Origin of the sequence: Veillonella sp. AF13-2 (genome assembly GCF_003603295.1) — a bacterium.
Taxonomy (GTDB): Bacteria; Bacillota; Negativicutes; order Veillonellales; family Veillonellaceae; genus Veillonella; species Veillonella parvula_E.
In genome coordinates this window covers 302,597-360,267 of record NZ_QTMT01000003.1, presented here as the reverse complement: position 1 = coordinate 360,267, position 57,671 = coordinate 302,597, and the positions used below count along the sequence as shown (strand labels likewise).

Annotated in this window: 51 protein-coding genes and 1 tRNA gene (1 of these 52 cut by a window edge); 11 read left to right on the top strand and 41 right to left on the bottom strand. The window is 38.6% G+C overall.

What is annotated here, in order from left to right; translation table 11 throughout:
* The 13 genes from menD to DWV85_RS07440 form a co-directional block, all read right to left on the bottom strand.
* Positions 1–1,752, bottom strand: the 5' portion of a protein-coding gene (gene menD / locus DWV85_RS07500) for a 2-succinyl-5-enolpyruvyl-6-hydroxy-3-cyclohexene-1-carboxylic-acid synthase (protein ID WP_123138451.1). 12 nt of this gene lie to the left of the window's left edge; only the first 1,752 of its 1,764 coding nucleotides appear in the window; the start codon lies at positions 1,750–1,752; the stop codon falls past the left edge of the window.
* A gap of 40 nt (positions 1,753–1,792) precedes the next feature.
* Positions 1,793–2,935: an isochorismate synthase gene (locus tag DWV85_RS07495; RefSeq protein WP_060919448.1), complete on the bottom strand. Its 1,143-nt coding sequence runs from the start codon at positions 2,933–2,935 to the stop codon at positions 1,793–1,795.
* A gap of 262 nt (positions 2,936–3,197) precedes the next feature.
* A complete protein-coding gene (gene purD, locus DWV85_RS07490) occupies positions 3,198–4,460 on the bottom strand; it encodes a phosphoribosylamine--glycine ligase (RefSeq protein ID WP_123138450.1) in 1,263 nt (420 codons plus the stop codon).
* Between the two features lie 146 nt (positions 4,461–4,606).
* The gene (purH, locus tag DWV85_RS07485; RefSeq protein WP_123138449.1) at positions 4,607–6,136 is read right to left on the bottom strand and encodes a bifunctional phosphoribosylaminoimidazolecarboxamide formyltransferase/IMP cyclohydrolase; all 1,530 of its coding nucleotides are present in this window, start codon (positions 6,134–6,136) and stop codon (positions 4,607–4,609) included.
* Positions 6,137–6,160: 24 nt separating this feature from the next.
* On the bottom strand, positions 6,161–6,784 hold the full coding sequence (gene purN / locus DWV85_RS07480) for a phosphoribosylglycinamide formyltransferase (protein ID WP_123138448.1): 624 nt from the start codon (positions 6,782–6,784) through the stop codon (positions 6,161–6,163).
* Complete coding sequence (gene purM / locus DWV85_RS07475) at positions 6,777–7,838, bottom strand: phosphoribosylformylglycinamidine cyclo-ligase (RefSeq protein ID WP_123138447.1); 1,062 nt, start codon at positions 7,836–7,838, stop codon at positions 6,777–6,779. The genes purN and purM overlap by 8 nt, the downstream gene beginning before the upstream one ends.
* Positions 7,825–9,243, bottom strand: a complete 1,419-nt coding sequence (gene purF, locus DWV85_RS07470; protein ID WP_004693726.1) for an amidophosphoribosyltransferase — start codon at positions 9,241–9,243, stop codon at positions 7,825–7,827. The genes purM and purF overlap by 14 nt, the downstream gene beginning before the upstream one ends.
* Before the next feature lie 11 nt (positions 9,244–9,254).
* Positions 9,255–9,983, bottom strand: coding sequence for a phosphoribosylaminoimidazolesuccinocarboxamide synthase (purC, locus tag DWV85_RS07465; protein ID WP_004693728.1), 729 nt, complete (start codon positions 9,981–9,983; stop codon positions 9,255–9,257).
* A gap of 101 nt (positions 9,984–10,084) precedes the next feature.
* Positions 10,085–10,576 (bottom strand): 5-(carboxyamino)imidazole ribonucleotide mutase, encoded by a 492-nt coding sequence (purE, locus tag DWV85_RS07460; protein WP_123138446.1) that lies wholly within the window; start codon positions 10,574–10,576, stop codon positions 10,085–10,087.
* Positions 10,577–11,010: 434 nt separating this feature from the next.
* Positions 11,011–11,451: a hypothetical protein gene (locus DWV85_RS07455; RefSeq protein WP_004693734.1), complete on the bottom strand. Its 441-nt coding sequence runs from the start codon at positions 11,449–11,451 to the stop codon at positions 11,011–11,013.
* Positions 11,452–11,462: 11 nt separating this feature from the next.
* Positions 11,463–11,909 (bottom strand): hypothetical protein, encoded by a 447-nt coding sequence (locus DWV85_RS07450; RefSeq protein WP_123138445.1) that lies wholly within the window; start codon positions 11,907–11,909, stop codon positions 11,463–11,465.
* A 27-nt stretch (positions 11,910–11,936) separates the two neighbouring features.
* Positions 11,937–12,512 (bottom strand): xanthine phosphoribosyltransferase, encoded by a 576-nt coding sequence (locus DWV85_RS07445; protein WP_004693737.1) that lies wholly within the window; start codon positions 12,510–12,512, stop codon positions 11,937–11,939.
* Between the two features lie 254 nt (positions 12,513–12,766).
* On the bottom strand, positions 12,767–13,672 hold the full coding sequence (locus tag DWV85_RS07440; protein ID WP_004693739.1) for a LysR family transcriptional regulator: 906 nt from the start codon (positions 13,670–13,672) through the stop codon (positions 12,767–12,769).
* Positions 13,673–13,939: 267 nt separating this feature from the next.
* Here DWV85_RS07440 and DWV85_RS07435 point away from each other — a divergent pair, with 267 nt between their 5' ends.
* The 3 genes from DWV85_RS07435 to DWV85_RS07420 all read left to right on the top strand — a co-directional run bounded on the left by DWV85_RS07435 (position 13,940) and on the right by DWV85_RS07420 (position 19,394).
* Complete coding sequence (locus tag DWV85_RS07435) at positions 13,940–17,680, top strand: phosphoribosylformylglycinamidine synthase (protein WP_123138444.1); 3,741 nt, start codon at positions 13,940–13,942, stop codon at positions 17,678–17,680.
* 165 nt (positions 17,681–17,845) lie between these two features.
* A complete protein-coding gene (locus DWV85_RS07430; protein WP_021147764.1) occupies positions 17,846–19,081 on the top strand; it encodes an FprA family A-type flavoprotein in 1,236 nt (411 codons plus the stop codon).
* A gap of 222 nt (positions 19,082–19,303) precedes the next feature.
* Positions 19,304–19,394 (top strand) — tRNA-Ser (locus DWV85_RS07420).
* 96 nt (positions 19,395–19,490) lie between these two features.
* Here the strand turns inward: DWV85_RS07420 and mmuM are convergent.
* The 3 genes from mmuM to DWV85_RS07405 all read right to left on the bottom strand — a co-directional run bounded on the left by mmuM (position 19,491) and on the right by DWV85_RS07405 (position 23,667).
* Positions 19,491–20,516 (bottom strand): homocysteine S-methyltransferase, encoded by a 1,026-nt coding sequence (gene mmuM / locus DWV85_RS07415; RefSeq protein WP_123138442.1) that lies wholly within the window; start codon positions 20,514–20,516, stop codon positions 19,491–19,493.
* Positions 20,517–20,592: 76 nt separating this feature from the next.
* The gene (locus DWV85_RS07410) at positions 20,593–21,378 is read right to left on the bottom strand and encodes a basic amino acid ABC transporter substrate-binding protein (protein ID WP_021147762.1); all 786 of its coding nucleotides are present in this window, start codon (positions 21,376–21,378) and stop codon (positions 20,593–20,595) included.
* A 351-nt stretch (positions 21,379–21,729) separates the two neighbouring features.
* Positions 21,730–23,667 (bottom strand): oligopeptide transporter, OPT family, encoded by a 1,938-nt coding sequence (locus DWV85_RS07405; protein ID WP_004697976.1) that lies wholly within the window; start codon positions 23,665–23,667, stop codon positions 21,730–21,732.
* A 249-nt stretch (positions 23,668–23,916) separates the two neighbouring features.
* On the opposite strand from DWV85_RS07405, the gene pepT reads away from it, so the two are divergent.
* Positions 23,917–25,140, top strand: coding sequence for a peptidase T (gene pepT / locus DWV85_RS07400; RefSeq protein WP_120055567.1), 1,224 nt, complete (start codon positions 23,917–23,919; stop codon positions 25,138–25,140).
* A 77-nt stretch (positions 25,141–25,217) separates the two neighbouring features.
* On the opposite strand, the gene DWV85_RS07395 is transcribed toward pepT, so the two are convergent.
* The 12 genes from DWV85_RS07395 to DWV85_RS07340 all read right to left on the bottom strand — a co-directional run bounded on the left by DWV85_RS07395 (position 25,218) and on the right by DWV85_RS07340 (position 38,140).
* Positions 25,218–26,504: an MFS transporter gene (locus DWV85_RS07395; RefSeq protein ID WP_347736160.1), complete on the bottom strand. Its 1,287-nt coding sequence runs from the start codon at positions 26,502–26,504 to the stop codon at positions 25,218–25,220.
* A 223-nt stretch (positions 26,505–26,727) separates the two neighbouring features.
* Positions 26,728–27,321 (bottom strand): DNA glycosylase, encoded by a 594-nt coding sequence (locus tag DWV85_RS07390; protein WP_008602839.1) that lies wholly within the window; start codon positions 27,319–27,321, stop codon positions 26,728–26,730.
* A gap of 148 nt (positions 27,322–27,469) precedes the next feature.
* Entirely contained in the window at positions 27,470–28,408 is a 939-nt protein-coding gene (locus DWV85_RS07385) for a hypothetical protein (protein WP_101928949.1), read from the bottom strand.
* A gap of 54 nt (positions 28,409–28,462) precedes the next feature.
* A complete protein-coding gene (locus DWV85_RS07380; protein WP_101928948.1) occupies positions 28,463–29,194 on the bottom strand; it encodes a sortase in 732 nt (243 codons plus the stop codon).
* A 252-nt stretch (positions 29,195–29,446) separates the two neighbouring features.
* Positions 29,447–30,103, bottom strand: a complete 657-nt coding sequence (locus DWV85_RS07375) for a hypothetical protein (protein ID WP_077708100.1) — start codon at positions 30,101–30,103, stop codon at positions 29,447–29,449.
* An 8-nt stretch (positions 30,104–30,111) separates the two neighbouring features.
* Positions 30,112–31,068, bottom strand: coding sequence for a flotillin-like protein FloA (gene floA / locus DWV85_RS07370; protein ID WP_004693762.1), 957 nt, complete (start codon positions 31,066–31,068; stop codon positions 30,112–30,114).
* Between the two features lie 36 nt (positions 31,069–31,104).
* Positions 31,105–31,569 (bottom strand): NfeD family protein, encoded by a 465-nt coding sequence (locus DWV85_RS07365; protein WP_004693763.1) that lies wholly within the window; start codon positions 31,567–31,569, stop codon positions 31,105–31,107.
* Positions 31,570–31,766: 197 nt separating this feature from the next.
* On the bottom strand, positions 31,767–33,050 hold the full coding sequence (gene uraA, locus DWV85_RS07360; RefSeq protein WP_008715436.1) for a uracil permease: 1,284 nt from the start codon (positions 33,048–33,050) through the stop codon (positions 31,767–31,769).
* A gap of 128 nt (positions 33,051–33,178) precedes the next feature.
* Entirely contained in the window at positions 33,179–34,504 is a 1,326-nt protein-coding gene (locus DWV85_RS07355; RefSeq protein WP_024061390.1) for a putative peptidoglycan glycosyltransferase FtsW, read from the bottom strand.
* 1 nt (position 34,505) lies between these two features.
* Positions 34,506–35,165, bottom strand: coding sequence for a tRNA (guanosine(46)-N7)-methyltransferase TrmB (gene trmB, locus DWV85_RS07350; RefSeq protein ID WP_123138440.1), 660 nt, complete (start codon positions 35,163–35,165; stop codon positions 34,506–34,508).
* A 201-nt stretch (positions 35,166–35,366) separates the two neighbouring features.
* Positions 35,367–36,053, bottom strand: coding sequence for a carboxymuconolactone decarboxylase family protein (locus DWV85_RS07345; RefSeq protein WP_038125785.1), 687 nt, complete (start codon positions 36,051–36,053; stop codon positions 35,367–35,369).
* Positions 36,054–36,382: 329 nt separating this feature from the next.
* Entirely contained in the window at positions 36,383–38,140 is a 1,758-nt protein-coding gene (locus tag DWV85_RS07340) for a 1-deoxy-D-xylulose-5-phosphate synthase (protein ID WP_123138439.1), read from the bottom strand.
* Between the two features lie 213 nt (positions 38,141–38,353).
* On the opposite strand from DWV85_RS07340, the gene DWV85_RS07335 reads away from it, so the two are divergent.
* Positions 38,354–38,851: a MerR family transcriptional regulator gene (locus DWV85_RS07335; RefSeq protein ID WP_123138438.1), complete on the top strand. Its 498-nt coding sequence runs from the start codon at positions 38,354–38,356 to the stop codon at positions 38,849–38,851.
* Positions 38,852–38,939: 88 nt separating this feature from the next.
* Here the strand turns inward: DWV85_RS07335 and rpsR are convergent, their stop codons facing one another.
* From rpsR to DWV85_RS07305, 6 genes are all read right to left on the bottom strand, one after another.
* Positions 38,940–39,170: a 30S ribosomal protein S18 gene (rpsR, locus tag DWV85_RS07330; protein ID WP_004693795.1), complete on the bottom strand. Its 231-nt coding sequence runs from the start codon at positions 39,168–39,170 to the stop codon at positions 38,940–38,942.
* Between the two features lie 39 nt (positions 39,171–39,209).
* Positions 39,210–39,608, bottom strand: coding sequence for a single-stranded DNA-binding protein (ssb, locus tag DWV85_RS07325; protein WP_004693797.1), 399 nt, complete (start codon positions 39,606–39,608; stop codon positions 39,210–39,212).
* 19 nt (positions 39,609–39,627) lie between these two features.
* Positions 39,628–39,912: a 30S ribosomal protein S6 gene (gene rpsF, locus DWV85_RS07320; RefSeq protein WP_004693799.1), complete on the bottom strand. Its 285-nt coding sequence runs from the start codon at positions 39,910–39,912 to the stop codon at positions 39,628–39,630.
* A 142-nt stretch (positions 39,913–40,054) separates the two neighbouring features.
* Positions 40,055–41,239 carry a multidrug effflux MFS transporter gene (locus DWV85_RS07315; protein ID WP_123138437.1) on the bottom strand — a complete coding sequence of 395 codons (1,185 nt, stop codon included), beginning with the start codon at positions 41,237–41,239 and terminating at the stop codon, positions 40,055–40,057.
* A 322-nt stretch (positions 41,240–41,561) separates the two neighbouring features.
* Positions 41,562–42,737 (bottom strand): MBL fold metallo-hydrolase, encoded by a 1,176-nt coding sequence (locus DWV85_RS07310; protein ID WP_123138436.1) that lies wholly within the window; start codon positions 42,735–42,737, stop codon positions 41,562–41,564.
* Positions 42,738–42,746: 9 nt separating this feature from the next.
* Positions 42,747–43,829, bottom strand: coding sequence for a hypothetical protein (locus DWV85_RS07305; protein ID WP_123138435.1), 1,083 nt, complete (start codon positions 43,827–43,829; stop codon positions 42,747–42,749).
* A 337-nt stretch (positions 43,830–44,166) separates the two neighbouring features.
* On the opposite strand from DWV85_RS07305, the gene DWV85_RS07300 reads away from it, so the two are divergent.
* Positions 44,167–45,396 carry an LL-diaminopimelate aminotransferase gene (locus DWV85_RS07300; protein ID WP_123138434.1) on the top strand — a complete coding sequence of 410 codons (1,230 nt, stop codon included), beginning with the start codon at positions 44,167–44,169 and terminating at the stop codon, positions 45,394–45,396.
* A gap of 253 nt (positions 45,397–45,649) precedes the next feature.
* On the opposite strand, the gene DWV85_RS07295 is transcribed toward DWV85_RS07300, so the two are convergent.
* Complete coding sequence (locus DWV85_RS07295) at positions 45,650–47,872, bottom strand: autotransporter outer membrane beta-barrel domain-containing protein (protein ID WP_123138433.1); 2,223 nt, start codon at positions 47,870–47,872, stop codon at positions 45,650–45,652.
* Between the two features lie 291 nt (positions 47,873–48,163).
* Between DWV85_RS07295 and DWV85_RS07290 the strand changes: the two genes are divergently transcribed.
* The 4 genes from DWV85_RS07290 (at position 48,164) to DWV85_RS07275 (ending at position 52,235) form a co-directional block, all read left to right on the top strand.
* The gene (locus DWV85_RS07290; RefSeq protein ID WP_008602878.1) at positions 48,164–49,135 is read left to right on the top strand and encodes a diaminopimelate dehydrogenase; all 972 of its coding nucleotides are present in this window, start codon (positions 48,164–48,166) and stop codon (positions 49,133–49,135) included.
* A 205-nt stretch (positions 49,136–49,340) separates the two neighbouring features.
* Positions 49,341–50,441, top strand: coding sequence for an ABC transporter substrate-binding protein (locus tag DWV85_RS07285; RefSeq protein WP_123138432.1), 1,101 nt, complete (start codon positions 49,341–49,343; stop codon positions 50,439–50,441).
* Positions 50,442–50,454: 13 nt separating this feature from the next.
* Entirely contained in the window at positions 50,455–51,462 is a 1,008-nt protein-coding gene (locus DWV85_RS07280; RefSeq protein WP_008602881.1) for an iron ABC transporter permease, read from the top strand.
* Complete coding sequence (locus tag DWV85_RS07275; RefSeq protein ID WP_008602883.1) at positions 51,459–52,235, top strand: ABC transporter ATP-binding protein; 777 nt, start codon at positions 51,459–51,461, stop codon at positions 52,233–52,235. The genes DWV85_RS07280 and DWV85_RS07275 overlap by 4 nt, the downstream gene beginning before the upstream one ends.
* Before the next feature lie 170 nt (positions 52,236–52,405).
* On the opposite strand, the gene DWV85_RS07270 is transcribed toward DWV85_RS07275, so the two are convergent.
* Entirely contained in the window at positions 52,406–53,578 is a 1,173-nt protein-coding gene (locus DWV85_RS07270) for a class I SAM-dependent methyltransferase (protein WP_123138431.1), read from the bottom strand.
* Positions 53,579–53,931: 353 nt separating this feature from the next.
* Between DWV85_RS07270 and ychF the strand changes: the two genes are divergently transcribed.
* The gene (gene ychF, locus DWV85_RS07265) at positions 53,932–55,038 is read left to right on the top strand and encodes a redox-regulated ATPase YchF (RefSeq protein WP_123138430.1); all 1,107 of its coding nucleotides are present in this window, start codon (positions 53,932–53,934) and stop codon (positions 55,036–55,038) included.
* 77 nt (positions 55,039–55,115) lie between these two features.
* On the opposite strand, the gene DWV85_RS07260 is transcribed toward ychF, so the two are convergent.
* The 5 genes from DWV85_RS07260 to yedF form a co-directional block, all read right to left on the bottom strand.
* On the bottom strand, positions 55,116–55,352 hold the full coding sequence (locus DWV85_RS07260; protein ID WP_004693815.1) for a CsbD family protein: 237 nt from the start codon (positions 55,350–55,352) through the stop codon (positions 55,116–55,118).
* A 78-nt stretch (positions 55,353–55,430) separates the two neighbouring features.
* Positions 55,431–55,670, bottom strand: a complete 240-nt coding sequence (locus DWV85_RS07255) for a GlsB/YeaQ/YmgE family stress response membrane protein (protein WP_004693817.1) — start codon at positions 55,668–55,670, stop codon at positions 55,431–55,433.
* A 157-nt stretch (positions 55,671–55,827) separates the two neighbouring features.
* Positions 55,828–56,535: an NAD(P)H-dependent oxidoreductase gene (locus DWV85_RS07250; RefSeq protein WP_123138429.1), complete on the bottom strand. Its 708-nt coding sequence runs from the start codon at positions 56,533–56,535 to the stop codon at positions 55,828–55,830.
* A 118-nt stretch (positions 56,536–56,653) separates the two neighbouring features.
* The gene (locus DWV85_RS07245) at positions 56,654–56,911 is read right to left on the bottom strand and encodes a DUF3343 domain-containing protein (protein ID WP_004697984.1); all 258 of its coding nucleotides are present in this window, start codon (positions 56,909–56,911) and stop codon (positions 56,654–56,656) included.
* Positions 56,912–57,035: 124 nt separating this feature from the next.
* Positions 57,036–57,638, bottom strand: a complete 603-nt coding sequence (gene yedF, locus DWV85_RS07240; RefSeq protein ID WP_008715410.1) for a sulfurtransferase-like selenium metabolism protein YedF — start codon at positions 57,636–57,638, stop codon at positions 57,036–57,038.
* Between the last annotated feature and the right edge of the window lie 33 nt (positions 57,639–57,671).

The window sequence follows — 57,671 nt, the reverse complement described above, 5'->3', positions numbered from 1 at the left end:
CTCCATATCAACTGAAACGTTTGTATATTTCCTATGTAACTGACGACTATATTCCCGGTCTGTAGGTATTTCAATGATATGAACACCAGATTCCGTGCTAACTTTAGCTAATACATGACTCAATTCATCAGGACTAGAGATTTTAGTGTGCCCACAGCCATAGAGTTTAGCGGCCCCACTATAATCTAAGCCTTGTGACGTAGAGAACAAATAATCAAAATGCTTTGTTCCCTTTTGCGGTAAATATTCAAAAATACCGCCTCCATCGTTATTATGCAAAATAATCGTCAAATTTAGATTGTGCGTTTTAGCGACCGCTAAGCCGTTTAGATCATGGAATAAAGACAAATCTCCCGTTACGAGATATGTAGGCTGACCATTTGTGGCAAGACCTAGTGCAGTTGAAACGATACCATCGATACCATTAACACCACGATTACCGTAAAGAACGGCATCGGATTCACCAGAGAACCAGAAGTAATCAAAGTCGCGAATGGTCATACTATTCGCCACAAGCAATTGGCTATTGTCAGGAATATGCTGTTGCAACTCGCGTATCGTGCGACCTTCAAAACAACTTGGTTCTTCTATGGCTGTACTTAGTTGAGCTTTGCCAGCTACTTCTAAACTTTGCCAACTATTAAGATATGCATTAGATTCGTTCTTTACAGCGTACAAATGCGTAAACATGTCGATGCTTGCTTGCATGTGTATGGTGGTTTTCCCCGTTGGATTCATGGAGTCCATTGTAGGATTTATCTCTATATACTCCACATTATCCCAACTTGCCACCATCTGTTGCACGCGTTTAGACACAACCATTTGGCCAAACTGAATCACGCAATCCGGCTTTAGTACAGGCCATAACTCTTTATCCGCTAAAAATGCATCATACGTTGAAATCACAACATCAGAGAATTGTTTTTTCTGAGTCATATCTGTATCGTTGCTACGATTGATATTAAATTCATGATTATCATCAATAGCATCAGTCTTATGCCAGCGTCTTACATTGGACAATGGATCCGCCAAGATAGGAGCTTGTAAATTCTCCGCAAAGGAATGAATAGACTCAACTTCATCTACATCAATTTGTGGACCAGCTAAAATAAGAACTCTCTTATACTGTGCAAGCAATAGACTTCTATTCTGATAGCTAAACACATCACCGTAATTAGGTTTAAATACTTTGTAAGGGCTACGTCCCGCTTCAAAGTGCTTACGGTCCAGTTCAGGCACTAATGGCTCAAAGAGAGGTATATTGATATGCACGGGTCCTTTTTTAGTATCTATAGCTTTCATATACGCCTTGCGTGCTACTTGTCGTGGATATGTGTAGTAATGCTCATCTTGGGGCACCGATAATTCTTCATAATAGTTTACAGCTGTACCAAAGATTTTTTGTTGATCTACTGTTTGTGGAGCCCCTGTATGTAGCAAGGTATAAGGTCTATCGGCAGACAATACGATAAGAGGTACCCCACTATATTGAGCCTCTAAAATAGCGGGCAAATAATGAGCCACTGCGGAACCGGATGTACAAACTAACACAGTTGGTTCTTTATGAGCCTTTGCAATGCCAAGTGCCATAAAGCTAGCAGAGCGCTCATCTATATTCATATATGTTTCAAAGCCTTCATACTCCGTGAAAAGCATAGCCATCGTCGTGGAACGAGAACCAGGGCTAAACACAGCATGCCGGACGCCGAGTTGGTAAAACTCATCTACCAAGGCAGCAATATATTCGTTCATTATATTCCCTTTCAACAACTTCTAAGGGTTTGGAAATTTATCATAACGCATCCAAAATGGTGCGCATTTTATTATTAGTTTCTGCATATTCTTCATCCGCATCAGAATCGGCTACGACGCCACATCCTGCATAGGCATAAAGAACATTATCCATAATGAGGGCAGATCGAATAGCAACGATGACAATGCCGTCCCCCATATCTTTCATAAAGCCAAAAGGTGCTGCATACATGCCGCGTTCATGAGCTTCGTACTTTTGTAGCAATGCCAACGCCTTTTCTCGCGGTTCACCACCGAGAGCCGGTGTAGGATGGAGCAACTTTGCCCATTCTACGAGGGATTTTGTGCTATCCTTAGCAGTAATAATGGTGCGCAAATGATATAGATGCGCCAGCTCCATGATACCCGTTTCACCTATTATAACCTCCGGAGTAATAGATTTCATGATATCCACAATACGGTCACGGACGATATTATGTTCAAAGAGATTTTTCTTATCTGTTAACAGTTGTTCCTTAGTCCACGCATTTGGTCCATGTTTAGGCGCTGTCCCCGCCAAGGCATAGCTGAGAATTTCACTACCTCGATGGCGAACTAGAATCTCTGGCGATGCACCCACAAAGGTGCGTCCATCCTTTTCGTAACCAAAGATAAAGCAATTTGGATTATTATCTACTAAATTTGCCAAAATACTTGCCACATTGTATGGTGTTTCACTAGTAAACTGTACCTCTCGAGAAGAAACGACCTTCGTCATTTCACCACTACTAATACCATCAGCGATAGCGTTCATCAAACTATCCCAAGCCGCCTTATCATCACTGGTTTCCTTGTAGTTATGGCGAACTCGAGGCACCTCGAAATCCGTAATAGGGACGCTTTCACCAGCGTGCAAGTAGAAAGACTCCCCATTTTCTACGATGTAGTAATGGGTGAAAGCAATCATTTCATGACCCATGCCAGCCCATTTAGGGTCCTTAGAGTTCTCAAAAAAAGTATCTCCATAAAACACGTAAGCGTAATTATGGCGATCTTCATCATCTTTGACCGTCGCCAAACGTTTAGCGCCTACAACGATGCGGTCACTTTGACGATCCACCCAGAATACGCGTTCTTCGTTGGGAAAATTCAGCCAAAAGGCTACCGGACTATTCAGTTCTAACGGTTCTTTATTATATATCATAGTTGTATATCACTATTAAGAAATAAAATAGACTATAGTAAAAACACCTAACGTGTAGAAGATTTACTTCTACACGTCAGGCGTCATCAATAAGTTTCCAAATTTTTGAGATGAGCCTAACGCCATCACACGTCGATGGGCCCTCTTTATATCTAATTTATTATATCATAGGTAACAGTTAAAAGGTAGAAAATAAAACCTCTACACCGCATGCGTCGTACATGAATGTAGAGGTTTTCATTATATTCAAAATGTTGTTACTTTATTTAAAAGCCTTAGCCCCAATATCTGTACGATATTGCATGCCTTCAAAGTCGATATGCTCTATACGTTCATAGGCTCTATCAAGTGCCGTTCTAAGGTCTTTGCCAAGTCCGACAACACCAAGCACACGACCGCCATTAGTGACATAATTTTCACCAACAAGCTTTGTACCAGAGTGGAATACAATGGTTGTGTCATATTGTTTAATATCCCCACTGATGACATCGCCCTTAGATGAAGTTTCAGGATAGCCCTTAGAAGCAAGGATAACGCAAGCCGCTGAGGAATCTTTCCATTTCACCATATTAGAGGTTAATGTGCCCTTAGCACAGGCCATCATAATCTCACCTAAATCACTATCCAGTAGCGGCAATACAACTTGTGTTTCAGGATCACCAAAGCGCGCATTGAATTCTACCACCTTAGGACCTTCGTCAGTAATCATAAGCCCCGCGTAAAGGCAGCCTACATACGGCATGCCTTCTTTTTCCACAGCCGCTACCATAGGTTCTAAGATGGTTTTCATCGCTGCGTCCCGCAATGCATCTGTAAGAACGGGGGCCGGTGCATAGGTCCCCATGCCACCTGTATTAGGCCCTTTATCACCATCAAAGATGCGTTTATGATCTTGAGAGGCAATCATAGGAACTACGGTCTTGCCATCTACAAAGGCTAATAAACTAGCCTCTTCGCCTTCCATAAACTCTTCGATAACAACGGTGCTGCCTGCATCACCGAATCGATTACCACTGAGCATATCTTCTACGGCTACATTCGCTTCATCGATGGTCATGGCTACTACAACACCCTTCCCTGCTGCCAAGCCGTCAGCTTTAACAACGATAGGAGCTCCTGTTTGAGCAATAAAAGCTTTCGCTTCATCTACCTTATGGAATACACCATACGCAGCAGTGGGAATATTGTATTTTTTCATGAGGTCTTTAGCAAACACCTTTGATCCCTCTAGTTGAGCTGCTGCTTTGGATGGACCAAAAACTGGAATCCCCGCCTTATTAAGTACATCTGCTAAGCCCGCTACTAAAGGAGCCTCAGGCCCAACAACAACTAAATCAACTTGATTATCTTTCAAAAAGCTAATTAAATGATTGCTTTGTTGCCAATCGATGCCAACTAGCTCTGCACAATCTGACATAGCCGCGCTACCAGGAATAGCATATACCTTTGTTACGCTAGGGCTGATGGACAATCGCCACGCCAATGCATGTTCACGGCCGCCGCTACCGATTACACATACTTTCATAAGTCCTCCATCGGCGCCTAAACGCCATCAAATTCATAATAGTATAAACACATAACGGAGCCACTCCAAACATCAATAATTGTTGACCGTTCAATAGATATTTTGCCCTAATCGTGTTTAACAATCCGCTAAAAATTCTTAACTAGTTAATGTTTAAAGTGACGAATATTTGTAAATATCATAGCGATGCCCGCTTCATCAGCCGCTTTGATGGACTCTTCGTCGCGAATAGAGCCACCTGGTTGAATAATAGCTGCAATGCCATGCTTTGCCGCTGTTTCTACGGTATCGCCAAATGGGAAGAATGCATCGGATGCTAATACAGCGCCTTTAGCGGCTTCCCCGGCTTGTTCAAGAGCAATTTTTGCAGAACCTACGCGATTCATTTGACCGGCCCCAACTCCAAGAGTACGCTTTTCATTAGAAATCAAAATCGCATTGGATTTTACATGTTTTACGAGTTTCCATGCAAATTCAAGAGCTTTCCATTGTTCCTCTGTTGGTTGTACCTTCGTAACAACTTTATAATTGGCGCGGTCTTCTAGGATATCGTCTTCTGTTTGCACTAATAAACCACCAGACACCTTTTTCACTGTCACTTGGCCAGATTCCGGCTTAGATAGTTCAATGAGGCGAATATTCTTCTTAGCTTCAAGGATTTCTAATGCTTCTTTTGTGAAAGCAGGTGCCATAATAACTTCTAAGAAAATTTTGCTCATTTCCTCCGCTGTACTTGCATCTACTTCACGGTTTAAGGCTACGATACCACCAAAGGCGGATACGGAATCAGCTTCGTAAGCATTTACATAGGCATCATGTAATGTAGCTGCAGTAGCGGCACCACATGGGTTCGTATGCTTAATGATGCATGCAGCTGGCTCAGTAAACTCCCATACCATATTCCATGCCGCTTCCATGTCTACAATATTATTATAGGAAAGCTCTTTGCCATGTAATTGTTTCAAGGCCCCCATGCCATGAGCTGTACCAATTTCTTTATAGAATGCGGCTTGTTGATGCGGATTTTCCCCATATCTAAGATCTGTTACCTTCTCATAAGCACTCAAATATTCTGGAGGTGTAGGGCCTTCATTCAAGATTCCACTCATATAATTAGCGATGGCCACATCGTAAGCCGCCGTATGAGCAAAGGCTTCTTTGGCAAGTCCAAAGCGATATTCCTTAGTCAATTCACCTTGATCCTTGAGCATCTCTAAGATTTCATCGTAATGATTTGGATTTACTACGATACCCACAAAGGCATGATTCTTTGCTGCAGAACGAACCATCGTAGGACCACCAATATCGATATTTTCGATGGCCTCTTCTAAGGATACATTAGGTTTTGCAATGGTTTCGCGAAACGGGTAAAGATTGACTACAACAAGGTCGATTGGTTCAATACCATGTTCTGCCATAGCTTGTTGATGCTCCGCATTATCACGGATCGCCAAAATACCACCATGCACCTTAGGATGTAATGTCTTTACGCGGCCATCCATCATTTCAGGAAAATCAGTCAAAGACTCTACCGATTTTGCCGGAATACCTGCTTCGGTTATGGCTTTAAGGGTCCCACCTGTGGAATAAATGGTTACCCCTAAATCAACTAAACCTTTCGCAAAGTCTACAATACCTGTTTTATCAGAAACACTAAGTAATGCATTTTTAATCATCTAACGTCTTCCTTTGCTTACACATCAATCTTCAATATATACAACACGACCTTTTATAGTGAGCTTATCCTCACAAAATAGTCGTAATGCCTCTTTATATGTTTTATGTTCAATAGGCAATAATCTATCACTCAGGATATCCTCTGTATCCTCCGATAATAAAGGAACCGTATTCTGCATAATGATAGGCCCCGTATCCATTCCGGCATCAACAAAGTGTACCGTACAACCGGTTACCTTTACTCCCGCATCAATAGCTTGTTGATGTCCATGTAGTCCCGGAAAGGATGGCAACAAGGCAGGATGGATATTTAAAATTCTATGCTCATAGTGCTCAATCAATGGAGTCCCTACAATGCGCATATATCCAGCCAAAACGATACCATCTACCTTATAGAGCTCTAACGCATCTAACTGGGCTTGTTCAAAGCTAGCTTTAGAATCATAGTCACTACGCTCGATGACAATGAGTGGAATATTCCAAGGTTTAGAACGTTCAACAATCCCTGCATCACCGTGATCTGTAATGATAACTACAAACTCACCATTAATATATCCTTCTTGCATGGCTTTATAAAGGGCTTCCCCATTGGATCCTCTACCGCTTGCGAATAGAGCTAGACGCTTTTTAGCTACGGAACTAGTCATTAAATACCGCCCCTTTTACAACAACTGGACCTTCGACTTTAACGATATGACCAATTTCATATACCGCTTCATTACGACTTTCAAGATTTGCCTTTACTCGATCCACATCCGCAGCGTCCACTATGAGGATCATGCCAATGCCCATATTAAAAGTGCGGTACATTTCATGCCAATCTACATTGCCCCATTCTTGTAGCTTTTCAAAAACTGGAAGGCGAGGCCATGTATCACAATCGATCTCTGCCGTTACTCCCGTAGGTAAGACGCGAGGAATATTTTCATAGAAACCGCCGCCCGTAATATGAACCATACCTTTAATTAAATCTTCTTTAATCAACGGTAATACAGCTTTAGGGTATAAGCGCGTTGGCGTTAATAATTCTTCTCCCAGTGTTTTGCCAAATTCAGGAATATCTTGACCAATGGAGAAACCCTTGTGATCAAATACAATTTTACGAACTAACGAGAAACCATTAGAATGAACCCCAGAAGATGGTAACCCAAGAATAACGTCTCCTGCCTTGATACTTTCACCAGTAATCAATTTAGGACGATCTACGATACCAACGGCAAAACCAGCTACATCATAATCCTCATCATCGTAGAAACCTGCCATCTCAGCAGTTTCACCGCCTAGTAAAGCGCAGCCTGATTCTTCGCACGCCTCAGCTACACCACGTACGATATCCGCCACTTTTACAGGCTCTAGTTTGCCAACCGCAATATAATCAAGGAAGAATAAAGGTGTAGCACCTTGTACGAGGATATCATTAACACTCATAGCTACGCAGTCTTGACCGATAGTATCATGTTTATCCATCATAATAGCGAGACGTAATTTGGTACCCACCCCATCTGTACCAGATACGAGCATAGGATCAGACATAGCATGACCAGCTAAGGAATAGAGTCCCCCAAAACCACCTAAATCACCAACAACACCCGGTGTATACGTCCGTTTAACAGATTCTTTCATCAGTTCTACGGCGCGATTACCTGCATCGATATCAACACCTGCATCACGATAGGTTAAACTATTTTTATTCGAGCACATATTTGACCCCTTCCTCTTGGTCCGCAGGAACCGCTACACTATAATCACCATTGAAACATGCAAAACATAAATCATCTGGCTTTACATCAGATACAGCACGACATAGGCCTTCACGAGACAAGTAATGTAATTTATCAGCCTTGATAAAATCTCTAATTTCATCCACTGTATGAGTAGCTGCTATAAGTTCTTTACGCACCGATGTATCAATGCCATAGTGACAGGAATACTCAATAGTTGGAGAACTAATACACATATAAATCTCTTTAGCACCAGCCTCTTTTAGCATTTTTACAATAATACCACTCGTAGTACCGCGCACAATAGAATCATCAATAAGGACGATACGCTTACCTCCAACAATATGTGGCAATGCATTTAGCTTCATACGAACAGCTAATTCTCGTTCCTCTTGATTTGGTTTAATAAAGGTACGACCGCTATAACGGTTCTTAACTAAACCTTCTGCAAAAGGGATACCCGATGCACGAGCATAACCTAATGCAGCCGTTGTACCGGAATCCGGAATGGACATTACGATGTCCGCATCATACTTAGTTTCGTTATATAGTTCGCGGCCCATATTTAGCCGAGATTGATATACGGATTGACCATCGATATGACTATCGCCACGTGCAAAATAGATGTATTCAAAGACGCAAAGTTTTTTATCGATTTTTTCTGGTTCCGCATAGATAGTACTACGCACACCAGAGTCATCGATGATAACCATTTCACCAGGATCTATATGACGAATAAACTCTGCCTTAATCGCATCAAAAGCACAGCTTTCACTAGAGAGCACATAACCATTTTCAGTTTTACCTAAACAAAGTGGTCTAAATCCTTGAGGGTCTCGTACACCTACCAAAGAGTCGTTCGTAGTAATGACTAAAGAGAACGCCCCTTCAATTTGACGCGCCGCATCGGCAATCCGTTCCGCTTGTGTTTCTGCTTTAGAACGGGCTATCAAGTTCACGATAACCTCAGAATCCATCGTCGTTTGAAAGATGGAACCATCGGCTTCGAGACGTTTTCGAATAGATAAGGCATTCGTTAAGTTTCCATTGTGAGCCACCGCAATTTGACCGCCTTGGTAGTGAATAACCAAAGGCTGGATATTACGCGGATTATTGGACCCAGTCGTAGAGTACCGCACATGACCAGTCCCCATATAGCTTGGCAAAGATGGTAATTCTTTGATAGCCTCGGTCAACAAGCCCATGCCTTTTTTCAGTTCAACATCATGACCATCGGTAACAGCAATGCCCGCACTTTCTTGACCACGATGTTGGAGAGCAAATAGCCCCCAATATACATAGCGTGCTACATCAACGGTCCTATCATAGATGCCGAACACACCACACTCTTCGTGCCATTTATCAAAAACAGAATCGTAATTCATCTTCCCCCCTATTAGGCACGCTCACCTGTAAGACGGAATAACATTTCCTTATATGCTTCTTCAATATTACCAAGATCTCGACGGAAACGGTCTTTGTCAAGTTTTTCACCAGTTGTAGCATCCCAGAAACGGCATGTATCAGGAGAAATTTCATCACCCAATAAAACTTCACCATTATGGGTACCAAATTCTACCTTGAAATCTACAAGTGTCACATTTTTAGTAGCCAAAAATTTCTTCAATATATCATTTACCTTTAAAGTAATTGTAGAAATTACATCAAGTTGTTCTTGAGTAGCCCAACCAAGTGCTGTGATTTGGGATTCATTGGCAAATGGATCGCCTAGTTCATCATTTTTGTAGCAGAATTCAAGGATTGGATGTTTAAGTGGAGTTCCTTCTTCAATGCCAAAGCGTTTAGCCATAGAGCCAGCCGCAATATTACGAACAATAACTTCAAGAGGAACTATTTTCAATGCAAGTACTGTTTGGTTGCGATCATCTTCACGACGAACGAAATGAGTTGGTACGCCTTCTTTTTTCAACAATTCAAAGAAGAAAGAGGAAATTTTATTGTTCAAAACACCTTTTCCAAGAATGGTATCATGTTTCTCGCCATTAAATGCAGTGGCATCATCTTTGTAATGAACGATGTACTCATCTTTGTTATCTGTTGCATATACTTGTTTTGCTTTGCCTTCGTACAATAATGTTAATTTTTCCAAATCGATGTTAGCCATGATCTTTCTCCTTTATCATAAATTAATGATACAAACTATATGATAGGTATCCAATAAACTGTTTTTATTAACCAATATTTAATCGCCGATGATTTACATGATTAAATATGAATAGCACCTTGTAATTCTGCATTGTCTGCTAAGACTTTTTCAGCCATATCTTTACGATATTGTTTATATTGTTCTTTCAGATCTTTATTGAAAGCTGCTCCAATTTGTACTGCAAAGAGCGCTGCATTTTTAGCACCATCTACAGCCATAGTTGCTACAGGCATGCCAGATGGCATTTGTACAATAGCAAGTAGAGAATCAATACCTTTTAATGCGGTTGCATTAAGTGGGATGCCGATAACTGGTAGTGTAGTGAAGCTCGCCACCACACCAGGTAGGTGAGCCGCTGCGCCTGCACCAGCAATAAAAGCGATAGCCCCTTCATCTTCAAGTCGTGTGATAAAGTTCTTCACAGCCTCTGGGGTACGATGAGCTGAGGCAATAACCATTTCATAAGGGATTTTGAATTCATCAAGTACGGCAGATGCCTTTTTCATTGTGTCTAGGTCAGACTTGCTGCCCATGATAATACCGACCTTCATAGATCCTCCTAATAAAAAAGCCCAGCCAAAACAGACTGGGACAAATACGCGCAAATAGCCTCCGTAGACTTGCTTTGAGTTTGTTGATTTGCATAGTTCACGGTGCTACCTCCTTCTTGTACTCAAATTGTAACACCTAACATTTACAAAATCAATACTATTTTCGAATATTTTTTTATTAAATATTTTTATCATTCGTTATATTCCGAACTATTGAAAAAAATATAGATTGCATCATATAAAATAATTTTAAATAAATCTATAAAATAAAATACTGCCTTTTCAATCTTATAATAACACAAACTTACTCTATCGATTAAAATATTTATATGTTTTTTCTTATCCATACAAAAAGAGGATAACCCATTTATAAACAGGTTATCCTCTTTTCATAATTCCGAACATTAGATCACTTAACTTGTATCTATTATTGATTAGTGAGTACCACTTTCAAAGGCAGCTTTCAATTCACCTACAGATTCAGGAATATAATCTACGATAGAAGACATCAACGCATACATCAATGCAGGCTCGAACGCATCATCACCACACATATATACGCAATCCAAGTATAGGCTAGAATCTTGTTCATCAATATATAGTTTGTAATTTTTATATGTCGCATTGTCTCGATTAATTAATGCATTCAAGGCATTCATATTTTGTGCCGTTACCTTTTCAGGACCTAACACTAAACGAACTACACTATAAATACTGTTATCGAGAATGACGAATAAAGGCATATCCCATAAAGGAGACTTGATATAAGAACGATATACTACTGTACCGTCTTCATCATCAAAATCCTTCCGTTCAAAAGATATGATTTCTTCTTCTTTCAAAAACTTATCAAATAATAAGGATTTAGGATTCATAACAACCTCTATTAAGCTAAGCCAGCTACTTTAAGAATATCTTTATGTACAGTATCTAAATGCGGTTGAATAACTTCAAGCATAAGATTCACTACTACAGTAGGATCAAATTGTTCATTCAAACATGGTATAGACACATCCATATAAATGTTATTATCTTCATTGCTCACGTAATATTTAGATATCTTGTAATCTTGATTTAACGTGTTAAGTTCTTTCAATACCGCAGGAATCACTTTTTTATCAATAGATGTTGTTGTGATAGCGATGCGTACATAGGTGAACGCAGAATCGTCTACAACGATGAACACAGGCAAGCTATGCTCATGAACATCCAAAAGACCATGATATACAACTGTATTAAGATCGTCTGTCATTTCTTCCTTTGTAAACCAAGTGTTACCGCCTTTGTTAAGGTCAGCAACAAGTAAGTCGAATTTTTCTGCTTTTTTATTCATAATTCCCTCTAACAATAATCAGACAAATTAGTCTTCGATAAACACACAACCATTATCTTTGAATTCTTTAATGCGAACTAAAGACTCTACACGGTAGCCCGCATTTTCCAAGCGTTCACGACCAGGTTGGAAGGACTTTTCAATAGCAATCGCCATGCCTACTACTTCATCACCTGCGTCTTGAACCAACTTAGCAAGGCCCATAGCCGCCTCACCAGACGCCAAGAAATCGTCGATAATCAACACTTTTTCGCCAGCTGGTAAAAATTTTTTAGAAATAGTGATATCATAATTCTCTTCTTTTGTATAAGAGTACACAACACTATGATATACATCATCTACCATAAGGATGGATTTTTTCTTACGCGCAAATACCAATGGTACGTCTAGTTCAAGCGCGGCCATCAACGCCAACGCAATACCAGATGCTTCGATGGTAACAATACGTTGTACACCTGCATCACGGTAACGATCCGCGATTTCTTTACCAATCGCCTTAAACAATTGTGGATCGATTTGATGGTTTAAGAACCCATCTACTTTCAGCACTCGATTATTGAGGACAATCCCCTCTTCACGAATGCGTTCTTTTAATAATTCCATGTGCTCATACCTCCGCATAACTATCTTTAAATTTTAACGTAAACAACCCCTTAGGGTCAACCTATATCTAGTAAAAGTCTTATAATATACCCCATAAATATCATTGCAAATAAGACTTAAATATTTCATATATGAATTATATAACTCAACTGCTTTATAGGAATATAATATAGCACGGTAAAACTCACACTAATATATAAAAAGACACACTTTAAGAAATTTTCCTAAAGTATGTCTTTAAACATGTCTTTTTCTTATAAAACTTTATCTCGAGTACTTTCACGATTAACTAGCAAGGACGTAAATCTTGCAGCCCCTTCAGATTGAGGAACCAAGCGAGAACGCACAAGCACAATGTCCCGTGTTGGTACCGGAATATCTGTATCGATGCGCACAATAGTCCCTTCTTGCATTTTTTGTTGTACCACATGATTAGGTAACATGGAAATACCCATGTTGATTTCTACAAGATCTAGTAATACATCGACGCTACCCAATTCAAAGCGAGGCTTACGACAAGCACCATGTGTTACATCGTCAAAGAATGTACGACTAGCAGAGCCTTTATGCAAGAGTAAAATAGGCTCGTTAAGAAGGCGCCCTTGATCAAAGAATCCTGCCCCTTTATAGTCAGGACCGCCAACAAAGACATCTTGAATGGTAGCTAGCGTAGTTACCTCTAGCTGAGGATTATCTCTCAAGCCCTCATAATCATTAACCACAGCTAATTGCGCCTCTTTATTGAGTACTAATTCTACACAATCAGGAGACGGACGATTAATGATATGTAAGCCAATTTCACTTTCTTGTAATTGCCATTTGTGGAAATAAGGCAATAAGAAATGGCGACACAAAGTATCTGTGGCAGCCAAATTTAAACTTTCATAAGCTTGGCTAACCCGTTCTTGTAATTGGGTAACACCATTATCAAGAATAGAGAAAGCTTTAGCTACCGTATCAAACAATTCTTTACCTTCTGGCGTGAACCCTACAGATTTTGTAGTACGCACGAAGAGAGGCATATTAAGTTCTCCTTCTAATTGTTTGATACTTTGACTGATGGCGGATTGGGACACCCCTAATTCTTTTGCGGCACGGGAAAAAGATAAATATAAGCCTACCCCTAGAAAGGTTCTATATAAATCTGCAGATACTGCCATTTTATTCACCTCTGTTATATACTAATAGTAACGTCTTACTTTTAAATACACATATCATTACCTTATTATAACTATAGACTCTCAATATATAATGAATATGTAGAAATCTTCATGAAAGTTAGGTCTTATGACCTTCATGAACTTTTCATATTTATTAGTATTTCTAATCTTTTCATTAGTAAGATTATCTTTACTTATAAGTCTAGACCGACTATACTTAATTTGTCAATATCCCATAGGGAATTATATACATTACAGGAGGCTACAATGGCTATACAACGATTATTCGTAACAAAACGAGAATCTTTCAACCTAGAAGCGCAACGCATGTTACAAACCTTACAACAGGAATTATCTATGCCTGCTACAGATGTGACTATCTATGAGCGATACGACATCGAAAATTTAGATGCAAAAGATCTAGAGTCTGCTAAAAATTTAATTTTTTCTGAACCTCCTGTAGATACTGTATTAGAAGAAATTCCAAGTGTACAAGGCTTTGTATTTGCTGTTGAATATGTGCCAGGTCAATACGATCAACGTGCTGATAGCGCAGAGCAATGTATTTCTATGCTCACACTTACATCCGGCCACATCGTGCGTTGTGCTCGCGTATATGCTATCGAGGGCACCTTTACAAAAGAACAAGAAAATGTCATTAAGGCCTACTACATTAACCCTGTTGATTCCCGCGAAGCGAGCCTTGACGTACCAAATACCTTAGCTCTCGATTTAGAAGATCCAAAACTGGTGGCAACAATCGATGGCTTTACTACGATGAGCGATGCTGATTTAGAAGCTCTCATCAAGAACTACGGTCTTGCTATGACATTAGCAGACCTTCAAATGATTAGACAACAATACGCAGAGGTGGAACACCGCGATCCTACGATTACAGAAATTCGCCTCTTCGATACATATTGGTCTGACCATTGCCGTCACACTACCTTTATGACCGAGTTAACAGATATTACCATTGAAGACAGCCGCTTCACCGGTTCTATAAAGGAAGCCTTCGAAGAATATATGGAAGGCCGTGCTGAGCTCTACACGACTAAGAAAAAAGCTCGCTCCCTCATGGACATGGCTACATTGGCTGTAAAAGAATTGCGCCACGCTGGAGGACTTACAAATCTCGATGAATCTGATGAAATCAATGCATGTACAATCATCATCCCTGTCGATGTAAATGGCAAGACTGAAGAATGGTTGTTACTATTCAAAAACGAAACCCATAACCACCCTACTGAAATCGAACCATTTGGTGGCGCAGCTACTTGTTTAGGTGGCTGTATTCGCGACCCATTGAGTGGCCGCGCTTATGTATACCAAGCTATGCGCATCACAGGCTCTGGCGATCCACATACAAGCCTTGAAGATACGTTAGAAGGAAAACTACCACAAAAGAAAATCACCCAAGAAGCGGCTCGCGGCTATTCCTCTTACGGCAACCAAATTGGCCTTGCTACAGGTGAAGTAAAAGAATATTACCATCCTGGCTACGTAGCAAAACGCATGGAAATTGGTGCTGTTATCGGTGCCGCACCTCGCAACCAAGTTCGCCGCGAAGCTCCAACTGCCGGTGATGTTGTAGTATTGCTAGGTGGTAAAACTGGTCGTGATGGCTGTGGTGGCGCTACAGGTTCCTCTAAAGAACATACCGTTGACTCTCTATCTACATGCGGTGCAGAAGTACAAAAAGGCAATGCTCTTACAGAGCGTAAAATCCAACGTTTATTCCGTCGTGGCGAAGTAACGACACTTATCAAACGTTGTAATGACTTTGGTGCAGGCGGTGTATCTGTCGCTATCGGTGAACTAACTGATGGTGTATCAATCAATCTCGACTTAGTCCCTAAAAAATATGCTGGCCTCGATGGTACAGAGTTAGCCATCTCTGAATCCCAAGAGCGCATGGCCTGTGTTATCGCTGCTTCTGATGTAGAGGCATTCAAAGCATACTGCGACGAAGAAAACTTGGAGTGCACAGTTGTGGCAGAGGTAACTAATACAAATCGCCTTGTTATGAACTGGAATGGCGAAACAATTGTAGATATTAGCCGCGACTTTTTAAATACAAATGGTGCTAGTCAACAACAAGAAGCTATCGTAAAAGCTCCAGTAGATCGATCCTACTTCTTACGTGGTTCTGCTAGTGCAGATAACTTCAAGGAAAAATGGCTCGCAGCCGTATCCGATTTAAATGCAGCATCCCAACAAGGCTTAGCAGAACGCTTTGACAGCACTGTGGGTGCCAATACAGTCCTCATGCCATTCGGTGGCAAATTCCAAAAAACGCCTACCCAAGGCATGGTTGCTAAATTACCGGTTCTAAACGGTGAAACTACAACGGCGAGTATTATGACTCACGCTTTTGTGCCTGAGTTATCTGCATGGAGCCCTTATCATGGTGCGCAATATGCAGTGCTTTTATCTGTAGCAAAATTAGTAGCTCTTGGCGGTCGTCGTGAAGATGCATACTTAACATTACAAGAATATTTCGAACGCCTCAATTCTAAAGAATCTTGGGGTAAGCCAGTAGCAGCTTTACTTGGTGCTTATAAAGCACAAAAAGAACTTGAAATCGGCGCTATTGGTGGTAAAGATTCTATGAGCGGTACTTTTATGGACCTTACAGTTCCTCCTACCCTCGTATCCTTTGCGGTTGGTACAGCTCATGTAGATAATATTGTGAGCCAAGACCTTAAAGGTGTAGATCACCGCCTCGTATTCTTCGATGTACCTCGTACATACGATGACACCCCTGATTGGGATCGATTCAAAGAAAACTGCGATACACTACAAGAACAAATTGAAAAAGGTCGCGTTTACTCTGCCTATGTAGTTGATCAAGGCGGCATTCCTGAAGCAGTCACTAAAATGGCCCTTGGCAATAATATTGGTGTTAAATTCGATAAATACGCTGAACGTGGTATCTTCCAACCAGCCCTTGGTTCCTTCATCGTTGAAGTAGATATTACAGCTGTTAATTATCTTTTAGAGTTACCTGATGTGAAAGTTATCGGTGTAACCCAAGCCACACCTGTTATCGAATGGGAAGGACAATCTGTTTCTCTCAAAGAAATACAAGCTGCTTATGAAGCACCTCTAAACGATATTTTCCCAATGCATGCACCAAACGGCTTTGGTGAAGCAGTCGCTTACATTCATGATCAACACGCTAAACCTCGCAGCACCTCCCTAGGTGCCAAACCAAAAGTTCTTATTCCAGTATTCCCTGGTACAAACTGCGAATTTGACTCTGCTCGCGCCTTTGAACGGGCTGGTGCAGAAACAGATATCGTGCTTATCCGCAACCAAACTCCAGAACAATTAAAAGAATCTATCGACGTAATCAAAGCTAAATTAGCAGAGTCTCAAATTCTTATGTTTCCAGGAGGTTTCAGTGCCGGTGATGAGCCAGATGGTTCTGGTAAATTCATAGCCACCCTCTTCCGCAACCCATACCTTGCAGAAGGTTTAGAAAACCTCTTGTACAAACAAGATGGCCTTGTATTAGGTATTTGTAACGGCTTCCAAGCACTCATCAAGTTAGGCTTATTACCTGGTGGACATATTGAAACGTTAACTGCAGATCATCCTACATTGACATACAATACCATTGGTCGTCACTTATCTCGCATGGTTAATACGAAAGTTATTTCCACAAAATCCCCTTGGATGAGTGATGCTAAAGCTGGAGAAATTTACACAGTACCAATTTCTCACGGCGAAGGTCGCTTTATAGCGTCTCCTCAACAAGTGTTGGAGTTCAATAAAACTGGCCAAATTGCTACACAATATGTAGACTTTGATGGTATCGCCTCCATGGATAGTCGCTTCAATCCTAACCAATCTGTAGCTGCTATCGAAGGTATTTATAGCCCTGATGGTCGCGTATTCGGCAAAATGGCACACTCCGAACGCTGTGGCGCCGGTATTAGCAAAAATATTCCTGGCCAATTAGAAATGCCAATCTTTACATCTGGTGTAAAATACTTCAAATAATTGGTCACTATGAACTTTCATGTGAAAGCCTACTTCTTCAAGTAGGCTTTTTCAATATTGATTTTTTTCGAAAATATTAGTATTATAAATTGATACTATATTTACAGACATGAGTTCTCATGTAAAGCTATACATACCTAGTGTGGGTTAAGAAAGGATTTTATTATGCATTGTGCTCAGAAAATGACTCATAATATCTACTGGATTGGTAGTAATGACTGGACAACAGAACGTTTCGAAAACTTATTTCCTATTCCAAATGGTGTTAGCTATAACAGCTATTTCATCGACGATGAAAAAACTTGTGTGGTAGACTCTGTAGATGCTGAAATTCGTGAAGAGTACTTCGACAACTTGACTCACCTCTTAAATGGTCGTGAACTTGATTACATCGTCGTAAACCATATGGAGCCTGATCATTGCCAAACATTATTGGAAACATTGGAACGGTATCCAAATTGTAAAATGGTAGGTAATGCTACAACATTCCGCATGTTTGAGCAATTCTATAACACTCCAAAACCAGAACAATACCATCAAATTAAAGAAGGCGATGAAATCTGTTTAGGTAAACATACTTTGGTTTCTTACACTATGCCTATGGTTCACTGGCCTGAAGTAACTTGTACATACGAAAAATCTACAGGCACATTGTTCTCTGCAGATGCTTTTGGTACATTCGGTACAGTTAATGGTAATATCTTTGCTGATCAAACCGATTTCGTAGCTACATACGAAGAAGAAGCTCGCCGTTACTATACAAATATCGTTGGTAAATACGGACCACAAGTACAAAATGCGCTTCGCAAAATTTCTAGCCTTGATATCAAACGCATTGCTCCACTTCATGGTCCAATCTGGCGCACCCCTGAATCTATCCAATATATCACGCACAAATACTTACATTGGTCCAGCTATACAGCTGAGAAAAAAGGTGTTGTTATCGCTTTTGGTTCCATGTACGGCAATACTCGTGCTATTGCTCAACAATTGGCTAAACAACTATCCAAACGTGGCGTTACAGATATCAGAATTTACGATGTTTCCAAAACTAATGCTTCCTACATCATCTCCGATGCTTGGAAATATACTAACTTGGTAACTATCGCACCTACATATAACTTGAATCTATACCTTACTATGGAAAACTTTATCCATGAATTAAAAGCCCTTAACTTCCAAAACCATAAAGTATCCATCATTGGTAACCACTCTTGGGCTTCCGCTGCGATGAAAACAATGGTTTCCCATTTCGAAAATGACTTCAAAGACATTGAAATCGTTTCCGAACCACTAGATATCAAATCCTCTTTGAAAGAAGAAGATCTTCCATTAATTGAAAAAATGGCAGACGATATTAAAGCATCCATTGAAGCTGCTGAAATTAAAGACGTATTCTAATTCCTAATACAAGAGCCGCCTATTTAGGCGGCTTTTTCTGTTTATATGTCAAATTTACACAATCGAAATTAGGTTTTAACCTTCGATCATTCCCCATCATTGCAATCAAATATTGTATTTTAAAAGCCTTGTAAATATGCAATAATTCTACTATTTTTTTGCTTGACATAAATCTAACTTTTTCATATACTATACAAGTACCTGTTACACAGCAGAATACATGGAGAGGTGTCCGAGCGGCTGAAGGAGCATGATTGGAAATCATGTGTGCGGTTATCCCGTACCCAGGGTTCAAATCCCTGTCTCTCCGCCATAGTAAAAGCAGTGCTTTCGTACTGCTTTTTTATTTGCATATAAAGAAAAAGCTATTCGAATTATACTCGAATAGCTTTTTGTATATCACACTATATTAGTTGTGAATTTTCTTTGCAATATCACCGATAATTTCAGGTGTTGTTCTACAACAGCCACCAATGATTTCAGCTCCAGCTTTTCGCCATACCTCAACGTAGTCTACAAATGATGCAGCATCGCCATACCAAGTTTTAGTTTTACTATCATAGCTTTCACCAAGATTAGGATATACAGCAATCGGTTTATCTGTAACAGTACGAATATCTTTTATCAAGGATTCTACATATTCCGGTTTAGTACAATTAATGCCAATCCCCGTAATAGGATGTACCTTATCGATCATTTGTGCACATTTAATAATGGTTTCGCCACTAGAAACATGATGCCCATCCTTACAGGAAAAAGAAATCCACCCGGGAATACCTTTTGATGTAAACGGATCAGACATAGCTCTCGCAATAGCAATCGCTTCAGCATAAGACGGTATAGTTTCAAAGGATAATATGTCTGGATGTTCTTCGCAGAATAATGCTAGCCGTGGAATATGGAATATCTCTAGATATTCTATTTGCACATCAGGATAACCACGGTATTCAGAGCCATCAGCCAAGAAAGCGCCATAAGGTCCTACAGAGGCTGCCACCAACGGTTTAGGTAAAGCACCTTCAGAAAAATATCTAACCCCCTCAGGAGTCTCTTCGCCAAGTTTAATACCACGCAATGTAAGCGCCCCACTCGCCTTTGCTTCTAAAAACTCATTACGAGCTTGCACGGCTAAACGAACAGATAGTTTAACGAGCTCTATCGCTTCTTCCGTTCCATAACCTAAACCTTTAAAGCCTGCTACTGTCGCTTGATAGCCAGAGCTTTGAATGATATCGGCACCCGCAGCTAAATAAGAAATATGTATTTTCTTGATGATATCTGGCTGATCCATGAGAACCTTAGCAGACCACAACTTATGTTGAATATCACAGCCATAACGCTCTAATTCGGTCCCTAAAGCCCCATCTAAGACGAGGGCGCCCTTTTCCTTAATAATATCTAAAAATGCACTTCGTTTAGCCATCATACCACCCATTCTATACATACCTCTTATAACACGAGGCTTACCTAGCATATTATATCAAATAATACATTCTGGTACTATCTACAAACTATTTTAATACCTCTGCTGGAGGCTCCTTACCAAACCATTTCTTATAAATTTCTGCGTATTTACCGTTTGCTTTGATCTTTGCCAAACCATCATTGATTTTGTTAAGCAACTCTGTATTGCCTTTTTTCACAGCAATACCTAGTGGTGCCGCATCATAGTCCTCTCCAGTAACCTTTGCGATACCTTTGCCCTTACCATTAACATAATATTCGTTTACTGGTGTATCATTGATAACTACATCGACTCCTTTATTTTGCAATTCTAAGAACGCATCGACAATGATATTAAACTGACGTACATCGGCATTGGGAATCTTGCTAGCAATCTCTGCACCAGTAGAGCCGATGGATACACCAATGCGTTTACCTTCTAGATCCTTAAAGCTATTAATATTGGTGTTATCAATGTTCACAACGAGACCATTACCTGCAATATAGTACGGTTTACTAAAATCAACGGATTTTGCACGTTCTTCAGAAATAGTCATATCCGAAATAGCGATGTCGATGGTGTTACTTTGTAATGCTGGTAAAAGCGCATCAAAGTTTAGATTTTGAATATCTGCTTCTATGCCCTCTTCGTTTGCAATCGCATTGATAATATCAATATCAAATCCAGCTAATTTACCACTATCTTTGTCTTTAAAACCAAATGGTGCATAGGTCGCATCAGTACCTACGCGCCATGCCTTCTGACTATTCCCCTCCTGACCACAGCCTGCGATTAATAAACTACTAGCAATGGTGAAAGCCCCTAATAGAGCTGCTATTTTCTTAAATTTCATATTATTACCCTTACTTCTCTCCGTTCTATCTAGAAACAGAGTTCTTCTTAATTAACTAATATATTTATACTTACACTTATGAGCATAATAAAAATAATACCTCTAAAGGTATTATAGTTTTATGATAACATTCGATATAGTACGGGTCAATAAATCCAACTATACCAATAGGTATTGAATTGATATAGTTTTTAGCTATATCGAAAATAACATTCCTAAGTATATAAAAAGACCGCCTTTACCAAGCATAGATGAAACTTGATAAAGGCGGTCATCTCCAAAATGGAGGATTCCTGGTTATTTATAGAATAAATAAGCTATTCAATTCATTTAGGATATATAGTATGTAATTTATTTAGCATGTTTAGCTTTTATATACATAGCTACCTTGTACAAGAACGTACAGAGTAATAAATACATTACGATACTGAGGTATGTCGCTTCAGGTGTTTCTACCCAAGCTTGAGCAAATACATCAACACCTGCAATGCGAAGCACCGCACTGAACAAGGAGCCAATAGCACCACCAGCTACGAGACCAGAGGCAATTGTACTACCTTTGGAGAAGCGAAGATCTGCCAATTCTTTGTCTTTTGTACTATTTTGTACAAGATACGCAATCAAACCTCCGATAAGTAATGGTGTGTTGATTTCCATTGGCAAATATGTGCCCAAAGCAAATGCCAATGGTGGAACTCTTACCATCCACAAGATAATTGCAAATAATGCGCCAGCCATGTATAGAGGCCATTGAGCACTACCACCAGTCATCATTGGCTCAATGATGGCAGCCATAGCGTTCGCTTGAGGTGCATTTAATGCATGATCTCCTACAAATCCATAAGCATCGTTCAAAAGAATCATAACACCTACAGAAAGTACGGCACAAAGAATAGTACCAACGATTTGCCATTGTTCCATTTTCTTAGGTGTAGCACCTGTCATATGTGCCACCTTAAGTTCAGACATGAAGTTACCAGCCATCCCAATAGTAGTACCGATAAAAGATGCCATCATGAGGACTGCAATCATGCCGACCTTACCAGTCATACCTGCTGCGGTTAAGCATACAGCGGAGATGATAATCATAAAGATTGTCATACCTGAAACTGGTTCTGTACCTGTATAAGCGATGGAGCTAATCCCCACTACAGACAATAGGAAGGACATAATAAGAACGATTAAGAACGCTACAATTGTTTGTCCGAAGCTTTCAGCATACATAAAATGGAAATATGCTGCAAATAAAACTGTACATAACAAGATGCCAGCACCAATCCAAGATGTAGGTACATCACGTTGTGTACGAAGCAAATTAACATCTACAGTTTTAGAACTAAAGATGTCAAGCACTGCATTTTTAACAACATTTGCTACCACTTTAGACATTGTAATTAGACCGATGATGCCTGCCATAGCGAGCATGCCGATACCAATATGACGAACATAATCAAGGAATACCTTACGAATTGGGGCCTCCCCTAATGGAACTGCATGGCCGCCAATTTGCATGATATGTTCAGGCGCTAAATAGTACACAATCGGAATACATACAAACCAAGAGAAGAAGGAACCGGCTGCAATGATAGCCGCATAGCGAAGGCCCGTGAAATAACCAAGGCCAAGCAATGCTGCATCAGTATCTACCGCTGCGGTTAGCTTAGTTTGATCTGCAAGGGCTGCCCCCCACTTAAAGGTAGCAGTGCGAATAACCTCTTGCCACCACCCTAAACTATTAAGAATAAAGTCATACACGAGAGCAATTAAACCAGAGCCAAGCATAAGTTTTGCTTTGCTACCTTCATTACTCATCAATACTTCCGCTGCAGCACGACCACTTGGGAACGGATACACATAGTGCATTTCCTCAACGAAATAGCGACGGAACATAACGCATAATAAAACACCTAAAACGCCGCCAAGAATGATAGGAATCGCCATTTGTACAAAGGATACATCTGTTACATTCCAGATATAAAGAGCTGGCAAGAAGAACATAGCCCCTGCTAATGTGTTCGTACTAGAACTAGCGATAGCTTGAATGTGTACCGTTTCGGCAAAAGCATTTTGCCGCTTTAAAATAACTGCTGTACCCATAGCAAGTACAGATACTGGTGCAAAGGCATCTACTGTTTGACCGATTTTCAAACATAAATAGCCAACAGCCAATGTGAAAACTGCCGCATAGAACAAGCCCCAGAAGACTACATATGAGTTAATCTCTACGTAATCTTTCTTAGGATCTAACACCGGTTCTATGGGCGGAATGGAACGAACCTCGTCCGACATAATAAAACCTCCTAACAGAAAAAGTACAAACGTATAACTATTCACCTTTATACTAACACGGTACTACACATGGTTCAATGGTTTTCTATGCACTATGCGAATAAAACAACACACCCCCTATAAATAATTATTTTGCATTTTTGGCGTCCCTGTTCTACAATGAAAGTATATTAAGAATCTCTATTATTATGTAACGGTATCGTATACTGCCCTGTATAACACGTATGTTTACTTACGAGGAGGCTCATTATGGAATCAATGGTCGAACGTTTTGTACGCTATACGAGCATAAATACACGGTCTAATGAGGAAAGTACAACCATTCCTAGTACTCAAACTCAAGTAGACTTTGCTACGAATGTGCTCGTTCCCGATTTAAAGGCAATAGGTTTAGATGAGGTTATTTATAATCGTGAAAATGGTTTTGTCATCGGCACATTACATGCTAACACTGATGAGAAAGCTCCTTCCATCGGCTTCATTGCCCATATGGATACAGCTGATTATAATGCAGAAAATATTAAACCTCGTATCGTAGAAAACTATGATGGTAGTGATATTTGCCTCAACGAAGAACACCAAATCTTCACCCGACGTGCCGACTTTCCAAATCTAAAAAATTACATTGGCAAATCTTTAGTCGTAACTGACGGTTTAACACTCCTCGGTGGTGACGACAAGGCCGGAATCTGTGAAATCATGGAAGCTCTCGCCTACCTCGTAGCTCATCCAGAAATCAAACACGGTAAAATCATGTGTGCTTTCGGTCCAGACGAAGAAATCGGTACTGGCGCAGACCACTTCGATGTTAAACAATTCCCTGTAGACTATGCTTACACTATCGATGGTGAAAGTCTAGGCCAACTTGAATACGAAACCTTTAATGCCGCAGGCGGTACCGTTACCCTGAAAGGTGTTTCTGTTCACACAGGCACAGCCAAGGGCATTATGATCAACTGTGCTAAACTAGCTATGCAATTTGACGCTTTATTGCCAGGAGCAGCTGTTCCTGAGCACACCTGTGGTCGCCAAGGTTTCTTTATGCTCATGAGCATGGAAACACAAGTAGATAGCGGTAAAATGAACTACATTATCCGCGACCATGATAAGGAATTGTTTGAAGCAAAAAAAACATTCTTCTTACAAGCAGGTCAAACATTGAACGAAATATATGGTCGTGAAGTATGTGAAGTATCTGTAAAAGACCAATACTACAACATGTACGATATCATCAAAGACAATATGGAATGTGTAAATGTAGCCAAAGCAGCAATGGAAAAAGCTGGGATTACACCTATTTGTGATCCTATTCGCGGTGGCACAGATGGATCTAAAATCTCCTTCATGGGCATTCCTACACCCAATATTTTTACAGGCGTAGAAAACCTACATGGTCGTCATGAATTTGCATGTATCGATGATATGAAAAAAGCTGTTGAAGTTATCGTTAATATTGTAAATATTGAAAAATAATAGCATTAGCAAAGCAGTAGTAGATAACAAAAAGGACTATACGAGCCTAGGCTCGTATAGTCCTTTTAATTTACATATTACGCAAGCTTATTATTACGCTTACGATTTCTAATTTCTTCCTCTTCAGCGCGAGCTTTTAAAGAAAGATCTCTTTCAGTCCCCACATAACGACCATATAATAAATAATAAGCAACTAGTGCAAGGAGCGCCACAACAACGGTTACATGGAACATACTAGTATAACCTACAACCTCTTTAACAGCGCCTAAAATATAGGGGCCAAAGCCTAGCCCCATGTCCAAGGCAATGAAGTATGTGGATGTGGCAACACCAATACGATGAACAGGTACTATTTTAACAGTAACAGCTTGTCCGTTGGACATAAATGTACCATATCCAAGACCAACAAACACAGCCGATAAAAGCACAAGCCATGTGGAGTGAGCGATGGATAATAAGAAAATACCAAGTGCTAAGGATACAAAACAAGGATAAAGAACAAAGTTTTCCCCTTTCATATCAAACACAATGCCAAGCAATGGTCTTGTTATAGTAATAACTACAGCATATACAACAAAGAAGAAGGTACCTGCCATAATAAGATCTAGGTCTTTTGTGTAGGCTGCCATAAAGCCAATAACACCAGAGTAGGCAAAACCGACTAGAATGGAAACAAGACTGACTGAATTCATCCGTGGTTCAATGTAGTCCGAGATTCTAATGCCCTTATGTGCTTCAGATTCGATACCAAGTTTAGGTTCATTAAATTTCATGATTACTGAGCCAATACCACAGAGGATGATAAGTGCAACACAGAATGCGATGATGAAATCATAACCAAGACTATGAAGCATCAAGATACCTAAGAATGGCCCTACTGCAGCTGCTAGAGAGGTAGATAAACCATAATAGTTAATCCCTTCCCCACGGCGTGACGTAGGAATAATAGCAGCTATGATAGTACTTGTAGCAGTAGATGTAATACCATAAGCAAAACCATTTAAGAAACGAACACTATCAAGCATTAGTAAATTAGGTGTGTAGAAATACATAGCCGTTGAAATCAAGTAAATCAATAACCCTAAATAGAGCATCTTGCGACACCCTAGGATACTGATAAACCGCCCTGCCAACAAACGGGCTACAACGGTGCCAATAATATATATACCAACAGCAAGTCCCGCTTGACTAGCCGTAGCATGAAGATTATCTTTTGCTACAACCGCAATAATAACGATTAATAAATAATAAATTAAAAATACTAAGAAATTAATCAAAGTATCAAGGACAAAGGATTTTGTCCACAAGGCCTCCTTAGCCTTATCCATATTATCAACTCCATTTTTTAAATTATTGTCAACCAGTTTGCGACAACGGTTAATTATAAACCTCTCATTATAAAAAACAAGAATTAAAATATTATATATCTCATCAATTTTATTTATAACAAACTACATATTCACAATAAATATGCATTAATTTCCATTTTAATACCTCATATATTTTTACGATATAAAAGCACCTTCAATAGCGACAGATGAGACCAAAAGACTCAAAGCCAACTATTAAAGGTGCTACTTTAAATATTTATTTTGTTTTTAGACCACAAGCTTTGAAGAAATTCTTGTACGCTTCAGCCTTTTTCGGTAGGCTCAACGGATAGGCACGTGATGTAGATGGCAAACGTGTCAATGTCAATTCCCGACCATTAAATACAAAAGGAATTGTTTCACCAGTTTTAGGTAATTTAACCTTTTCTGGTAAAAGGCTCAATAAAATCTCCGTAGCCTTGCCGCCTGTTGTACCAATATGCTTACAGTCAGGGATTTGCTCCAGTACGTCCGCAAGTGGAACTGGTTCAACGACCTTAAGAAATGCATCAGATGCATTCCCTTTTTCGCGAATAGCTTTCAAAACAGTAGGACAAGATGCAATTCCAGCTTCAGACAAAAAGGCTTTAATCTTCTCAGGATCCATCGCTTTTTCCTCACCATTTCTAAAATGATCCTTTTCATCAAAGAATACGAGGCCAAAAACACGCCACATATCATTTTGGAAATTTGGATAATGGAATTCCATAGCACGTTTTGATTGTTCTGGAGGAAATGTGCCCATCATCATGACTGTTGCCTTCTTTGGTAAGAATGGAGGGAATGGTCTTGTTTCAATTGTTTCTGCCATATAGCATCAACTCCTTTCACATTCTAATATGAACTTAATTTTCAATACAATATATGAGATATATCACACATTATAATCCAATTAGCTCCTAGGTGAAAGCAACTAAAGAACTCATTAAAATATATCAATAGACTTACATTATCTATTATTATTGGCCAATTGGTTGAGAAACTAAGGTATTAATATGATCGAAACCAACTGGTGTCGGAGATACGAGATACAAGCAAATTACGGCAGCCACGGCAAAACCGATTGCTAAATAAGAGAAACTGCCATTACGAGGAAATTCATACATACCAAAGAGGCGTATCCCTATAGCAGCACCAATAGCTGTAATCAAAGACGGTATAGAAAAAATGTTATAAAAACCGAATACTACCATAAGGCCTGCATAGCCACCTACTACAGTAACCATAGGCAACATGCGATCCATTGGATTTGGAATAGATCGCGTAAGTGCAGCTGGATAATATGAAGCCTCTATGCCAAACATGCCTAAGAATATATTAAAACCAGCCCAAATGCTATCCCATACGCTTCTAAAAGCATCTCTATGCTTGCCGGCATACCATGCAAAGTCTGTAATGATTAAAATGGCTAAGCCTACACAGACAAAGTAGAATTCACTAGGAATTTTAGGACCTATATAAGCACCTACAGCTGTTGCAACAGCACTCAAAATCGATGCTACTATTACACGCTGTAAACGAGGTCGTTTATTTTCAGGAATGCGTTTATACACAGTAGCCAATAACTCTAAAACAAAGCAAGCCATAAAAACAGCAATGCCTGCAGCAGGAACAAAGAACGCGCTTACCAAACTCAAAATGAAGGGAATGCACAAGCGCCATTTAGGGAATAAGACAAGATCTTTATAATCTAAACGAATATCTTGTGTTTCCATAGTGAAGTTGTTGTACACCACAAAGAGCAACATAAAGGCGATTACGTCAACCGCAGTTGCACCCCAAATCAATAAAGTTGGTACTACAACCATAGATAAGGCTACCCCAGAAAGTCGAGATAAACCAGCAGCCACTAAGCCCAGTAATAAAAACGGTGTTAAAGCAGATATAATTTCGAGCATAATATTCCTCCCATCATTGTATAAATTTAAGTATATAGTATCTACCACACTACATCAAGGAGAGATATATTTTTTCATAGCTAGACGCTTTCGCACAGCAGAGGTAGAGCAACCCATCACCTGTGCAATCCTTGCAACTCCATAACCTTGAGCACGGAGTTTTTTAATCTTATTTTCGTCTAGATCAAGAGTATTTGCCCTTATTTCTATACCTTGCTCTCGCAAATAAATTGCCACTGTAGAACCACGTATCCCATAAGCTAGGCCAATGTCATCTGTACTCATGTGATGATGAATATATAAATAAGCCATCTCCTCTACGCGCATAGGCTTTCGAACTTTAGGAAGTAAGCAATTCCCCATATGCCGCAATACATGGTGAACTTTCCATCGCGATATACCATACATACGAGCAATGGCATCTGTACTATTTCCACTTTTATAGGCCCTACATATACGCACTACATCTATAGAGACGTTTTTATTTGATTGCTGACAAACCAATCCATATTCCTTCAAGCGATTCGCCATCGTCGTAATAGACACATCATAACGCTTTGCTAATGAATGGAGCGACCACTTACCGGTCTCATACAAAGCTTGTACATGGACCATATTGATTTCTTTCTTCAGAGGCCTCCGTTCGATATCGTACGCTTTCATACGGCGCATGATGGTATCAACACTACATTGAAAATAATCCGCCACATCGCGAACGCTCCATTGTTTCTCTATATATAATTGCTGCAACAGCTGTTTTGGTATAACACGCACATTTCGATACATAATTTTGCCCTTCCTTATGAACGAACTCCTTCCCCTATTATTGTGAAAGTTTCACTAAGAAAAAACAATAAAAAAGAGGTTCCTAATAGTCACATAGGTGACCAATAGGAACCTCTTTCAATATGTAATTATATGCCCCACATTATGATATGTGACAGTATGGTTGCTATACCACATCAGTGCACAATCCGTTATTATTTATGTTCTAATAAAACCATAATTAGTTTATACGCTTATAAATAGATTGCTTCATTAGCGGTATCTACGTTCAAGAGCTTTAGGTTTACTTAAAATGATCGACCATTTCATGCCCTCTTTTAAAGCATGATTAGATTTACGCCCACGAGTTGAAGTCGCAGCTAGAGCAGTAGGCGCAGTTGTAATACCTACATTTTCAACAAGAACTTGTCCCTCTTTAGCTGCTTTATCTCGTTTAAACTCAGCTAGTCTTTCACTTAAGGTCGGCCCCGTAACAGCTTCTCTATCTAAGCGAGTCTTACTGGTAGTATAACTCGGATTGCTACTGGAACTTTTCATTGATAAGGCTTCAATATCTCGTTGAGTTGCTGCAGCCTCTTCATTGAAATGTATGTCCTCCATAGTTTGCGATGGAGCTTCTGGTTGCTGAGTTACAATCGGTTTATCTTCATAAGAATCCCGATAAAAGTCATCAACCTTAGACAAATCACCCGTAGACGGTTCATCTACCTTGCGTTCTATGGAGATGCCATATTCGCGCTCCATATCTTCCCAAGTTCCGCCACCAGAGCTTTCATACTCATCATATTCTTCAGACTCTTCAGTATTCTTATTTTTTATAATGGAAAAAGCAATGTACGCGATGATACCTAAAACAAAGATTGGATTATGCGAAAAGATGGATAGCACTGAAGACAAAATAGAGTCCATAGCTACTCCTATTCACCATCTGCTAAGTTTTCACGCATTTTAGTGTCTGCAATAATATTGTTCATATTATAGTAATCCATAACACCTAGATTACCGTTTCTGAAAGCTTCTGCCAATGCTTTAGGAACTTCAGCTTGTGCTTCCACAACCTTAGCTTGCATGTCTTGTGTTTTAGCACGCATTTCTTGTTCTGTCGCAACCGCCATTGCACGGCGTTCTTCGGCACGAGCTTGAGCAATTTTCTTATCTGCTTCCGCTTGGTCAGTTTGCAATTGAGCACCGATGTTACGTCCCACATCTACGTCAGCAATATCGATGGACAAGATTTCGAATGCAGTACCCGCATCAAGGCCTTTACCCAATACAGTACGGGAAATGTGATCTGGATTTTCCAATACATCTGTATGTTCTTCAGAGGAACCTACAGTCGTTACGATACCTTCACCTACGCGGGCAATAATTGTGGCTTCACCAGCACCACCAACGAGGCGATCGATATTCGCACGTACAGTAACACGAGCACGAACTTTCAATTCGATACCATTTTTTGCTACCGCAGAAATAATTGGAGTTTCAATCACTTTAGGATTAACGGACATTTGAACCGCTTCCAATACATCACGACCGGCAAGGTCAATAGCTGCAGAACGTTCAAAGGTCAACGGAATGGATGCCCGTTCAGCGGCAATCAAAGCATCTACAACGCGGTCAACGTCACCACCTGCAAGATAATGCGCTTCCAACTGATTTACATTCACATCAAGCCCCGCTTTATTAGCTTTAATCAACGGCATTACAATTTGAGACGGATTTACGCGACGTAAGCGCATACCTACAAGTGTAAAAATACCAACATTAACGCCCGCTGCTAAAGCAGATACCCAAAGGCCTAATGGCACAACATATAAGAATACCATAATACCAATCAGCAGAATGGGAATCAAAATTAAAATACCTACATCCATAATAACCTCCATGATTTACGACGATGTTGTGAAAGCTTAATCTCGCTTTCTAACAATATTGCGGCCACCTACAACTCGAAGGACCACAATAGGTGAACCGGCATCGATGAAGTCACCTTCGGTTACAACATCTACCAAATTACCATTAATCTTAGCAATACCTGCAGGGCGTAGTGTTGTATGAGCTACACCTTCCTTGCCAGCCAAATCTTCTAATACATCATTAGATACATAACCGGCTTTTGTCGTAGACCGTTGCCCTAAGGTAAACAATTTGCCTATCCAAGTCTTCTCAAAGTGATTAAAGAACACAATGATAATGACAATTAACAAGGCTGTTAATCCTAGCACGGCATACAATGCTACCGTACCTTCCCCAAGAGCTACATAAACGCCCCATAGGAATGCGCAATAACCGATAAGACCTAAAATACCGCCTGGTACTACAAGTTCTACAGCCATCAAAGAAACACCGATAGCCATCCATATTAAAAACTCCATAGGCCCTCCTCTCTAAAATTAATTTTATACAACTTATATGTTTATTATACAATATTGAAGATAAATTATAAAGATACTAAACAAAAACGACTACTTTTACAGATACAATCTGATTCAGTAGTCGTTTATTATATTGAATACAAGTCAATTCACCTTAATCTCAAGGTTCTATGCCAAGAGCTTAAAGTCGTATAAAGTTATACTTCTGTTTTTTTCAATTGGTCATTGCCAACGCCTGTTTTTTGAAGGATCAACAAACAAATGCTCATCGCCATACCTACTACAGTAGCAAGACCCATCCCTTTTAACACTACAGGACCAACCGCAAGTTCTGCGCCGCTAAGACCTACCACAAGGATAACGGATGTAAGAATCATATTAACAGGGTTTGTATAATCCACCTTACGTTCTACAAGCATACGCAACCCAGATGCTGCGATAATGCCGAACAAGAGAATAGAAACCCCACCCATAACAGGTACTGGGATAGCATGAATAAGTGCTGCCACTTTACCAACAAAGGATATAATCATCGCAAGAACTGCAGCACCACCAATTACCCATACGCTAAAACAACGAGTAATTGCAAGTACACCGATGTTTTCACCATACGTCGTATTTGGTGTAGCACCAAAGAAACCAGAAAGAATATTTGCAAGGCCATCACCAAGCAAGGATCTTTGTAGACCAGGCTCTTTCATCAAGTCTTTAGCGACGATATTACTAGTAACAACTAAATGACCAACATGCTCTGCAAATACTACGAAGAGCGCCGGCATAATCATGATAATCGCATTGATATCAAATACAGGCATACCATAGAACTGAGGCAATGAAAGCCAAGGAGCAGCTTCTACACCAGAGAAGTCAACAACTCCCATCACAGCAGACAATACATAACCGGAAACAACACCGATAAGAACAGGAATAACAGCTAAGAAACCACGGAAAACAACAGTGCCAAGCAAGGTAACAACTAAGGAAAACATAGAGATAATAACAGCTTGGCTATGGCTCATGCCTAAATCTTGATTACCGATAAGGCCAGACATACTCATCGCTACTGGCGCTAATTCTAAGCCGATAATCGCTACGATAGCACCCATTGCCGCTGGTGGGAATAATTTATCAATCCAACGTGTACCAATATAACGTACGAGAACAGATAAAATTACAAAAGATAGACCAAATACAACGAAAGCCCCTTTTGCCGCTTCATAACCAAGACCAGCAGATAACACACCTGCTACAGGCGCAATAAAGGCAAAGCTAGAACCAAGATATGCAGGAATCTTACCCTTACACACAAATAAGTACAATAATGTACCAATACCATTCATAAACAATGCTGTTGCAGGGTCTACTTTTAATAAATACGGTACCAATACAGTAGAGCCAAACATGGCAAATAAATGTTGAAAACTAAGTGGTAACATTCGGCCCCATGATGGGCGTTCTTGAATATCAATATAATCTTTCATCGTTTCTCCTCACACACAATATAACGATGCTAAGTTCATATAGTACAGTCCTTAAATATACTCTATGAATTTACACAAACAGATTCATCTTATGATACATACGTTAGATATTAACGTTCAAATTTAATCTATCTACGAGTCGACTTTTTAGAAGGCCGTGGTTTAAACGGTCCAGGCATATTTGTCTTATTAGTACGCGTCGTAGCAGAAGGCTTGAAACGACTTTGTGTTTCTTCACGCAAAGATGGTAATGGTTCAGCTGTACCAACTTGTTTTACCCCTTCTACATTACGACGACCAATGCTTGCCAACAACCCAATAGCCATGAAATTCATCAGCAATGAAGAGCCACCATAACTAACAAATGGTAATGGTACCCCTGTTACAGGCATGATACCGCATACCATAGCGATGTTAAACAAGGCCTGACCACTGATAAGCAATGTTATGCCCATTGCTAACCATTTTCCGAATTCATCACGAGCCTTATTAGAAATGCGGAACCCAAAATAGGTAAAAGCTGCAATCAGAACGACAACAAACACTGCACCAACGAAACCCATTTCTTGGGCCCATACAGCAAAGGCAAAGTCCGTATGTGCTTCTGGTAAGTAAAAATACTTTGATGTACCCTGCATAAAGCCTTCGCCTAAAATACCGCCAGAACCTACGGCCAACAGCCCTTGAACTGTTTGATACCCCATATCCTGCGCATGAGGCCAAGGATCAAACCAAGATTGAATACGTTCCCAGCGATATGGCGACATACGAGCTGCAATAAAGCCAAGAAATCCAGCTATCACAAAAGCTCCGCCAAAGAATTTTCCATCAAAGCCCGCTAAGTAAATGAGCACAAAGGAAAAGCCAAAAATCAATACGGTCGTGCCCATATCTGGTTGCAAGATTGTTAAGCCTGCAAATATAATTGGCCATATTAACATTGGCAACATATAACTTATACGTTCACTAAAATAACCTTGTAAATTAATGAGAGGGTTAGTATGCTTTGGTTTTCCCCATTTCCGCATGGTACTCAATTTAGCCGACGTCCATATCAAGGCAGCCAATTTCGCAAATTCTGAAGGTTGAATCGATACAGGCCCAATAACAATCCAACGACGTGCACCATTAATGACTGCACCAATCACAAGAACCAAAATCATACCAATTAGTGTAGCAATCATAATTCTTTGCAACATGTGAGGCTTCTGTAACTGACGGTAATCGTAACGATACAATATAACACCTGCCGCCATAGACAAAAACAAGAATGTCATATGTTTTAAAAAGTATCCTAATAATCCCGTATTTTCATAGATAGAGCTGATATACGTAGCACTAAAGATATTTACACTGCCTATAATTGTAATGAGAAGAATAGGTAAGAGCATACCTTGTAAGTCATTTTTAAAGAGTGAGCCCCACCGACTATCCCCCTTATTCGGTGTTTGCATGTTAAGCCTCCTTTTGAACTTTTGGCTTAATTGCTTCTAAGCGAAAAATAGGTTGTCCTTTTTTACTAAATTTCTCTTCATACTCAGTTTTTACATTTGGAAGGTCTGTGCTATGTAAATCATACGTTATATTTTTAAGCTCCCAACCACACGCTTTAAACTCTTCAAGAGAGAACATGAACAACCCTTCATTATCTGTCTTAAAGTGAACTTCTCCACCATCTTTCAAAAGGCGGGCATAACGATCGAGGAATGTATGATATGTAAGGCGGCGTTTTGCATGTTTAGCCTTAGGCCAAGGATCACAGAAGTTAATATAGAAACGATCAACTTCTCCAGGTGCCACTATCTCTTCGATACCTGCAATATCAAATAGAGAGACCTTTGCATTGTTTCGCTCTCCTTCAAAGATTTTTTGTACTGCATAATAGATAACACCCATTTGTACTTCAAAACCTACAAAGTTAGCATTTGGATACGCTTCAGACATCCCCGCAATAAAGCGACCTTTCCCCGTCCCTAGTTCCATATATAATGGGTACTCAGGATGTTCAAATAATTCACGCCACTTGCCTTTAAACTCTTCTTGACCAGACAAAATGATGTGAGAGTCATATTCGTGGATAGCTTCATCAATCCATGGTTTTCTACGAAGGCGCATACTTTCTCCTTACATCTATTTTTAATAATATATTTATATTTGTTTATATTTATTATTACAGGTCATATACCTATCTTATTAATTATAGAAAAGGGGACCTTAAACGTCAATTACATTCTATGGATTTAACCCTAATCATTAAAACTGTGAAAGTAGAAGCCATAAAAAAAGACCTACTTCCGAAAGAAGTAGGTCTACATTTTATTGGAAAATCATAGCTTCTAAATTTTCAATTTGATATTGACTTAGGCCAAGTTCAGATAAACTCTTTTCAGCTGCAGTAAAAAGATTATTTTTACCAACTCGAGTACCTAGTGCTGCCGCAGCGACCAATTCACGGTCCAATTTACCTAAACGTGAACGATTACGATTTTGAGGTTTTGGTTTTTTCATACGGAACGTATTATATTGAACCCCCTCTTTTGTTTCCTCAGCTTTCGGCTTTGTTAAAGGTGCCCCATTAGTGCCATTCCCCAATAAAGCACTAAGTCCTGTTTGCTTTGGAACCAATTTTTCGTACTCATCGCCAAACTCAGGGCGTTCATCACGTAATTGATCAAATGTAGCTAAAGCAGCATTCATTTGTTTCAAGCCAGCAGCAGAGTAAAGTTGACGAATGGCAATACTCACCTCTTGTGGCGTCAACGTGCCTCGCTCAATAGCAGATGCAATTACACTCTTTAATGCACCTTGATCACCAGACGCAGTATAGCGGCCGATTTCAACCAAGTCTTTCTGACGTGCATTAAGCTCTTTTGGCGTATATATATTTATCTCAGATATAGATGGTGCCTGTTTAGAAGGTTGTTCTCCCGCCCCATTAGCCTCAAACATATAGCCACCGGCAACGATGGCCACGGCTAATGTTAAGGTTAATACTCTTTTCAAAGTCTTACAATCTCCCTTATCATTAATACTAATTGTATAATACTGCAATAGTAGCGTATATTATCAATGGATTTATTTTACTGTTCTACTGTAATACATACTGTAGATATTATTATATAATACTTCATCTAATTTTTATAGTCCTATTCGAAAAAAATCTATAATCTTTTAATAAATTATATATATTTATCTATAAAAATTATATATTTATAAACCACGCTTAATTATAGAATGAAATTGAACAAATAAAAAAATAACACAGTAGAAATCTACCAATTCCAGATTTCTACTGTATTTACAGAGAATTATTTATTTAATATTTTATCAAACTAAACTGATAACACTTGTTTTGCATCCGCCACAATCTGATCTAGAGAAACGCCATTTTCTCGTAACAATTCAGTTGCATCATAACGATCTTGGAATTCTTTAGCAATACCATAATTTTTAACACGCATATTAGATGGACCATAGAAGCTAGCTACACGCTGACCCCAACCGCCTTCAACTACACCATCTTCCAATGTAAATACTACGGAATGATTTGCTTTCAATTCTTCCAGTAATGCTTCATCAAGACCAGAAGCAAATTTAGGATTTACTACGGTTGCGTTAATGCCGTCTTTAGCCAATTCATCAGCCACTTGGTTAGCTAGATGATAGAAATTACCAAGCCCTAATAAGGCAATGTGTTCACCACGACGAGTCACTTCAGATTTATTTAAAACACTGTAATCAGTCGTATCGGCTACACCAGTAGATGTAAATTCACCTACAGGAACACGAATAGCCACAGGATACTCGTGTTGATGCACTGCATATTCGGTCATAGCCAACAATTCTTCATTATTAGTAGGTGCTAAGTATACTAAATTAGGAATGCTAGTAAGCATAGGTATATCAAAGAACCCTAAATGCGTGACATCGTTCATTCCATATACAGATGCCATATGATTGATGATGACTGCACTGTTATTATTGACGCAAAGATCTTGAACCAATTGGTCATAAGCGCGTTGTAGGAAGGTACTATATACATTAAATACTGGTTTACCACCATTTTTAGCGATACCAGAATTCATTGCGATGGCGTGTTCTTCTGCAATACCTACATCGATGTATTGTTTGCCTGCCGCCTTGCGCCATTCAGGAGTAAAACCAAAACCTCCTGGTGTACCCGCATTAATAGCTACTACCGTTGGGTCTACCTTAATTTGTTCCATCAAATAGTCCGCAATTGTACCAGCATAGGTCGGACCATGATGTTCCTTTTTGAGTTTACCTGTTTCTAAATCAAAAGGCATTGTCCAGTGGAAGGCTTCTTTATTTTGCTCTGCAATGGCATAACCCTTACCCTTTTGAGTAACAATATGTAAAACGATTGGATGATCAATGTCTTTTACATCCTTGAATACATTGATCAATGTTTCTAAATCATTACCTTCTGCTACAAAACGATAGTCTAAACCAAGGGCCTTAAAAATATTATTAGAGCTTTCACCATTAGACTCGCGTAATTCACGAAGGCCACGATACAAACCACCATGGTTTTCTGCAATGGATTGGTCATTATCATTGACGATAATAATCATATTGCTATCTAATGTGGCCGCATAATCTAGACCTTCAAAGGCTTCCCCACCAGATAAAGAACCATCACCAATAATAGCGATAATATTTTCAGAGTCGCCCTTTAAATTTCGAGCAGTAGCCAGGCCAGATGCTAAGGAGATAGATGTGGATGTATGACCAATGTTAAAGAAATCATGCTCACTTTCAGTAGGATCTGTATAGCCCGTTACATCATCATAATGATCGTGATCTAAGAACGCCAATGCACGACCTGTAACCATCTTATGTACATAGGATTGATGAGATACGTCATATACAATCTTATCTACAGGAGAGTTAAATACATAGTGCAAGGCCATGATCATTTCTGCTACGCCCATAGGTGGACCAAAATGGCCGCCGTGCTCAGATACCTTTGTCATAAGGGCTTGTCGAGCTTGTGCTGTTAAGTCTGTTAATTCAGAGATGGATAAGCCTTTTAAATCGGCTGGAGATTTTACATCAATTAAGTTCATGGTAATCCTTTCAATACAAATTATAATTACTTCAACTACAATCACTATACATAAAATAGTATAAAGATTATAAAGATTGTCACTAAAAATAACTAGTTTTATACTTCAAGTATGTACCAAGTATAAAACTTAAAGTTAGGTTTAAGTCAATACATCTTACATTTACAATTTTTATATCCATCTATAAATGAAATATATATATTAGGAGATTCAATGACATATACTGTTGGCGAAATCGCAAAAAAACTAAACATAGCCCCCTCTGCTTTGCGTTATTACGACAAGGAGGGCTTATTGCCCTTCGTAGAACGTTCTAGTGGAGGTATCCGTATATTTCGCGAAGAAAATATGGATTGGCTAGAATTAATCGAATGTATGAAACGTACGGGTATGCCTATAAAAGAAATCAAACATTTTATCGACTGCTGCGTTGAAGGCGATAGCCGCATCAACAATCGATTATCTATTATTAGAAATCAACGAGATCGTGTGCTAGCAGAAATTGAGCACCTACAAGCTCGCTTATCTATGCTAGAGTTTAAAACCTGGTTCTATGAAGAAGCACAACGTCGAGGCACTTGCAGCTTTTATGAAATAGCAACCCCTGATGATATCCCACTTGAGTATCATAAATATTTCGAACGCAAATGGCGCGCCGATAAAGAAGCCGCCGAAAATGGTGAACCACCTAAAAAATATAAAGCTGTATAACAAAGAGGAGCTATCCAACGGATAACTCCTTTTTTTGTATAGCAAAAAGGCGGCACAACCAAATGGTTGTACCGCCTTGATTCATCAATTATTCAGCAGTGAATGGCAATAAAGCAATTGCACGTGCACGTTTGATAGATGTAGTCAATTTGCGTTGATGTTTTGCGCAAGTACCGGAAATACGACGAGGTAAGATTTTACCGCGTTCAGTCGTAAAACGACGAAGTTTAGCAACATCTTTATAGTCGATTTGATCGATATGGTCTGCACAGAAAACGCATACTTTTCTTCTTGGCTTTCTGCCTCTATCTCTTCTCATTGCGAATCCTCCTTTTCGAATTAGTAGGAGTCCCTGACACTAGAACGGAATGTTTTCGTCATCGCCGCCTGTACTGAAACTATCAAAATTGGACCCACCTTCGAAAGAATTAGTATTCATATCAAGGGATTGGCCCACAAAGTTCGCTACCACTTCAGTAACGTACCGTTTTTGACCGTCCTGAGTCTCGTAAGAACGAGTTTGCAAACGACCTTCTACAAAGCAACGACTGCCTTTACGAAGATTGCCTGCCGCTTCACCAAGTTTACCCCAAGCAACGCAGTTGATGAAAGCAGTTTGTTCTTTCGTCTCATTTGTTGTGGAATCAATATAGGTGTTTGTGGCAGCTACTGTGAAAGTTGCTACAGCACGACCAGTTTTGGTATAGCGTACTTCAGGATCACGAGCTAAATTACCTAGAATTTGTACAGAGTTCATGTTTTCCTCCAGGCTTTAATTATGCTTCGTGTTTAACAATTAGATGTCTTAGGACTTCATCGTTGATTTTCAATACACGATCGATTTCTTTGATTTCAGCAGGAGCTGCCTCAAAGTTAATCAATACATAGAAACCGTCAGTGAATTTCTTCACCGCGTAAGCAAGACGACGCTTGCCCCAACGATCTACCTTTTCTACTGTGCCGCCTACACGAGCAATTAAAGCTTCTACTTTTTCAATAACAGCGTTAGTTGCTTCCTCTTCAGCTGGTTTCACAATAAACATGACTTCGTATTTGTTCATACAAAATCACCTCCTCTTTCGGACTAATGCCCCTATCGACACATAGGGGTAGGAAGTGCTTACCATCAATAAGCCTTACTATTATAACCTAAAAAAATGATGAAAGCAAGGATTCAAATTAAAACTCTTGCTTTTACCAATATTATATACGATTATATTTTTCATCCTCAGGAAAGGCAATCATAGCACAGATAATTACAAATATGGCTATTACACCCATCATAGGATAGGCCGTATCATTTGGTAAGAAGGTAAGTATCAACGATGACACAATACCACTACCATATTGCATGGCACCTAATAGTGCCGCCCCAGATCCAGCCATTCTACCTGCTCTATCTAAAGCTAATGCATTAGTTACAGCGGCAATGATACCATTCATGGAGAAGAATAAAAAACAGCCAATAACGATTAACCACAATGAATGGTAACCTAAGAACATCAAGCCCATAACAATGGACACACAAACAGCAGCAAATAGTGTGGCATATTTCAATAGTCTATCAAGGCGTATAGCACTTACAATACGACGATTAATGGCACTTAACAACATAACACCAATAATATTGACAGAAAAGAGATAACCAAAATATTCTTTAGGCACTTCATACACATCTATATATACATAAGGCGATCCCGTTAAAAACGCATAAATGGCAATATAAAATGAGCTAACACATAAGGTATATTTCATAAACCCTTTATTGCGTAATAAAATCCAATAGTTATTATAGGTATGACCTATGGACTTTTTGCTCCTCTTCTCTACGGGATGTGTTTCCGGAAGCACTAATACGGCAACGAGCATTAAAAGCCCTATACCAACAAGCAACCAGAATATAGAATGCCATGTATACCATACAAGTAAATGTCCGGCTAACATTGGGCCTGCTATAGGCGCTATAGCCATAACAATGGCCAATGTAGACAACATTTTAGCCGCCTCAGTCCGACCATATAAATCCCGAATCATAGCCCGTGATAGCATCGGTCCTACACAGGCACCAAATGCCTGAAACACACGCCAAGCCAATAACTCCATCATAGAGGAACTCAAGGCACAACCTACAGAACCAATAATAAATAAAACTATCCCTATAATAAGTGGCTTCTTACGACCAATTTTATCACTAACGGCGCCCCAAAAAAGCTGAGCTAGCGCAAACCCAATTAAGAAACCCGTCAACGTAAGCTCCGCATCACCATTGAGGTCACGCCCCATCTCAGGCATAGCTGGCAAATAAATATCCGTTGACAACGATGTAAACGCCATCAAAGCACTTAATATAGACGTAAAAAGCCATCCCTTATTGCTAATCGTCAGCATAAAGACACCACTTTCATATAAAACCGCACTATAATATGTATTCATTTAGATTATATCAGAAATAAAATTAATGCTATATAAAGTTTTGATTTTTTCAATAAAAAAGCGTAGTAAAATACTACGCAATAATTGGTCTATAGTAATATCACTCTTTGCACTATTCAAATAGTATAAAGACAAAAGCCTAACGCAACAGAGTATTCAAAATACTCGCACGCTAGGCAACCCTTAAAAAGTATTTATAAGATGAGCCTAACGCTACCACACGTCGATGGCTCTCTTTTTATTTATTATACAACATAAATAGAATTTCTTAAAGGAATTATATGATAAATGGCTCTTTATCATTAACGACATAAACATTTCTATTAGGCAGTATTCTCTTTAGTTTTTCAGGGATATCAGTATGAACCGGAATAACAATATCAGGATCAACCATTTCTATGAACTGAACTAAATCGTCCTTTGAGACATGACCACTAGCATGACATATATAAGATGGATATGTATCTAACAATTCTTTCAATGCTAAATTCTCCTCAATATATCCTGTCCACATGGAATATATAATACGTACATCATCTTTAGGGAACTCTTTAATTTTAGAAATAAAATTTTCTGTCCCTCTTACTAAGGATACAAATCCATGTTCCATATAGTATTTAGGATACCTTCCTTTATCAATAACTAATGGGCTATCATGTCTACGATACAAAGAACTTTCATAATATACATTATTAATCACAGTATCTAATATTCTTTTCTGATAAGCATCACAAATGAGTACTTTATCAGTTGGCATATTCTGCCAAATCCCCATAATACGGTCAATATTCGTAGAGGAACACATAACAAAAACATATTTCCCATCTTGAATATATGAAGAAATATCGTCTAATACTGTGGCTTCAGATATACAATCATCTGCGTCTCTAGACAATGAGGTGCCCTCTGTAATTAATACATCAACCTCACCTATATAGGTGTTAACTAATTTGTCTAATACGTGATGGCGCAACCCATGCATCCGGAAATCACCTGTATATAAAACACGTTTACCTTCTGCTTCAATGACAAACATATAACTATCAATAGCACTATGGTCTATAACCAAAGGTCTAATGCGTATGTCGCCAATAGAAAAAGCTTCTCCTCCACGAAATGTATTAGCACCTAATAGTCGTAAGTATAAATCTTTGTCTTGATATTCAGCACCTATTAGAGCGATTTCCTTGCTTAACTCACCCATATATAATGGAACGTCTGGTATTGTAGAGGTTAATTGGCCTAAATGATCCATATGATAATGAGAAATCACAATACCGTCACAATCCGGCTTTCCTTTTGTAACGCCGTCTATATCCAGATTTATAGGTGTGTACTTTTCATCTAAACTTAATTCATTACCAAAATCTAACATAATGCAAGTAGATGCTGTACTAATTTCTATAGCACTACCACCAATCTGATGTGTGCCACGATGAACAACAATATTCATATTCAACCTTTACTTAGAAATGGTAAGCAATGTTTCTGCTCGATATAAACGATCTAAACTTTCTGACCAATTATCTACTTTATTTTTATAAGGTGCTTTACTTACTTTTTGAGCTTGTAATACAACAAAACGAATTTGTTTTAATTCAGGCTCTTGTTTCAAAATATTTTCACATAAATTTCGTAACTGCTTACGTTTGCCAGAATCTATCAGTTCTTTGCATTCTTTAAACTGTTGTGACACAACAGTTTTGGATGGATAACTATCTTCCGTTACTGCCTTTGAATCAATACGAAGCATCAAATTAGTTTCTATTCCACCGTCATCTTTGGTACAAGATTTTTCATCAAACAAAATGACTAGCTCAGCTTCATTCGTATATTTATATTCAGGTAATTTCTTTAAATCCTGTATACCATCATGGCTGACAGCAGATTCAATCTGTTTTATATCAAGCAACTTATAATATGTATATGCCTCTAAAACGCATCGTAGTAAAGTTTCCTCACTGCCAGAAGGTCGATATTTTAATTCAATTACAGAATAACAATCGTCATCAGTGTTATAGCCTAATAAATCTATTTTTCCGTAAGAATCATTTTGTGTCACCTTTAATGGTGTTTGATAATCAAAGATATAGCCTAATCCATCAACCTCACGTTGATAAAACAACAATTTCGCTAAAATTTCTTCTTTACGATTTGTGCCTTGCAGCTTTTTCATATCTACTATTTCGGAAGGAGAATGATTTGTATCAAAATGATTAGGTCGTACTGGCTTTAAGTCTGTCCATGCACTTAAAAGATTTTTTGATAAAAGAGTACTGGCAATAACTTCACTATAGCGATTTTTGTCCGCTTGCGACGTTCCTTGTACATAGCCTTTATAATTTACAATAGATGCCTTATAAAAGTTTGCTGCAAATCTTTTTATATCCCCATCGTTATCTTTTTGTTTTACTTTTTTTATATTAACAGTATCTTCTGTTGTATCGTTCTTAGATTGCCCAAAAAGGGTTTCAAACTCATCAAATTTATCTTTTCGATTAATACCTTTACAAATAAATTCATATACCTCTTTAGACTTTAACATTATAAATGCCTCCCTTAATAGCAATTTACCTCACTGCACATAACTACTAAAACTACCCCATATCATACACAATAGATCAATGTATTATTATAAATTCATTATATCAACTGTCTTTTTATGAGTAAATAATGAAGAAATTAAATTCTATGCGAATACTATCTTCCTATATTTCTACTTTAATACAATCAACGAGTAATAAATTCCTCATATTATAATCTTTTATACTAAAAACATTTACACTATTTAGATTAAGGAAAAATTCTATAGAAAATCCTTGCGTCATTATTCTATATAATTTACTATATATAGAGAAATCTGATTATAAAAAGGAGTCATCATGGCTAATATCAATGAAAACTACTTAAACCTACAAGGTTCTTATTTATTCGCTAATATTGCTAAAAAGGTAAATGAGTACCAAACTGCTCATCCAGATGCAGATATTATTCGTCTTGGTATCGGCGATGTTACATTACCTCTTGCTCCAGCAATTATCGATGCTATGAGTAAAGCTGTTCAAGAAATGGGAAAAGCAGAAACATTCCGAGGTTATGGTCCTGAACAAGGATATGATTTCTTACGTCAAGCTATTGTTGATGGCGATTACAAACCATTAGGCGTAGATATCGCTATTGACGAAGTATTCGTTTCCGATGGTGCAAAATCTGACGTTGGTAATATCCAAGAGTTATTCAGCGAAGATAACATCATTGCTATCACAGATCCTGTGTACCCAGTATACTTAGACTCCAACGTTATGGGTGGTCGTACTGGCGAAGCTGTAGATGGCATCTTCCAAAAGGTTGTATACCTCCCTACTTACGCAGAAAATAACTTCTCTCCAGAATTCCCTTCTGAACATGTAGACATCGTATACCTTTGCTCACCTAACAATCCAACCGGTACTGTTTTGAGCCGTGCTCGTTTAGCAGAATGGATCAAATGGTGTAAAGATAATGATGCCATTTTGATGTTTGACTCCGCTTACGAAGCTTTCATCAGCACAGAAGACACTGTAAAATCTATCTATGAAATCGAAGGTGCTCGTGAAGTAGCTATCGAGTTCCGGTCCTTCTCCAAAACTGCAGGTTTCACTGGTACACGTTGTGCTTACGCCGTAGTACCTAAAGAGGTAACTGGCAAAACTAAATCTGGTGAACGCCAACCGCTAAACCCTATGTGGAACCGTCGTCAATGCACTAAATTCAATGGTGTTCCTTACATCATTCAACGTGGTGCAGAAGCAGTATACACAAAAGAAGGACGTGAACAAACACGTGCAAACATTGCGTACTATAAAGAAAATGCCCGCATCATCAAAGAAGGTCTTGAATCTATCGGCCTTACTGTATATGGCGGTGTGGACGCTCCATATATTTGGCTAAAAACGCCTGGCAACATGACTAGCTGGGAATTATTCGACATCTTGCTCGAACAAGTTCAAATCGTATCTACACCAGGCTCTGGCTTTGGCCCTCATGGTGAAGGTTACCTTCGTTTGACAGCATTTGGTAGCCGTGAAAATACAATTCGCGCCGTTGAAAGAATCAAAACATTACAATTCTAATATAATTATGTCTAGATTTAGGTTTAGATTTATATCTTGATTTATATTTAGATTACATTAAATCTGGATTATGTGATTTAAAATAGTTTATATCTATAAAACTAAAAGACCGATTACAGTCCTTCAATAGGAATGTAGTCGGTCTTTTTATATACCCTTACATATATGAATATTTAATTCTAGTATTCCTTAACACTATAGTACTAACAAATAACATCCCCATATTATTTGTGTCCGCTATATTTACCATTAATTAAAAGTTATGACGAATCCCTGCGTCAATACGATAGGAATTGTCTACGATAGCACCAAAGTTTTTAGTGAAAGTCCCATAAATATATGTATTAGGACGTACACTCCATGAACCACCTAACTCAAGATCTAACCATGTATCTTTAAGGTTCACTTCACTGCCTGTAGTTGGCTCACCGGTCATGCTATAAGTAGCTTTCATTTTACCAGAGAATTCATGCGCTAATGCTACTTTGAGGAAAAGGTTGCTATTCTTACTTTCCTTGCCAATGCCTACACCAATACGACCAATAACGGAGTTTACCGCATCAGAGTTAATATGCACTGTGCTACCTGTATTTGTACGAGCATCAAAGTTTACACCAGACAATCGACTAACCGTCAATTCTGCGTTAGGATCGATGTAAAAACCATTGTCTTTCTTGATTCGTTTACCATATTCAACGCTCAAAGAGGTACCTGTATTGTGGTAATCTCCGCTCAAACTTGTACCCAAGCTATTGCGTACAGTGAAATCATTTTTCAAACGACTTACTTTACCAATCACATCCAAATAACGACCATCATTATATTGTTTTGCACCGTATAATGCTAAACCTGCGGTTTTACCGGATCCAGAACCTAAAGCGTAATCGCTATTGCTTGTACCATATAACAAGGCCCCACCAATAGTCCAATCGCCACGCAATGTGTCATAGCCTACTTGTGCCATGTTATAGGTTTGATTTACATAGGCGCTGTCCGTAATTTTAGATTTACCACCGATGTATTTTCCCCATACACCATGCTTATTGGAGTTGAGTCGCACATCACCGAGGCGACGTTGTAAATCATTCGTATCGGCTCTCATTTGCATCACAGAGGAGGCTAACGCACTCTTAGCACCAGAAACAACTTCGCTTTCACGAGCTGTCACAACCGCTTGGTCAGTAATACTAGGTTTCCCATCAACAGTAAAGCTATCTGTACCAAGCTTAGTGGAATATGCAGGGCTAATAAGGCCTGAATCGACTTGAACATTCACATTTAAATTACGTTCACCCTTGGTAAAGCCGGTATATGTTAATTTATTAGCCAACTGCTGCAAAGTACCTCTTGAGTTATCTACATTTACAGACCCTTTAAGTGCATCTACCGAACTGCGCATAGTCACAGAAGAACCTTTATCAGCATGGTTGATAACGACTTTGCCCTTACCTTGTGCAGTCGCAGGGGCTCCTTTTTCATAGTCGATAGCTGCATGACCAGCATAGTTGTTAATAGTAATAGGTCGTGGATCTACGGCTTGGATAATACCTTGACTATTTATATCTTTACCACCAATAAAATGTTCTACACGACTACCTGTATATAAATAGTTTGCATTATTAGGACGACCTTGTGTAGGATATACGCGTTCAGCTCCTAGCCATTCATTGCGCCAAGTCGCACCATTTTGTAAGTATAATCGCAAACCACCATGGTACGGATTGTTGTTGCTTTCATCAAATTCATTAAGTACGCCCCCTACCAATTTAGAATTTGGTGTTGTTAAACCTAAAGAAATTTCAGATCCATGGTTATGTGGATTCTTGTCGATACCATAGTTTTTATCTAAAAATCCTATATTACCATACATCTTCACATCATTCGTTCCCGGATGTAAGCCATCCATACCTGTATTTACATAAACAAAACCTTCTTCAGATAATGCAGAATAGGTATCAGAGGTATCTAAAGGATATGTTTTTATATCAGCCCCACCTAGTATGCGAATATATCCATCTTTATTAGCTTGCAAACCAACGCCAACAGCATCGACTTTAGCATTACCCTTTACGGTAATTCGAGTATCATCGTTATTTCCATCATTAGTAAGTCCACCATAACCAGCATAGATACCGCTCATATAATAATGTGCCAAATCAGGTCTACGTTTCGCACCACTTTCTGCAGGTGCTGGGTTTTTAACTGTTACAGTTACATTTTTATCGATAGCAACTTGTGTCCCATCAAGGGCATAAATACCTGTAACATTATTATGATATTTTGTTCCATTTACACCTAAACCTGATACATTAACAGTTAAGTCATCTGTATAATGTCTCTTTTCCCCCCACAAATTAAGACCAATGGATTTCCCATCTGTATGACTTTCCACAGTTGTGGCTGATACCATGGTAAAAGCATTAGCCCCTGTTACGATTAATGCAGCAATAACAGCAGCTTTTACATTTCTTCTCATGTTATACCTCCTTAACACTTCAACTATGAACATAACTAGCTAATATAACCAATTTAATTGTATCTAGATTCAGGGTATATGTGTCAATTTCTACTCAAATGATTTTTTATTTGTCCCCTATAACAACACGATATATATCGATACAGTTGTGCACAAATTACTTGTTTAAATTAGATATTAATTATTTTCTATACCCTCTAATAAATTCTATAGAAAAATATTAAAAGCTATTAATTTTATGCTATAATAAATATGTTAATTATTAAATTTCAACTTATATAGGAGGCTAATATGAATATTCGTATTGGTATCGTTGGTTATGGCAACTTAGCTCGTGGCGTAGAAGCATCTGTTCAGTTACAACCTGATATGGAGCTCATCGGCGTATTTTCTCGCCGTCAAGGTATTGAAACTGTATCTGGTGTACCTACTTACACGATGGAAGATATTCCTAACTTTAAAGGCAAAATCGATGTAATGGTTCTTTGCGGTGGTTCTGCAACAGATCTTATCGAACAAACACCGATGGTAACAAAATACTTTAACTGTATCGATTCCTTCGATACACATGCACGTATTCCTGAACACTTCGCTAATGTAGATAAAGTAGCTAAAGAGGCCAAAACTGCTACATTAATTTCTTGTGGTTGGGATCCAGGCATGTTCTCTTTGCAACGCGTTTACGCGGAAGCAATCTTACCAAAAGGTAAATCCTACACATTCTGGGGTCGCGGTGTATCCCAAGGTCATTCCGATGCCATTCGCCGTATCGATGGTGTTCTTGATGCTCGTCAATATACTGTGCCTAAAGAACAATACCTAGAAGCTATCCGTAACGGCGAAACTCCAGATGTTGATGGCTATAAAGGTCACCTTCGTGAGTGCTATGTAGTAGCGGCTCCTGATGCGGACAAAGCTAAAATCGAAAACGAAATCAAAACTATGGAAAACTACTTCGTAGGCTATGAAACTGTAGTCAACTTCATTTCCCAAGAAGAACTTGATCGCGACCACAAAGGCATTCCACATGGTGGCTTCGTTCTTCGCTCTGGTGAAAGTACAGAAGGCACACGTCACGTTATTGAGTACTCCTTGAAACTTGACTCTAACCCTGAATTCACAGGCTCTGCACTTGTTGCTTACGCTCGTGGTCTCTACCGACTTGCTAAACACGGCGGCACAGGTTGCTATACAGTATTCGACATTCCACCGGCTTGGATTTCCACACAATCTGCTGAAGAATTAAGAGCACATTCTCTATAATAGAGTGAGGTCCTCATAAACTTAATAGATGAGGGCCTTTTTTATACCCAAAAAATACTATTAGAAACTCTATTACCGGATATTTTCTACATATTTTAACTTTATAATATTCTTCTATATGTATATAAAAATTAGGAATTAGAAGTTTATTTTTTTAAATGCTAAGATAAATTTATTTAATTTATATCCATCATGGAGGTGCCGTATGAAACTGAAAAATTTTATACACAATAGTCTTATAGCAGGATTATTAATATGTCCTCTACTATTTGCCGGTTGTACCAATTCTGTTGGTCCAAACGATAAACCCAACGATAATATAAAAGTCGTTACAGATTTAACCGGTACAGACGTATCTATGAAGAAAGAAATTAATCGTATCGCTATCGTCCCTATCCCTTGGACCTCTATTGTATATGCAGTTGATGGTAGCGATAAAAAAATAGTAGGTATCCATCCATCAGCTAAAAAATCATATGAAGCCAGTATATTTAAGACGTTAGCGCCTGATTTAGAAAATGTTAACTCATCATTTGTAGACAACAATTTCAATGTTAATTTTGAAGAAGTTGCTAAGCTAAAGCCTGATGTTGTCATCATTTGGGATTATCAACCAGAAGTAGCAAAAAAACTTAAAGAGCTAGGTATACCTGCTGTATCCATAAAGTATGGAACATTGGAAGATATTCAAAACGGAATTCGTCTATTAGGGAAGATTCTAGATAAGCCGGAACAAGCTGAAGCCTTAATCTCATACCATAAAGATTCAGAAGCATATTTTAAACAAAAAAATGCTTCTGCGTTACCAAATAAGCCAAAAGTATTATATTTACAAAATAAGAATTTAACTGTCGCAGGGAACAAATCTGTCAACCAACTCATGATTACTATGACAGGTGGTGAAAATGCTGCAAAAGATACAAAAGGTAGCTGGACTAAAGTCTCAATGGAAGAAATCATGACCTGGGATCCCGATATAATTATATTAAGCAACTTTGATTCTATTACACCTGATGATATTTATCAGGATAAGCTTGAAGGTCAAAATTGGAGTAACATAAAAGCTGTAAAAACGCATCGAGTTTATAAAGCACCTATGGGAATCTATCGTTGGGATGCACCTAATGTAGAAACACCATTAATGATGAAATGGATGGGACAACTCATTCAACCTGACACTTTTAATGACTATATATTACGTGACGATTTAAAACAATTTTACAGTACCTTCTACCACTATAATCTCACAGATAGTGAAATTAATACCATCTTAAATACTTCTATAAATAACACTCCCACATTTTAACTAAGGAGTACTCATGAGCTCTCAAAATAAATATCTAGTTATATTTTTCTGCCTTTTAGTATTTCTCGCTCTTACTGTATTAGTATCCTTGATGACTGGACGATATATGCTAATGCCTACACAAGTTATAAATATTTTATCAAACGGAAACTCTGCCGCTGCATTTGATATGGAATCCGCCGTAATTTGGAATCTTCGTATTCCTCGAATTTTACTAAACATACTTGTTGGTGGGGCCCTTGCAATTGCTGGTACCGTTTTTCAAGGTATTTTCAGAAATCCATTAGTCAGTCCGGATATATTAGGTGTTAGTTCCGGTGCAGCCTTTGGCGCTGCACTGGGAATATTAATTTCTGGAATAAATATATATGCTACGGGATTTGCACTTATCTTTGGTATTGTCAGTGTTTGCCTCACATATAGTCTAGCTCGACTAAGGAACCAAATCACGTCATTATCACTGGTTTTATCAGGAATGATTGTTTCTGCTATTTTCGGAGCATTAATAGCTCTAATTAAATATGTAGCTGACCCGTATGACAAATTACCAGCAATTACATATTGGTTAATGGGTAGTTTTTCTACAGCTTCCTACGAAAATGTTTCACTCGTCTCTATTCCTATCATCTTTGGATGCGCTGTACTATACTTCCTACGTTGGAAAATCAATATTCTCTCTATGGGAGATGAAGAAGCTACAGCACTCGGGGTAAATCCTTTTAAGTTACGCCTAATTATCATTGCTATGGCCACGTTAATAACTGCAGCTTGCGTAACCATCACAGGAATTATCGGTTGGGTAGGACTTGTCATTCCACATATTTGTCGCATGTTAATAGGTGTAGATCATCAGAAACTACTTCCTATCTCCATCATTGTCGGAGCTATTTTCATGATTATCGTGGATTTAATCGCACGCTCAGCTATTGCTGCAGAAATACCAATAGGAATAATCACCGCCTTAGTAGGGGCCCCATTCTTTGCTTGTCTTTTTTACCGTACACGAGGTGATTGGAAATGATTTTTGAATTGAGAAACGGCTCATTTGCTTATAATAAAAAAGATTATATTTTCAAAGACATTTCTTTCACAATAAAATCGGGCGAAATATTGACTATTTTAGGCAGGAACGGGATTGGAAAAACAACATTAGTAAAATGTATCTCCCGTATACAGCAGTTGCAAGAAGGCAACATATACATAAATAATAAACTAGTTAGTCCCCATGATAATGCTCCTATTGGCTATGTTCCGCAAGCAAGAGAGTTATCATTTCCTTATACGGTAGAAGAAATCGTATTAATGGGACGCAGTAGACATATTGGTATGTTTTCTGTACCTACAGATAAAGACTATGAAATAGTCCACTCTGTCCTAAAAAGAATAGGTATTTCCTCACTCGCTTCCAAAATAGCATCAAGCTTAAGTGGAGGTCAGTTGCAATTGGCATTTATTGCCAGAGCACTAGCGAGTGAACCGCAACTGCTCATTATGGACGAACCAGAATCACATTTAGATTTTAAAAATCAGTATACCATGCTTTCACTTATTCGAAACATCGTAGATGAATCTAATCTTGCTTGCATTATGAACACACATTATCCTGATCATGCACTTCAAATATCTGATAAAACTTTAATGCTAAAACCTAATAACTATATTTTAGGTACCACCAAGAATACTGTAACAGAAAATAATCTGAATGATTTCTTTGATGTTCGTACCAAAATCATTGTAGGAAAAGAGGATAATAAATCCTATTCAGGGTTTATAGTACTTGGCACTAAAGAATGATAAAGTTCTTTTACAATTATATATGATATTCATTCAATAAAATTTTTAACGAAACTTACAGAACGTGCTTTCGGTAATCTACAAATATAAAATAGTTACAATGCCGCTAATTAAAAGAGACCATCTTAAGATGGTCTCTTTTTTGTCCTATAAACTTTTTTTACACTTACTTAATACCAACGTGTTAATGGCAACTCGTTCGTAACACCTTTTGTCATCAGAATTTGATGCAAGTCCATATTACCGATGTAGAAACCTGCCGCACATCCACAAAGATACAGATCCCACATGCGTACGAATTCACTGCCTCGTTTCGCTTCTACTTGCTCACGGACGCCTTGGAAATTGTTATACCAATGCATTAAAGTCTTATAATAGTGATACCGCAAACTTTCAACATCGATGACATTCATATCATAGTCATAAGCGAGGCTGACCATTTCGCGAAGGGACGGCAAACATCCGCCCGGGAAGATATATTTACGAATCCAGGCACTTGTTTCCTTTTCAGAAGGATCACTGATGTAGTGAAGCAGGAACAAACCACCGTCTTTAAGCATATCCGATGCGTCCTCCATATACAGAGGAAAATTAGGCCGACCTACATGTTCAAGCATGCCGATGCTGACAATACGGTCAAAGGTACGCCTGGAAGCTGCTACGTCGCGATAATCTATAAGTTCAATCTCAACCTGTCCTTCAAAACCATATTCTTTAATGCGTTCCTGTCCTTTTTTCCATTGTTCTTCGGAAAGAGTACACCCATAGCCCTTAACCCCATATTTACGAGCCGCTTCAATGAGAAGGAATCCCCATCCGCAACCAATATCAAGTAAAGTCATACCCTCTTTTAAGTACAATTTATCGAGAATATGATGAACCTTTTGATATTGCGCATCTTTGAGACTATCATTCTCATGCTTAAAATACGCACAGGAATAGCTCATGGTTTCATCGAGCCACAATTTATAGAATTCATTGCCTAAATCATAATGGGAAGATACTTGTTGTTTTTGATCTTTCTTTTTAAGACCTGCATTAAAGAGCGAGCTAAGTACCTTACGATTGATAGAGTCCTTACCTACATGACCAAGGACTACACAAAGGGCTTTAAACAAATCCCCTTCAATTTCGATATCTTTACGCATATACGCTTCACCGAGGGCGAGTTCTGCGGATATTAACAAATCCTTCTTGGGAATATCGCGATTAACGATGACGGTAAACTCGGATTCTCCGTCACCGATTGTATATTCATTATCTCCAATTTTTACGGTAAAACAATGATCATTGAAACGTTCTAAATAATGGACTAAGAAACTATCAAATAGCTTGGAAAACATACTGAACTTCCTTTCCTATTAGCTTTCACTATATAGGTTTAAAAATATATTCATTAACATGATTGGATACATCCCATACCCTATTAATATATACACCTATAAATTATATCTATATAGTTACGGCGAATAAAAATCTATATTAATCCTATATTTTAATATGAACTTATCACATTATTTAAGTAATATATTTAACTCTATTTATATTATAGCACTTTGAAATAATCTATTTTATATTTATTGAGTAATTCCATCCTATTAGTATGGTATAATATTTATTTGATAAGGTTTATAACAAACTATTGCTATAAACTTTCACAAAGAACGAAATCAATTTGTTAATAAAAGGTGGTACCATGAGCACAAATTTAGAAGTAGGCATCGTAGGCCTTCCAAATGTTGGTAAAAGTACATTATTCAACGCTATCACAAAAGCGGGCGCTGAAGCTGCCAATTATCCATTCTGTACAATTGAACCTAATGTAGGTGTCGTTGACGTTCCAGATAATCGTTTAGCTGTATTGGCTGAAATGTTCGGTTCCAAACGCATCCTCCCTGCTGCTATGCGCTTCGTAGATATTGCTGGCCTCGTAGAAGGTGCATCCAAGGGCGAAGGTTTGGGTAATAAATTCCTTAGCCATATCCGCCAAGTAGATGCGATAGCACAAGTTATTCGTTGTTTCGATGACCCTAACATCACTCACGTTTCTGGCTCTATTGATCCAATTCGCGACATTGAAATCATTAATACTGAGCTCTGCCTAGCTGACCTTGAATCCGTAGAAAAACGAAAACAACGTATTGAAAAAATTGCTAAATCTGGCGACAAAGATGCACGTGCTGAATTACCATTGTTAGAACGCATCATCGAAGGTTTAGGTGAAGCAAAACCCGTTCGTGCACAAGGTCTTGATGAAGACGAATTGGAAATGATCAAAGAGTTGACATTGCTTACAGCAAAACCATCTCTTTATGTAGCCAATATTTCTGAAGATGAAGTATCTGATTATTCTGCCAACGAATATGTAAAACGCGTAGAGGAATATGCGAAAAACGAAGGCGCTGGTATCGTTGTTGTGTCCGCACGTATCGAGTCCGAAATTGCAGAGTTATCCGAAGAAGAATCCGCTGCATTCCTTGAAGATCTTGGCCTTGAAGAGTCTGGCTTAACTAAACTTATCAAAGCAAGTTATGCACTTTTAGGTCTTATCAATTACTTCACAGCTGGTGAAATGGAAGCTCGTGCTTGGACAATCGTAAATGGTACCAAAGCACCTCAAGCTGCTGGTAAAATTCACTCGGATATTGAAAAAGGCTTTATCCGCGCTGAAATTGTCTCCTTTGATGATCTACAAGCTTGCGGTAGCCAAAACGCGGCTAAAGAAAAAGGCCTTGTACGCCTTGAAGGTAAAGACTACGTTATGAAAGACGGCGATGTAACCCATTTCCGCTTCAATGTATAAACAAACTTATATAACAAAAACCAGTAAATCTCAGGATTTACTGGTTTTTTATTACTAATTATAACCTTTATATAATATTATTTATCGTCTTTATGAAGAACATTTTTGACGCCACTAATCGCACCATCTACAGCATCTTTAACATCTTCAGCTGCTTTTTTGAGATCTTCAGCAACATCATGTGCAGCATCTTTAACTTTTGCAGCTGTATTTTCTACAGCACCTTCTGCTTCCAATTTTTTGTCACCAGTTAATTTACCGGCATTTTCTTTTAATGCACCTTTAGCTTGATTTAATTTATCTTCTAATGCCATAATTATGAATCCTTTCATATGAAATCATGTTTAGTTATGTTAGCTATATATGTTAGCTATACTTTTAAAAATAGATTACTATCCCTTTTTCCCGAAGAAAAACGAAACAACAGCAACAACAATTACAGCGCCAAGAACAGAAGGAATTAATGCCATGCCAGCTAAGCTAGGACCCCATGTGCCAAATATTGCTTGACCCACGGACGAACCAACTAAACCAGCAACAACATTGGCAATAACGCCCATTGCTCCACCTTTGTTAGTGATGGCTCCCGCAAGAAAACCGATAAAACCACCAACAATAATTGACCATAACATACGATCACTCCTTCCTATTTAATCAATATATTTATAATATCCTACCAAATTATACGGGCTTTATAAATATAATAAATAATGTGTATATTTATAATATACCATTCATTTCTAAAGATTAGATGAAGAAATTCGATATGGTTATAAAAGTCGCAATCGATTAAACTACTGTAACAATTTCATTCATTGTGCGACGTGTTTTATTGCGATGCGGTTCTTCATCGCGATAACCAAAAGCAGCCATAACGGCAATACCAAAATGTTTTGTATCAAAGAGCCCTAGTTCATCACCTAAAAAAGCTGTCATCTTATCTTGATTAAAGCCTTCCAATGCACAGGAATCAAGACCTTCATAAGCAGCCATAGTCATCATGTTAGCCATTACAATATACGCTTGCTTAGAAGACCAATCAAAGGCAGCACGATCAGACTCAAATGTTTTATAGTCTTCAGTTGTGAACTGAGCATATTTTTCTTTATAAATAGCATCGACTTCAGCAGGTAATTGTTTCACCTCTTCTTGAATGTAGCGTACATAAGGGGAATCAAATTCCAAATCCACCTTTTTACGTGTTAAAAACACTACGAAATGACTCGCTTCAAGACCAGCTTGAATCCCCCAACCATAAGCTTTCATCTTTTCACGGATTTCAGGATTTTGAATAACTAATAATTGGTAAGCTTCAAAACCTAAGGAGGTTGGAGACAAGCGCGCCGCCGTTAAAATACCTTGCCAATCTTCATCAGAAATCTTTTCAGCGCTATCAAATTTCTTACATGCATAGCGATATGTCATAGCATATTCTAAATCTTTACGATCAAATTTAGGGGCTGTTAATTTTACATTTTCTATTTCATATTTACTCATATATACCTCCATAATTAATATCTGTAATTGATAAAATATATCATGTTTCTATAGTACCACACTCATCGTTCAAGTTATATGAAGATGGACACTAAAGTAAAAAAAGCCTAGACAACGTCTAGACTTTATACGGTACGGCTAGCTCTCCTTTTTCATACCAAAAGAAGCCAGACATACTAATTTTATGTTCTTTTAAAATGGTCTTTACTTGATCCACTATACTTGAGTCTATTGCAATAGATAAACCGCACATATCGTAAAGTTCTGGGGGTGTGGCCATCAACTGATGAGGCACATCTAACTCGGTTAATACTTTATCCGCTTTATCACCAAAATAATAGGATGTAAAAACGACAAGTAATTTTTTATTTTCCAATGCCTCACCTCTTACCAAAGTAGATACGATTAAATGTCTTTCATCTCAATGATTCATTTTAGAAATAAGAAATCTACTTTAAATCAGTAGCTCTAAATCGATATATCAAAATAAAATACTAATATTATAGCTTAACAATATTATCTCCAAGGATTGCATCTGTAATAGCGTACATATTAGTAATACTGCCTACGCCCAGCTTATCTTTTACACCGAAATAATCAAGACAAATGCCGCATGCTGCAATTTCTACACCAAGCTCAGCTAATTTCTTGATATTTTCCAAATGAACCGAATCATTGACTACCATCTTAACACTGCTATTGATGAAATAAATCTTAGAAGGCTTTACGTCAGCTTCAAGCATACATACCCAGAAGGTTTTCATCAAATTTCGGCCAAGCTCTTCACTACCTTCACCAAGATAATCCTTCGTCATCAAAATGACGCGATTTCCATAGTTCATAGGTTCACAACTTACTTCCGTTACCGAATTTGCATTTGGTGTCATAGTAAGATAAAAATCCTTGCCATCTTGGCGAATACCTACACCATAACCACGAGACTTACCAAACTTCTCTACATTATCGCGGCTCACTTCATTATCTACAATTGTAATAATAACAGCATTTGGATTCGCATCACTTACCTTCTTAGTTTCAATAACAGGTTTTGGACACAAGCTACCGCGCACATCTACCGTTAATTCCTTTGTATTGCTCATCATACACCTCTATATACATTATATAATTTGTGAAAG

Bases quoted from the DNA above. Each gene is read 5' to 3' on its own strand.
- DWV85_RS07495 (WP_060919448.1), bottom strand. From the start codon at position 2,935: ATGATATATAATAAAGAACCGTTAGAACTGAATAGTCCGGTAGCCTTT.
- purD (WP_123138450.1), bottom strand. From the start codon at position 4,460: ATGAAAGTATGTGTAATCGGTAGCGGCGGCCGTGAACATGCATTGGCG.
- purH (WP_123138449.1), bottom strand. From the start codon at position 6,136: ATGATTAAAAATGCATTACTTAGTGTTTCTGATAAAACAGGTATTGTA.
- purN (WP_123138448.1), bottom strand. From the start codon at position 6,784: ATGACTAGTTCCGTAGCTAAAAAGCGTCTAGCTCTATTCGCAAGCGGT.
- purM (WP_123138447.1), bottom strand. From the start codon at position 7,838: ATGTGCTCGAATAAAAATAGTTTAACCTATCGTGATGCAGGTGTTGAT.
- purF (WP_004693726.1), bottom strand. From the start codon at position 9,243: ATGAATTACGATTCTGTTTTTGATAAATGGCACGAAGAGTGTGGTGTG.
- purC (WP_004693728.1), bottom strand. From the start codon at position 9,983: ATGGCTAACATCGATTTGGAAAAATTAACATTATTGTACGAAGGCAAA.
- purE (WP_123138446.1), bottom strand. From the start codon at position 10,576: ATGAAGGTCGGTATTATCATGGGCAGCAAGTCTGACCTAGACACAATG.
- DWV85_RS07455 (WP_004693734.1), bottom strand. From the start codon at position 11,451: ATGAATCCTAAATCCTTATTATTTGATAAGTTTTTGAAAGAAGAAGAA.
- DWV85_RS07450 (WP_123138445.1), bottom strand. From the start codon at position 11,909: ATGAATAAAAAAGCAGAAAAATTCGACTTACTTGTTGCTGACCTTAAC.
- DWV85_RS07445 (WP_004693737.1), bottom strand. From the start codon at position 12,512: ATGGAATTATTAAAAGAACGCATTCGTGAAGAGGGGATTGTCCTCAAT.
- DWV85_RS07440 (WP_004693739.1), bottom strand. From the start codon at position 13,672: ATGGCAGTATCTGCAGATTTATATAGAACCTTTCTAGGGGTAGGCTTA.
- DWV85_RS07435 (WP_123138444.1), top strand. From the start codon at position 13,940: ATGGCTATACAACGATTATTCGTAACAAAACGAGAATCTTTCAACCTA.
- DWV85_RS07430 (WP_021147764.1), top strand. From the start codon at position 17,846: ATGCATTGTGCTCAGAAAATGACTCATAATATCTACTGGATTGGTAGT.
- mmuM (WP_123138442.1), bottom strand. From the start codon at position 20,516: ATGGGTGGTATGATGGCTAAACGAAGTGCATTTTTAGATATTATTAAG.
- DWV85_RS07410 (WP_021147762.1), bottom strand. From the start codon at position 21,378: ATGAAATTTAAGAAAATAGCAGCTCTATTAGGGGCTTTCACCATTGCT.
- DWV85_RS07405 (WP_004697976.1), bottom strand. From the start codon at position 23,667: ATGTCGGACGAGGTTCGTTCCATTCCGCCCATAGAACCGGTGTTAGAT.
- pepT (WP_120055567.1), top strand. From the start codon at position 23,917: ATGGAATCAATGGTCGAACGTTTTGTACGCTATACGAGCATAAATACA.
- DWV85_RS07390 (WP_008602839.1), bottom strand. From the start codon at position 27,321: ATGGCAGAAACAATTGAAACAAGACCATTCCCTCCATTCTTACCAAAG.
- DWV85_RS07385 (WP_101928949.1), bottom strand. From the start codon at position 28,408: ATGCTCGAAATTATATCTGCTTTAACACCGTTTTTATTACTGGGCTTA.
- DWV85_RS07380 (WP_101928948.1), bottom strand. From the start codon at position 29,194: ATGTATCGAAATGTGCGTGTTATACCAAAACAGCTGTTGCAGCAATTA.
- DWV85_RS07375 (WP_077708100.1), bottom strand. From the start codon at position 30,103: ATGGACTCTATTTTGTCTTCAGTGCTATCCATCTTTTCGCATAATCCA.
- floA (WP_004693762.1), bottom strand. From the start codon at position 31,068: ATGGATGTAGGTATTTTAATTTTGATTCCCATTCTGCTGATTGGTATT.
- DWV85_RS07365 (WP_004693763.1), bottom strand. From the start codon at position 31,569: ATGGAGTTTTTAATATGGATGGCTATCGGTGTTTCTTTGATGGCTGTA.
- uraA (WP_008715436.1), bottom strand. From the start codon at position 33,050: ATGAAAGATTATATTGATATTCAAGAACGCCCATCATGGGGCCGAATG.
- DWV85_RS07355 (WP_024061390.1), bottom strand. From the start codon at position 34,504: ATGCAAACACCGAATAAGGGGGATAGTCGGTGGGGCTCACTCTTTAAA.
- trmB (WP_123138440.1), bottom strand. From the start codon at position 35,165: ATGCGCCTTCGTAGAAAACCATGGATTGATGAAGCTATCCACGAATAT.
- DWV85_RS07340 (WP_123138439.1), bottom strand. From the start codon at position 38,140: ATGAACTTAATTGATGTAAAATCTCCAGCCGATTTAAAAGGCTTATCC.
- DWV85_RS07335 (WP_123138438.1), top strand. From the start codon at position 38,354: ATGACATATACTGTTGGCGAAATCGCAAAAAAACTAAACATAGCCCCC.
- rpsR (WP_004693795.1), bottom strand. From the start codon at position 39,170: ATGAGAAGAGATAGAGGCAGAAAGCCAAGAAGAAAAGTATGCGTTTTC.
- ssb (WP_004693797.1), bottom strand. From the start codon at position 39,608: ATGAACTCTGTACAAATTCTAGGTAATTTAGCTCGTGATCCTGAAGTA.
- rpsF (WP_004693799.1), bottom strand. From the start codon at position 39,912: ATGAACAAATACGAAGTCATGTTTATTGTGAAACCAGCTGAAGAGGAA.
- DWV85_RS07315 (WP_123138437.1), bottom strand. From the start codon at position 41,239: ATGCTGACGATTAGCAATAAGGGATGGCTTTTTACGTCTATATTAAGT.
- DWV85_RS07310 (WP_123138436.1), bottom strand. From the start codon at position 42,737: ATGAATATTGTTGTTCATCGTGGCACACATCAGATTGGTGGTAGTGCT.
- DWV85_RS07305 (WP_123138435.1), bottom strand. From the start codon at position 43,829: ATGTTAAAGTCTAAAGAGGTATATGAATTTATTTGTAAAGGTATTAAT.
- DWV85_RS07300 (WP_123138434.1), top strand. From the start codon at position 44,167: ATGGCTAATATCAATGAAAACTACTTAAACCTACAAGGTTCTTATTTA.
- DWV85_RS07295 (WP_123138433.1), bottom strand. From the start codon at position 47,872: ATGAGAAGAAATGTAAAAGCTGCTGTTATTGCTGCATTAATCGTAACA.
- DWV85_RS07290 (WP_008602878.1), top strand. From the start codon at position 48,164: ATGAATATTCGTATTGGTATCGTTGGTTATGGCAACTTAGCTCGTGGC.
- DWV85_RS07285 (WP_123138432.1), top strand. From the start codon at position 49,341: ATGAAACTGAAAAATTTTATACACAATAGTCTTATAGCAGGATTATTA.
- DWV85_RS07280 (WP_008602881.1), top strand. From the start codon at position 50,455: ATGAGCTCTCAAAATAAATATCTAGTTATATTTTTCTGCCTTTTAGTA.
- DWV85_RS07275 (WP_008602883.1), top strand. From the start codon at position 51,459: ATGATTTTTGAATTGAGAAACGGCTCATTTGCTTATAATAAAAAAGAT.
- DWV85_RS07270 (WP_123138431.1), bottom strand. From the start codon at position 53,578: ATGTTTTCCAAGCTATTTGATAGTTTCTTAGTCCATTATTTAGAACGT.
- ychF (WP_123138430.1), top strand. From the start codon at position 53,932: ATGAGCACAAATTTAGAAGTAGGCATCGTAGGCCTTCCAAATGTTGGT.
- DWV85_RS07260 (WP_004693815.1), bottom strand. From the start codon at position 55,352: ATGGCATTAGAAGATAAATTAAATCAAGCTAAAGGTGCATTAAAAGAA.
- DWV85_RS07255 (WP_004693817.1), bottom strand. From the start codon at position 55,670: ATGTTATGGTCAATTATTGTTGGTGGTTTTATCGGTTTTCTTGCGGGA.
- DWV85_RS07250 (WP_123138429.1), bottom strand. From the start codon at position 56,535: ATGAGTAAATATGAAATAGAAAATGTAAAATTAACAGCCCCTAAATTT.
- yedF (WP_008715410.1), bottom strand. From the start codon at position 57,638: ATGATGAGCAATACAAAGGAATTAACGGTAGATGTGCGCGGTAGCTTG.